Below are 57,671 nucleotides of genomic sequence, written 5' to 3'. Positions count from 1 at the left end.
AATCCACTGAAAAAATGTAATTTTTGTTTTTCAAGTGGTGAAAGTTACCATTTTGCAGGAGCTGTTTCTGTAATTATGACTTATTATAAGCTTGAAGATACTATTTATGACTCAGGCTTTTTCAAGGCGACAGCAGCAAGGCTTTTAAAGCTTATTTTTAAGAGAAGTCATAAAAAAGCTATCGCTGCTTATCCTGAAATTGAAGAAATTACAAAAAATATGATGTCAGAACAGCTTGAAATTGAAAAACATAAAAATAGCAGCATCGACTGTTCAGCAGACCCTACTGCAAAAGCTATATCAAGGTTGTGTTTGCTTTTTGCAAAAAACGATGATGAAAAAATCATTCTTAAAGAATTTGGATATTATATTGGAAGATGGATTTATCTTATGGACGCTGCTGATGACTATTTTGAAGATAAAGAGAAGAAATCTTTTAATCCTTTTGCAAGCCATTTTAGTAGTTATGATAAAATTTCTAATTTTGAAATTATGGATTATTGTAATTCCACACTTAATTTAACAGTTTCAATGGCGATTTCTGCGTTTAATCTTCTTGACTTAACAATATGTAAACCGATTTTAGAAAATATAATAAATCGTGGTCTTGCATCTGCGCAGAAGCAATGCTTATTTATTGATAAAAAGAAATATTTTGAAAGAAGTGATATAGATGAATGACCCATATAGTGTTCTTGGTCTTGATGGTAATGCTTCTGAAGAAGAAGTAAAAAAAGCTTACCGTGAGCTTGCAAAAAAATATCACCCTGATAATTATCAGGACGGACCTTTGGCAGACTATGCATCTAAAAAAATGGCGGAAATAAATGAGGCTTATGACCAGATTATATCTGAGAAAAGAGCTGCTAAAAAAGGCGGAAATAATGAATATTATAATGCTGGGACAGCTCGTGCATCTTCAAACTATGCTGATGTAAGAAATCTTATAAATACAGGAAGATTTCAAGAAGCGGAGCAGATTCTTAATGGTATTCCTTTTGAGGGTCGTGATGCTGAATGGTACTTTCTGAATGGCGTTATTATGTCTAATAAAGGGTGGCTTGATGACGCTTATAATAGCTTTCAGACAGCTTGTCAGATGGACCCATCAAATAAAGAATATAATGCAGCATATAACCGTATGAAAAACCGTAGAAATGGTTCAAACGGCGGATATAACAGGGGTGGCGGACCAGTTTTTTGCTGTACTCCTTGTGATATTTGTACCAGTCTTGCTTGTGCAGATTGTTTCTGCGATTGTTGCTGTAATTCCTGCCGTTAATGGAGGCAATTATGAAGCAAAATAAAAAGCTAATCTTAAGCTCGATTGTAGCTGCACTTTCTTTGTTTCTTATGATAATTGCAGGAATTATACCAATAGGCACATATGCGATACCAGTAGTTGCAAGCCTACTTTATATTGTTCTTGTGAAAGAAATAGGCTACGGTTGGGCAGTAATGGCATATGCAGTAACTTCTATTATGTCATTAATTCTTTGTGCTGATAAAGAAACCGCTATTAATTTTATACTTTTCTTTGGGTATTATCCTATCTTGGAAATGCAACTTAAAAAAATAAAGCTTTTAGTTCTTAGAATAATTGTTAAGCTAACAATTTTCAATGCAGCTATGATAGTGATATTTTATATAGCAACTTTTGTTCTTATGGTTCCTGCTTCAGCATATACAGTATTTGGATTGTATATTCCATGGATAATACTTGCAGTTGGTAATGTAGTATTTATTATCTATGATTACGCATTGACAGGTCTTACAGTACAATATGACAAATATTGGAGCAAGATTGTAAAAAAGATTATTAAGTAATTATTCTTAATTTTAAAAACATAAAATATCATAACATTTCAAAAAATCTGAAATGTTATGATATTTTTTATGCAGAAAACTCTATTTTTATTTAAGTTAAATAACAATATTGTTAATATAATTTGAGTTCGATGTTCTTTGATTTGATAAATTAAAATAAATGGCTGTAGTCATAATTTTGCTTAATAATATGGATGTTTTCGGTAGAGCTTGTTCATTTACCTATTAGTTTTTTAAAAATTGCAATATTCATTATTTCAGGCTATGTATAGACATAAGAAATTATTTGTGATAAAATACAAAATATAATTAACTTTATTTTTATTATTATACAGTAATAAGCATATAAAAGATTAATTGATAGATGTAGTTGATATTATTTAAATAGGAGCAGAAATAATATGCAAAAAAGAAACCGAAGGCTATTAAGTTCAAAGCTAAATAAATATATTATTCCAGGAATAATGATGTCATTAGCATTGCAGCTTGGAAATATTGTTGATACAATTTTTGTGAGTAATTTTATTGGCGTTGATGCTATGTCAGCTATTACAGCAAGCCTGCCAGTTGAAACAATAATTCAGCTTGTTGGATATTGTCTTGGTATAGGTGGTTCAATAGCGGTAGGAATAATGCTTGGCAAGCGTGATAAAGAAAGTGCATCAAAGCTTTTTTCGGCGACACTTATTGTGACTGTTTTAGTGGGTTTGATTTTTTCAGTTTCATCATTCTTTATTGCCGAACCTGTCGCTAAGATGCTTGTTCCTGGCAGTGATTTATTTTATTATACAAGGGATTATATTTTTATAAGCTTGCTTGGGGCTCCGATTATTGGTGTTGGATTGATGATGATAAGTTATCTTGGTGCAGAAAATCACCCTGAGCTTGCTTCCACTTATCTGATAGCCGCTAATGTTATAAATCTTGTATTAGATTACATATTCCTTAATTTTACACCAATGGGCATATCTGGTGCATCACTTTCTACTGTTCTCGGTTTCCTGATTGCAATGGTTGTTTTTATTTTCTATGTTCGTTCTGATAAGCGAAATATTAGCTTTGTATGGCTTAAATTTAAGGATTTTGCGATTATCAAAGAGGCAATTATTACTGGTATACCAATGCTTGTTTTTATGGCAACAAGCTTTATAAAAGCACTTGGAATCAATATGATAATAATAAATCTTATTGGTGATGACGGCTTGGCAGTATTCACTGTTTGTGATAATGTTCTTATGATAGTAGAAATGTTTGTCGGAGGCATTATAGGTGTTATTCCAAATGTAGCTGGTGTACTTTATGGCGAAAAAGATTATGTAGGATTGCGTGTTCTTTGCAACAAGATGCTTAAGTATAGCTATATAGTTCTTGCTGTAATATTTGTGCTTATTATGATATTCGCAGAGCAGATAGCTATAATGTTTGGTAGTGATGGTGGCGAACTTGGTGTACAAATGGTAAATTCATTGCGAATATTTGCATTTTGTGTTGCCCCATATCTTTGGAATAAATTTATGGTAAGCTATTATGAATCTATTGAAAAAACCTCAATCGCAAGTTTTGTTACTTTACTTGAAAATGCACTTATAGTTTTGCCTACAACTCTTGCAGGGGTGCTTATATGGAAACAGATTGATGGAATCGGTATAGATGGTATTGCTATTGGCTTTGTTATTTCTGAAATAATAACTGTTCTTGCGGCTTATGTTTTTAGAAAGATAAAATATAAAAAATCATCTTTCTATATAATTCCTAAAGAAAATCCTGGCATAAATCTTGATTTTTCAATTCAAAGTACAATGGGCGAGGCACAGAAGGTTCATAGGGAAATTATGAGTTTTTGTTCTGAAAATAAAATTTCTAATAAGAAAGCAAATCTTGCAGCTGTTTGTGCTGAAGAAATGACAGTAAATATTATTAAGTTTGGTGGAAAATCTTCAAATTGGATTGATATTAACCTTTGCCTTGAGGACGATTTACTTCGTCTTAGAATAAGAGATAATGGTGTAAACTTTAATCCGCTTGATTATGAAAATGACAGTGATGAATTTGATATACACGGAATAGAACTTGTCAAGAAAATTTCTAAATCTATGAATTACATTCGTGCGATAGATATGAACAATACAATAATAACTTTTTAGGAGTGATTGAAAATGTCAGAAATAAATGAAACTAAGTTTGACTTTGAGTTTCAACCAGTAACTAAGCTTTTTGAGGAACAAGTAAGTCTTAATCCTAATAAAACGGCAGTCATAGCTGGTGATGAGAGTCTGACTTATACACAGCTCAATGAAAAAGTAAACAGGGTTGCAAATTCATTGCTTGAAAAGGGTGCGGGTCGTGAAAAAATCATAGGAGTTATGCTTGAGCGCTGTTGCGATTTCTATTCTGTAAGACAGGGAATTTTAAAGTCAGGTGGTGCCTTTGTTGTAGCAACTCCAGAATATCCTGATGACAGAGTAGAGTATATCTTTGAAGATTCAGAAGCAATGTTTGTTATTACAACAAAGGATATTGCCGAAAAACGAAAAGAACTTTTTTCAAAGCTTAAATGCGATATACTATTGCTTGATGAACTTCTTGAAAACGCAAATACTACAAACCCTGATGTAGATATAAAAGAACACGACCTCTGCTATTGTATATATACATCAGGTTCAACAGGAAAGCCCAAGGGTGTTATGATTGAACATATCAATCTTGCTAATTTTGTAAATCCAAATCCTAAAAATGGAGAAACTCTTGGCTTTGTAGAAAGAGGAAGTGTATGCCTTGCAATGGCTGCTATGACCTTTGATGTATCTATCATGGAAGAATTTATTTCACTTACAAATGGTCTTACCGTAGTTATAGCAAGTGATGAGGAAATTCTCAATCCGCTTATGCTTGGTGAACTCATTATAAAGAACAAAGTCGATATAATGGCAACTACTCCAACATATGTTTCAAATATAATCGACCTTCCACAGTTAAAGAAGGCTATATCACAAATAAAAGTATTCGACTTTGGTGCAGAGGCATTTCCACCTGCACTTTATGAAAAGATTCGTTCAGTAAATTCCGATGCTTATATTATGAATGGCTATGGCCCTACTGAAGCGACTATAAGCTGTACAATGAAAGTTATTGATAACAATAAAAAAATTACCATAGGTATACCTAATGCCAATGTAAAAGCTTATATTGTTGATAAGGATAATAAACTTTTGCCAGACGGTGAAAGCGGCGAGCTTGTTATTGCGGGTTTAGGAGTAGGCAGAGGATATGTTAAGCTTCCTGAGAAAACTTCAGCTGTATTTATCAAGATTAACGGTGAGAAAGCCTATAAAACAGGTGACCTTGCAAAGATAAATGAAGACGGCGAAATAGAATTTTTCGGAAGAATAGATAATCAGATTAAACTGCGTGGTCTGAGAATTGAATTAGGCGAAATTGAGGAAGTAATAAATAGCTTTGATGGTGTGCTTACAAGCATTACTGTGCCAGTTGATAATAAATATCTTTGTTGCTACTTTACAGCTGACCGCAAAATCAGCCCTGATGAACTTATAGATTATGCCTCAAAATCACTTGTACATTATATGGTGCCAGAGGTATTTATTCAGCTTGAAAAAATGCCAATGACCCAAAATGGAAAAATTGACAAAAAAGCTTTGCCAAAACCTCTTGCACAGCCAGAAAATCTCAAAGTACCTGAAACACAAATGCAGAAAAAGATTTTCGACATTGTTGCGAAGATTATCGGCAATGACTTTTTCGGAATTGATACAAGCTTTTATAGAGCAGGTTTGTCTTCTATTAGTGCAATGAAGCTTTGTGTCATTCTTTCTGATGAATTTGGTGTAACAATTAAAACAAGTGATATTCACGATAATAGTACTGTTGAAAAACTCGAAAGCTACATAAAGTTTGCACCAAAAATCAGAACCTACGAGAAACGAGATGTATATCCGCTCACAGGTTCACAGAAAGGTATATTTGCAGAGTGTAGCAAAAATCCAGATAGCACAATTTATAATATACCATTCCTTTTCAAGCTTGATTCGGAAGTTGATGTAGGAAAGCTATCGAATGCAATTACTGCTACTGTAAAAGCTCATTCTTACTTGCTTACAAGAGTATTTTTGAATGATAATGGTGAAATGGTGCAAAGCCCTTGTGATGAAGAATTTATACCAAAGATTATAAATCTCACCGATAAAGAGTTTGATTCTGTCAAAAATAATCTTGTTCGTCCATTTAAGCTTGAAAAAAGTCGTTTGTTCCGCTCTGAGATTTATATAACAGAGGATAAAAAGTACCTTCTTACAGATTTCCACCATATTATTGCGGATGGAAATTCCTATGATATAATTTTTGCTGATATAAATAAATCCTATATTGGCGAAAAGCTTGAAAGTGAAACTTATACTGGTTTTGATGCTGCTCTCGATGAAGAACAGCAGATTAAGGACGGAAAATATAAAAAGGCTGAAAAGTATTTTGATAGTATTTTTGAAGGACTCGAAACAGAATCGCTTCCACTTCCTGATAATTCAGAAAAAAAGCCTGAAAAAGGCTATACAGAAAAGCATATAAGAATTTCAGAAAATAAAATCCTTGCCTATTGTGAAAAACTTGGTGTTACACCTAACACCTTATTTACAGGCTTATTTGGTATACTTATGGCGAAATACTCAAATTCTGATGATAGTCTTTTCGCTACAATTTATAACGGCAGAAATGATTCAAGGCTTGAAAATACAGTTTGTATGCTTGTTAAGACACTTCCAGTTTATTGTTCATTCGAGGATAAAACCAGCATACAATCATATATGAATGGTCTTTCTGAACAGCTTGTATCTTCAATGGCAAATGATATTTTCCCATTCTCGGATATTTGTGCTAAATATGGACTTAATTCAGACCTTGTTTTCGCATATCAGGCAGAGCTTAGCGATGATTACTCAATAGGTGATACTGTTGCAAATGGCGTTGACCTTTCACTTGATATGCCGAAGATGCCTTTGCTTATTCAGGTAAGAGATTATAATAACGAATATGTACTTACCGCTGAATATCGCAGTAATATGTATAGCAAGGATTTTGTTGATGAAATTCTTGAGGCATATGAGGCGGCTATGTCCTCTATGCTGAAATCGAAGTATATTTCTGAAATTTCTATTATTTCAGAAAATGCACTCGATAGAATAACAAAATTCAATAATACAGAGAACGAGTATGACAGACAAAAGACACTATCTGATATGTTTGATGATATTGCCATTGCTGTGCCAGATAATACAGCGGTTGTATTTAAAGATAGAAAATATACATATAAAGAACTTGATGAAATCAGCGATAGACTTGGAAAATATATCTCATCAATGGGACTAGGCAAGGAAGATGTTGTAGCAATTCTTATTCCAAGATGTGAATTTATGGCTATTGCTCCGCTTGGCGTAATTAAAGCGGGAGCGGCATATCAACCGCTTGACCCAACATATCCTAAGGATAGACTTATGTATATGCTTGGTGATTCATCGGCAAAGCTTCTTATTGCAGACAGAGAGTTGTTGCCATTGGTTGATGGTTTTGAAGGTAAAGTGCTGTTTACTGATGAAATTATGCAGCTTGAGGACAGAGATATTGAGTTGAAAAAGCCTTGCCTGCATGATTTGTTTATTCTCTTATATACATCAGGTTCGACTGGTGTGCCAAAGGGCTGTATGCTCGAATACGGCAATATTACAGCTTTCTGTCATTGGTATAAAAAATATTATGAAATAGATTTTGAATCAAAATTGGCCGCATATGCTTCATTCGGTTTTGATGCGTCTATGATGGATATTTATGGTGCTTTGGCAAATGGTGCGGAACTTCATATTATTCCAGAGGAAATCCGTCTTGACCTTATCGCACTTAACAATTATTTTGAATCGAATTGTATTACACACGCCTTTATGACAACTCAGGTTGGCAGACAGTTTGCAATGGGAATTGATTGCAAGAGTTTGAAGTATCTGTCAGTAGGAGGAGAAAAGCTTGTACCTTGTGAGCCACCTAAGAATTTCAAATTTATAAATGGCTATGGCCCAACAGAAAATACAATTTTCACAACTGTATTTGAAGTAGATAAATATTATAATAATGTTCCGATAGGCAAAGCTCTTGATAATGTAAAGCTTTATATCTCGGATAAATTCGGTCATATGTTGCCCTGTGGTGCTTGTGGAGAACTGATGATAGCTGGTTATCAGGTTTCAAGAGGTTACTTGAATAAGCCTGAAAAGACCGCAGAAGTTTATACAAAAAATATTTATGATGATACAGAGGGCTACGAAACAATGTATCATTCAGGAGATATTGCAAGATATCTTCCTGACGGAAATATTCAGATAATCGGCAGAAAAGACGCTCAGGTTAAAATTAGAGGTTTTAGAATAGAACTTCCTGAGGTTGAAGAAGTCATAAGAAGATATAAGGGCATAAAAGATGCAACAGTAGTTGCGTTTGATGAACCAACCGGTGGAAAGTATATCGCTGCATACATTGTATCTGACAGCAAGATTGATATAAATTCTCTTAATGACTTCATAAAAGAAACAAAGCCACCTTATATGGTTCCTGCTGTTACAATGCAGATTGATAAAATACCTCTCAATCAGAACCAAAAGGTCAATAAAAAGGAACTTCCAAAGCCTGAGAAAAAGGCGGAAGAAATTATTAAGCCGGAAAATGAGATTCAGCAAAAAATATTTGATTGTGTTGCAGATGCACTTGGTCATACTTCGTTTGGTATAACATCAGATATTTATTATTCAGGACTTACTTCAATCAGTGCGATAAGATTGAATATATTGCTTTCAAAAACCTTTGATATAGTCATCAAAACTTCAGATATAAAGAATAATCCTACTGTTCAAAAGCTTGAAAAGTTCATTGGAAATGCAGGAAAGAGCAAAAAGAGAGAAGTGCGTGAAGTTTATCCGCTCACGAATACTCAAGAGGGTATTTTTATTGAGTGTACTGCAAATATGGGTACAACAATTTATAATATTCCTTATCTATTAAAGCTTGGTAAGGGCGTTGAGCTTGAAAAGCTTGCTAAGGCTATTGACAAAACAGTTGAGGTTCACCCATATTTGAAAACTCGTCTTTTTATGGACGATGACGGAAATGTTATGCAAAAGCGAGATGACAGTCTTAGCTATAAAACTCCGATAATTGACGGAATGAATAGGTCAACACTTGTCCGTCCTTATATGCTCTTTAATGAACAGCTTTTCAGATTTGAGCTTTATAGAACAGTTGGCGGAAATTATCTTTTCCTTGATATTCACCATATTATTGCCGATGGTACTTCGCTTGCAATCATAATAAACGACATAAACAGAGCCTATGCAGGTGAAAACCTTGAAGCAGAAAAATATACGTCTTATGACCTCGCACTTGATAACAGTGACGCTTTGAAGAGTGATGTATATAAAAATGCAGAGAATTATTATAAATCTGTGTTTGAAAATGCGGGTGGCAGTATAAATTTCTATCCGGATAAAGAGGGTTCTGCTCCTGCGGCAGATAATTTCAGAAAGGAAGTTTCTGAAATTTCAGTTCAGACAGTAAAAGATTTCTGCAAAAAGAACGGAATTACTGAAAATGTATTCTTTATTTCTGCATTTGGTCTTGTACTCGGAAAGTATAATTTTAAGGATAAATCTGTTTTCACTACTATTTATCATGGCAGAAATGATTCCAGACTTTCTGAAACTGTTGGTATGCTCGTAAAGACATTGCCTGTTTACTGCGATTTTTCAGGAAGTACAAAGGATTATCTTACAGATGTTCAAGAACAGCTTATCGGTTCAATGAATAATGATATTTATCCTTTCTCACAGATAAGTCGAGAGTTTAATATCAAGGCTGATGCTATGATTGTTTATCAAGGAGATAATTTTGAGTTTGATACAATCGGCGGCGAATTTGCAAGTGAAGAACCTGTACAGCTTAATGCCGCAAAAGCACCTGTTTCTGTAAATATCTGTATCGAAAGAAATAAGTTTATATTTGAGATTGAATACAGAAGTGATATGTATTGTGAGGAAACTATCAAATATCTTGCAGATAACCTTGCGATTTCAGCAAAGGGACTTCTCAGAGCATCTGAGCCAAAAGATATAAAGCTTATGTTTGAAGAAGAAACAAAGATGATTGATAATCCTGAGCATATAGGCAAAACCTTTGTTGATTTATTCAAGGAAACAGTCGCAAAATATCCTGACAGACCTGCTGTAAGAGATAAATTTGGGGAACTTACATACAGAAAGCTTGACAAAATGTCAGATTATGTCGCACAAAAACTTACTGAAAATGGTTTTGGCAGAGAAAAGGTAACAGGTATCCTTTGTGGAAGAACAAAAGACTTCACTGTTGGATATATTGGTGCGATGAAAGCTGGCGGGGCATATGTTCCGCTTGACCCGGAGTATCCACAGAGCAGAATTGAATATATGCTTAAGGATTCTGGAGCAGAAAATCTTATTGTAGTAAGCAAATATCGTGAACTTGTAAGCTTCTATGATAAGAATATAATTTATCTTGATGATGTTGCTGAGAAATCCGAAAACTTTGAGCTTTCTTTAGAGCTTACGCCCCCAACTCCTGAAAATCTTGCGTATATGATTTATACATCAGGCTCAACAGGCAAGCCGAAGGGCGTTATGCTTGAACATAGAAATCTGCTTAATCTTATTGAATATATTACTACTTCAAGAAAATTAACTGCCGATGATGTTACTTCAGAATTTGCAAGCTTCTGCTTTGACGCATCTGTATTCGATTTATTTGCACCGCTTACTGTTGGTGCGGTTCTGTATATTTTCCCAGAGGATATAAGAAAAGATGCTGTTGCAGTTTGCAAGTGCATAAAAGATGAAAAATTAACAACTGCAACCTTCCCGACACAGATGGGCGAATTGGTCACAGAATTGCTTGATGACGCTCCAAACCTTAGATTTGTAACGCTTGGCGGTGAAAAGTTCAAATATTACCGTAACCGTACTTATCAGATGGTAAATGGTTATGGGCCAACAGAAAATACAGTTTCATCAACAGAATTTTTCGTTGATAAGCAATATGATAATATACCAATAGGAAAATCACAGCTTAATGTTCGTAGCTATATTCTTGATAAGGATTTGAACAGACTTCCTATTGGTGCTTCTGGTGAGCTTTGCCATTCAGGCAGACAGATTTCAAGAGGTTATCATAATCTCCCAGAAAAAACATCAGCTGTTTTTGTAGAAAATCCATTTTCGTTATGTGATGATGATAAGCGTCTTTATAGAACTGGTGATATGGTTCGTATGAAGGGTGACGGAAACATTGAGTATATTGGCAGAATTGATTCTCAGGTAAAAATCAGAGGTTATCGTATAGAGCTTAGTGAAATCGAAGGTGCAATGCTCAAGAATGAACTTGTAAAGAGTTCAGCGGTTAAAGTTATTGAAAAGGGCGGAAATAAATATATCACCGCTTACTATACAGGCAAAAATATACCTGATGAAAGCTTTAAGAAATTCCTTGAACCTTTGATTCCTGATTATATGATGCCGTCATTCTTTGTCCATATTGATGAAATGCCTATAACTCCAGGTGGAAAGATTGATAAAAAGGCTCTGCCATCACCTGATATAAATATAGTAAGAGATAATTATGAAGCTCCTGTAACTGCTTTGCAGACAGAGCTTTGCAAAATCTTTGAAAAGTCGCTTGGCATTGAAGGTGTGGGCATAAATGATAATTTCTTTGAATTGGGTGGTTCATCGCTGACAGCATCAAAGGTCGCTATAATGTGCCTTTCAAAGAATATTTCTATCGTATATGCTGATATATTCAAATATCCTACTGTTCGTGAGCTTGCAGACCTTGCCGATGATAACGAGCCTTCAGAAGAAGCTGTAAGTGATAATGAATTTTCGGGCTATAATTACAACAGAATCCAGAGCGTTATCAGTGGTAATACCATTGAAAATGTAGATATGGTAACAAAAGAAAAGCTTGGCGATATTATGCTTACAGGTGCAACTGGATTCTTAGGAATACATATTCTTAAAGCATATCTTGATAATTACGATGGTAAGGTATATTGTCTTGTAAGAAAAGGAAGTTATGAATCTCCTGAAAAACGAATGATGAATATGCTTATGTATTACTTCGATAATCCTTGCAAGGAGATGTTCAAAGAACGCATAGTTTGCGTAGATGGAGATATAACTTCAAAAGAACAGGTTGATTCTCTTTCAGAATATAAGTTTGATACACTTATCAACTGTGCTGCTTGTGTTAAACATTTTGCATCTGATGATGTCCTTGAAAAAATAAATGTACAGGGCGTTGAAAATCTCATAGAGCTTTGCAAAAATAACGGACGCAGATTGATTCAAATTTCTACTGTATCTGTTGGAGGAGAGGGCTCAGACGGAACTCCTCCAATGTCAAGACTTTTCTGTGAGAACGATTTGTATATCGGTCAGAGTATCACAAATGAATATATCCGAACAAAGTTCCTTGCTGAAAGAGCTGTACTTGAGGCTGTTTCGAGTGGTTTGGACGGAAAGATTATTCGTGTTGGTAATCTTATGAGTAGAAATTCTGATGGAGAATTCCAGATTAACTTTATCACAAATGGCTTCCTCAGAAGCTTGAAGGGCTATAAGGCTGTTGGAAAGTTCCCAATGGGCAGTATGCACGAAAGTGCGGAATTCTCGCCGATTGATTCTACTGCACTTTCCGTCTTGAAGCTTGCACAAACCGATAGAAGATTTACAGTATTCCACGCTTGCAATAGTCACCGCATATTTATGTCAGATTTGATTTACGCAATGTGTAACTATGGCTTTAAGATTGACATTGTAAGAGATGAAGATTTTGAAGCTGCGGTAAAGAATTTTGCAAAAAACAGTGATAACTCTGATGCTGTTTCAGGACTTATTGCTTATACATCTCATAATGAAAATGAAATTTATACATTAGATTATAGCAATAGCTTCACTTCACAAGTTCTTTACAGGCTCGGTTATAAGTGGCCTGTCACAGATGACAAATATCTTGCAAGTGCAATAGAGGCACTCGATAAACTTGCATTTTTTGATTAATTTTTGGAGGTTATTAAAATGGAGATTATTAACAATATAGATGGAAACAAAGCAACAATGGAAATCATAGGCTGGCTTGATACACAAACAGCACCTCAGCTCGGAGAGGAACTTTCTAAATTGAGTGATGATATTACAAGCCTTGTATTTGATTTTGCAAAGCTTGAATACATTTCCTCGGCTGGTTTGCGTCAGGTAGTTTCAGCCTATAAAAAGATGTCTTGTAAAGATGGGTTTAAGATTATAAATGTATCTGATGAAGTGTTTGATGTTTTTAAGCTGACTGGATTTGACCAGAAAATTAACATTGAAAAATGAAAAATTCTTTATTAAGAAGAATAGTTGTTTGTATCTTGGTTGTATTTTTAGTTGCTATTGTTATTTTTGGCTCGCTTAGTTGTTTCGATAATATTCGGCGAACCACAAGTCTGACAGGAAATATTGTTAAAAGTGCTTCGTATATCGTATCTCAGATTGCAAGTGATTATGATATGGAAAATTTGATTAATAATCCATCATCTAAGAAATATAATTATCTAAAATCAAGCCTTAGAAGTATATGTATAGGTGAGGGCTTGGAATATATATTTATATATATTCCTGACACGAAAAATAATCAAATCAAATATGTTATGGTTGTTGCGGCTGATGATGAAAAAAATAACGAAGTATCGGAAGATAGAAAAGCTGGTACAGTTATAGAACATAAGCTTTTTGATGCAGAAGTACAAACATGGAATAGTGGAGAATCAACTATCTATGAATATAGCAACGAAAAATATGGTAGATTTATGTCGTCGTATAATTGTATTTACGATAAAAATAATAAGCCTGTTGCTCTTGTATGTGCAGATTATTCACTTGAAAAAATCTATACAGAAATCATATCTGAAATAGTTATCAAGATGTCAATCGTTATTGTTGCACTTTTTGCTATGTTTGCTTTGATGGCATTGTTTATAAAAAAGAAAATATATAACCCTATAACTATGGTATTTATGAGCATGAAGGATTATATTTCCGATAAAAAAGCAGGCAAAAAGGCTTTTGAGCCAATAAATCCTGAAACAAATGATGAAATTCAGCTTATCGCAGACTTTTTCAATGAAATGGTTGTCGATATTGATAGCTATGTTGATAAGATAAAAACTCTTGCAGAGGAACAGGCAAGGGCTGGAACAGAACTTGATGTTGCAAGGCGGATTCAGTATGGTATCATATCTAAAGAAAAAAATATCTGTATGTCTGATAACTTTATGGTATCGGCAAGAATGAAATCTGCCAAGCAGGTTGGTGGAGATTTCTATGATAGCTTTTTGCTAAAAAACGGAAATATATGTACAGTAATCGGAGATGTTTCTGGTAAAGGTGTAGCCGCATCGTTGTTTATGGTTTTTGTGAAAACACTTATAAGAGAAAAACTCATAGATATTTCAGATGTTTCAGACGCTATTAAATCAGCAAATCTTGAAATCTGCGAATCTAATCCAGAAGAAATGTTTGTAACAGCATTTATTGCGATTTTTGATAGTGAATCTGATAAATTTCATTATATAAATGCAGGTCACAATAAACCAGTTATAATCAAAAACGGAAAGGCAGAATTTCTTGAATGCTCACCTTGTATGGCACTTGGAGTGTTTGATGATTCTGAATATAAGCAGTGTATTTGCGATTTCTCAAATGGGGATATTCTCTATCTTTATACTGACGGTGTAACCGAGGCTGTTAATGCAGATAAAGAATTTTTTAGTGAAAAAAGACTTTTAGGAGTTTGTAACAACACTGAATATACAGCAAATAGTTTATGTCAGAGTATAAGTAACTCTTTGGAAAGCTTTATAAATGGGGGAGAGCAATTCGATGATATAACAATGCTTGCGGTGAAACGCCAAGATAAATCTTTAAAATTACACTGTGAACTTTCTGAGTTAAAAAAAATACAGAAATATATATTTAAGCTTGATATAGAAGATAAGCTTAAAAAGAAAATTTTTCTTGCTTGTGATGAGGTTTTCTCTAATATTGTAAACTATTCAGGTGCAGATTTAGTATTTGTTTCATACAACAAAAAAGCTGATAAAATAAGCATTATTTTCCGAGATAATGGAAAGAAGTTCGATTATCTTGAGGATAGACCAAAGAAAGATTTTGACGATTTTGATGATGGTGGAATGGGAATAATGATTGTTAAAAAAATTTGTACGAATATAGTCTATAACTATATTAATAGTGAAAATATTCTTGAACTTATTTTTACTGATAATCAAAATAATTAAAAATTTAATATAGGACAATAATCAAGCCCTAGACTAAATTTAAGTCTGGGGTTTGATAACTTTAGATAAAGAGTTTTATACTATTTAAGCTATTTTGAAAAGGCTTGGGCGAAACTTTTAGCTTCTATTGAATATAGAATAAAATTTTTACAAAATGGGGTGTATTGTTATACATATAAGTAAAGAAACTAAACTCTCAGATTTACTTTGTGTTATTCTTGTATTGATGACAGGTTTTGTCAGACTGTTTCGTGATAACTTTAAATCTATCTCAAGCAATATAATTATTTTTTTGCTCTTTGTATTTTCTGCGTTTATTTGGATTAGCCAGATTAAAAGACGAGTTATTCATCCTAAAGTACAGAAATATCTTGTCGCCACAGGCTATATGGTTATATTGCTTATATTTGCAAGAACTGTTAAGTTTGTATTTTTTCCAGATGGGCATATAGCTTGTCGATTTATATGGTATTTTTATTATGCTCCACAAACCTTTATGGCTTTATTTATGTTTTTTGCTGTGCTTCATATTGGAAAAAGTCAAAATCAGACAATCAGTAAGTGGTGGAGGATTTTATATATCCCTGCAACTTTAATTGCTCTTTTTGTTCTGACAAATGATTTTCACCAGCTTGCTTTTAAGTTTATAGATGGCTTTGATAATTGGAATGAATATACTCATGGCATAGGATATAATTTAGCGATTTTATGGGTGATTATATTATTTTTAGCAATACTTATTATTTCACTTTCACGTTGTGCAGTTTCAGATTACAGAAAAAATATATGGAAACCTCTTGTACCGCTCTTGGTTGGAATGATATATATAATTATATTCTTTATAGATTCAAATAATATATTTATGCAACTTTTTAAAACAACAGAAATTATATGCTTTATTTTTCCTGCATATATAGAGAGTCTTATTCTTGCGCAACTCTTTCCATCTAATGATAACTATGAAGCATTATGGTCTGCATCTAATCTTAGTGGAGGCATTATATCTTTAAAGGGTGATATTTGTTGTCGCTCAAAGAAATGTGTTTCGGTGACATTAGAGCAGATTATTAAAGCAGAGCATGAAAATGTTCCGCTGAATGATGGAAATATTATCTTGAAAAGTCACGCAATAAATGGCGGATATGGATATTGGGTTAGAGATATTTCAGATATTAATAAAATCACTGATGAGCTTGAAAATTTAGGAGATTTGCTTATGCAAGAGCAAATTATGCTTGAAAAAGAAAATAGGATTAGCGAAGAGAAAGCAAAAATCGAACAGCAAACTATGATTTATAATGAGATAGCTAAAAGTTCACAAAACCAGATAGAAAAGCTCAAGGGACTTTTAGAAAATCCTCCTGAAAATGAAAAAGATTTTGAAACGGTTATGAAGTATATAGCTATTTTAAATGCATATATAAAACGACACTCAAATATGGTTTTATATTTGCATAGAAAGTCTTGCTTTAATAGTGATGAATTACGCTATGCAATTTCAGAATCCTTAGAATATATACAGCTTTATGGGATTACTGCATATGGTAATTATCAAGGCGAAAAAACTGTATCTGGAAAATATGTTTTGCTTGCATATGAAATATTTGAAGCGGCTATCGAATCCGCAATTCCAGGTGCTGATGCAGTTATGGTCAATTTAGAAATGGCAGATATGATTAAGCTTTCTATTGAAATAAACTCGCCAAGAGAATATTTTCCTGAAGATTATCGCCTTGATGATATAGTGAAATCGAGTGGAAGATTAGAAGTTGAGATAGACGAGGAATCTGAGTATATTATTTTAAATCTTCCGATAGGAGAATCTATATGATAGCTTATAGTGAAGTTTCTATTGTTCTACATAGTGTATATGCTTGTTTTGCACTTTTGATTATGACAATAGCCATTTATCTTGTTGTTAATGTCATTATCTTAAATATGTCGATAGGGAACCGAATTTTTTCAATATTTCTTACTTTAGTATGTGTGTTCGTGCTTTTAGGAATTTCTGATAGCAAATATATGGGAAATGAACCCTCCATTTTTGCAAGGATTATAGGCAGTATGCCAGCTGTATTTATAGCAATAATACTGGTTTTTCTTGTTGTTACTGAAATAATTCTTTATATACATTTAAAAAATAGGAAAAAAAATATGCTTACAGCAAATGCAGTAAAAGAAACTTTAGATGCCTTGCCTGATGGAGTTTGCTTTTCTGAAAAAAATGGTATGTTGCTTTTGGTAAATAGAAAAATGGATATACTTTGTGAAAAATTGTTTGGTACGGGCATTATGAATAGCAAACAATTACTTAATGATATAAAGACAAAGCAATTAAAGAATAATACTGAACTTATATGTACTGAACCGAATGTTACGGTTAAAACTTCTGATGGCGAGATTTGGAATTTTCGTCAAAGAGAAATAATAGTAGATGGTTCAGAAATTATAGAGCTTATTGCGTATAATATTACTAAACAGTATAACCTTAATTTAGAATTAAAAGAAAATAATAGTCGTATGGACATTATTTGTAAGCGTTTGGGGAAATTTAGCGAGAATGTTACGCAACTTACACATGAAAAAGAAATACTCAATGCAATAATAAGCGTACATAATAATTTAGGTAAGGCATTGCTTATGTTTCGTTCATATCTTGCCAAGCCAAATAATCAAAAAGATAGAAATAAGCTTCTTTTCTTATGGCGTTCTAATATGGCAGTGCTTAATACTGAAATATCTCCAGAGGACCCAGAAAAAAATTGGAAATTGCTCCTACAATCTACTGCTAATATGGGAGTAGACATTATTCAAAGGGGAAAACTTTCTGACAAAAAAGAAATAAATGATGTTTTAATGACAGCTTTACAAGTTTGCTTAACAAATACAATTAGTCATGCAAAGGGAGACAAGCTTTATGTGAGATTTTATAAATCAAGTATGTCATTTAGAGCAGAGTTTACTAATAATGGTATTCCGCCAATATATAAGGTTAAAGAGGGAGGCGGTCTTCAAAATCTAAGAAATATAGTAGAAAACGAAGGTGGCATTATGACCATAGAAAGCTTTCCAAAGTTTAAGCTTATGCTCAAATTTCCAGATAAGGAGGAAAAATTATGTCTGAAGTAAGGGTAATGATTGTTGATGATTCCCGTGTTGCACAGGATTTATTTACATTATATATAAATAACAGTGAAAAATACGAGCTTGTAAGAACAGAGAAATCTGCCGATTTTGCAGAAAGATTTTCAAGAGCAGAACTGATTGATTTAATACTTATGGATATTTTAATGGATAAAGGAGCGAATGGCTTAATTGCAGCTGAAAAGATTAAATCCATATGTCCAGAAATCAAGATTATTGCTGTCACATCTATGGTAGATGGAGAATTATTGAAAAGAGCAAGGAAAATTGGAATAGAAAGCTTTTGGTTCAAAGAAGTTTCTAAGGAAACAATACTTGATGTTATGGATAGAACTATGGCAGGAGAATCGGTTTATCCTGATTGTGTTCCCAAGCATAATAAAAAAATAAATCACGCTTTTAGTGATGAACTTACAGAAGGTGAACTAAAGGTTTTAAGACTTATGACTGCCGGAATGTCAAATTCAAAGATTGCCAAAAAACTTGGAATATCGGAAAGTACAGTAAAAAATCACATACATAATATGTTAGAGAAAACAGGCTGTGAAAATCGCACTATACTCGCAATAGAGGCTCGTGTCAGCGGAATAGCTGTAAATATAGATTGAGATAAGAATATAAATTTAAATATACATCTTTTATTTATATAAAACTAGAGATAATTGTAAATATAAATAAAAAGTATGTATCTTATAATAAATAATTGTGAATATTACTAATTGTGAAAAGAAAAAGAATATTTTATAATAAGTTTTGTAATATGATTATATAATCGAACTAAAAAGTCGGAATATCATTTTCCGGATAAACCTGATAGCGGAAAAATCACTGTAAACGGAACAGTTATTACAGATTTAAACGCAAACAAATTGGCTGATTTCAGATGTAAAAATACAGGTTTTGTATTTCAGGCATTTCATCTGGAACCTAAGTATACAGTATTTGACAATATTTCAGTTCCGCTTTTAATTTCCAATACACCAAAAAAGGAAATTAAAGAAAAAGTAAATAGTGTTCTTGAACAGGTAGGTTTGACCGATAAGATAAAGGTAAAAACGGCAAAGCTTTCTGGCGGAGAGAAACAGCGTATTGCCATTGCACGAGCTATTATAAATAATCCACCTATAATTTTTGCCGATGAACCGTGCGGAAATCTGGATAGTACAAATTCTGATATAATAATGACAATGTTTGAAAAACTTAATTCTGATGGAAAAACAATAATCCTTGTCACTCATAATATGGCTGACGCTAAACGCACAAAACGAATAATCACTTTTAAGGATGGTAAAAAGATAGATGACAAAACTAACTAATCTTATGAAATCCGTATGGCTTGAGCTTAAATCCGAAAAAATATATGTATTTCTTGGTGCGTTACTTCTGACAGCTATGCTTGCATCAGCAGTCTTTATTGCATTTATTTCAAATAATATTATGTCAGTATTTACATCTTATGCGAATAGTATATGCCCTAATGGAATTGCCGTTCAGATAAAAGGACTTAATTATGACAGCATAGAAAAACAGCAATCTATTTCTTATGATTTAATATATGTTGTTATTATATTTTTGATTACAGCACTATCAATAAGCATTATAACCGTTATGTATTTTTATAATACAGAAAAAACGAAATATTCAGCAATGATGCTTGCAATAGGTTTGAATCAAAGAAAACTTTTCTTTATGCAGATATTTGAAGTTATAATTGATGGAATTTTTGCAATGTTAATAGGAGGTATATTGTCTGCTGTACTTGTGGCACTATTTAATTTATACTTTTCAAATACAATAGGTATTGTTTTGGTATTCGGCACTGTAAGACTTATAGTTCTTTCATTAATTGTTTTGACATATATTATAGTTTTGTCTTTAGTTGTTTCGCTTATAAATCTTGTTAAATTCAGAAAATATACCCTATCAGAAATACTAAAGTAATATTTTTAATAGGTACTATATAAAATTCAAAAATTTATATTTAAATAAGGAGAAATTTTATATCAATACCAATAAATATAATTTTAAATATAGATCTTTCGATTCATGCAGTAAGCATAAATAACTGTTATAATAATACCATAAACAACACTATTGTTTAAAATTCGGTTTTAGAAGGGTGGCGTTTTCAATGATATCATTTTTTTACGCACCTTAGCTCAAATAAGAAAAATAAAAAAATTGAGCGTATTCCAGAAAATCTTATTGGTGTATATATATCATGCAATCATATGTGCTATACTAGTTGCTATATATTTTCGCTTGATAAGCAGGAAGACCAAGCCTGGGTATTTTCAGCACAATGTGCCATTCAATCGAATGATTTTACAAGAATAGAAATTGATAATTGCTGTGTAGAAGATTCTGATATTAAAGCGCTATTCGAAATTCTGAAAAAGAAAAATGACAAAGGCAAAACTTTACTTGAATTTGTAAGAGATTATAAATCTTGTAAGAAATGTAAATTTATAAAGATTTATGATGAAACAACTTATTGCTATAGCTTTTCATACTCAGATTCTACATATGATAGTGCAAGTGTTGAGCCCGATAAAGAAATAATACAATTCTTTTATAAGCTTGCTGATAAATATCATAATAAAGTAGAGTAATATTTGATATTTTCTTAATCAGATTTTAAAGCTTTTAAACAATAATATAAAAATCTTAAAATTTATTTAATAGGGGGAACTGTAATGAGTATTTTTGACAAAATAAAAAAAGACACTATGGGAATGGTAAATTCAGCTGTTTCATCTGTTGGAAATAAGCGAGAGAAGTTTACATTTTCTGCACTTCCTGAAAGTTTGGAGCAAATGCAGGCACTTCCTGAAGCAAGCTTGGATTCTCCATATAAAACAGCAGCTCTTACAGTATGTGCTTTATGTGCATATGCAGCGGATAAACAAATCGGAACAGAAATGCTTAACTGGTTAAGAGGTCCTCGTCCACTTAATGGAGCAGATATTTCTTTCATTAATGACCGATTCAGAGATGGAAAAACTTATATTCCTTTTTCATATTTTGCGGGAGCTACCCCTGATAATGACTATACACCTACACAGCCTTTTACGATTACAATCGAGAGTAATCAGTATTCTAATGCAGAACAAGGTTATATGAAATTGTTTATCCCGTGTGGAGGTGCAGATAGTCCAAGACCTATTAAGCTTCGTATGAAAGGTGATGGAAAATGGTTTTTGTGGGAGCAATATTTGCTGACAGGAATCAGAGAACCGAAGTCTGCTGACCCTTGGGCGTAAATATAATACTATTGAAAGGAGAACGCATATGGATATTATTGGAAAATGGAAAGTTAAAGAACTTGGTTTAATGCAGCTAGGAGATATGAGTATGAAAATGTTTACTCCTGCTGAGATTGAAAACCTTGAAGATAATGAAGATTACCTACAATTCGTTTCATCAATATATGATTTTTCAAATGACGGCAAGTTGGATATTCTTCTTGAGGTTCCTGAAGAGTTATTAGAAAATGCCAAGAAGGAAGGTCTTGAAGTTAAGGACAATGTTGTTATTATAGAATCAACAGACTGGAAAGAGGAAAACGGTGAATATTTCTATAATACTCATATAGAGGGCGAGACTTTAGGAGAGAAAGTTTCACCTTATAATAAAATTAATGTTGACGGAGATTGCCTTATAATGGATATGCTGTTCTGTAAAATAATTCTTGAAAGAGCATAATGAATCTCCATTTATAAATTATTTTGATTATTTCAAATATTTGCCCATAAATCACTTTTAGAGCATATTTACTAAATCCACAAGTAGGATATTTAGTAAATATGCTCTACTTTTTTATCTGTAGGTTCTTTTTCTATTACCAATTTTTATTATAGAGCCTTATCTTAATACATAAGCCAAATAAGATTTAAAATAAATTTTGTAAAATTTTAGATTTTTCTTGACAATTTTGAGATACAGTGGTAAAATGTATATCGAAAGTTAAATTACTATTAATTTTAATTAAGTGATTTAGCTTATCTTAAAATAAAGAGGTCATATGTATGAAAAAATTTTTAAAGACAACAACAGCACTTGCATTTGCCGCACTTGTAGCTACATCATCGCTTATGGTTTATGGAGCGGGTAATTATACACTCAAAGTAAAACACACAGATTATGTTGATTTACATGAGCAATATAATATTAAACCACAAAACTTTATGAGAGTCTTTTATGACTATGGTACTACCAATCCTTATGATGATGCAAGAGCAACAACCGAAATGAATAGTACAAGCAAATTAAGTGTAACTGCAAAGGTCTATTTGACTGATAATGCAGGACATGAACGTAGTTCAGGCAATAATGAACAAGGTTCAACTTCACCTGTCCATAGTGGCGAAGCATATCTAAGTGGAATTGATTATGCTAAATATGTAAAGCATGAGGGATATAAGAAAGAGATTGGCACAAAAGTAGCAGATGGATACGTTTATAGATATAGACAAGTTAAATAATTATGAAAACTATTAAACTCATATTTTCTCGAATTAGTTTTTATTTTCTTTCTAATAAACTAATTTTTATTATGTTTCTTTTAGGTGGAATTGTTTGTTCCACCTCGTTTATATACTTTTATGGGAATCAGCTTTCTACAAAAAAATCTGAAGTCAGTACAGATTCATCTTATTATACATATACATTAAAATTTGATGAACCTGCTTCTTATTATGAAATTAAAAACAGTAGTCTGCTTAATTCTGAAATAATAGAAGATGTTATGGCTGTGCATTACTTATTACTAGATGATTTACCCAAAGAATTTAATAAAAATAATTACATTGATTATTATCTTCGTGTATGTACACAAATAAATAACAAGCATAAATTATTTAGTAAAATGGGACGTTCAGAGTTTTATGATGAAGAAATTAAAAACGGAAAAAATGTAATAATTCTTCCTAACTGTGATGATATCTTTTCATTGGCACAAGGTGATACAGTAACGCTCAGTGGCAGAGAATATGAAGTTATCGGTGTAAATACTTTTATAGACAATTTCTATATTCCTTCTAATACATTTGACAAATGTGGATATTCGATTGATGAGATAACCATATACACAACTGAAAGAATGAGTAGAACAGAAAACAGTCAATTTATAGCCAATCTTCATGCTGAGTTTCCTCAAAGCGATTTAATTGAATCACCGTCTGAATCTTACAAAGCAGCCGATAGTTATTTTATTGGTGATTTTTTCTTAATCATGTGCGAATTTATAATTTCTGCTTTATCTTTTATGTTTTTAATCAAGTTCTTAATCGATAAAAGTAATCTGGAAAATATCATCTATTTAATTGTGGGAGCTACCAAAAGAAAATTATTTTTAATTTTAATTTTAGAAAATATTATCATTTCAGGTATTATTGGAATAATATCTATTGCAATTCACTTAATTACATATAATCAGTTCTTTGTGTATTTTAATGTCTATGAAGGATTGCAATATTCAATTATGGATTATATAATTATTTTTATTAGCATAATAATTCTTTCATGCATTACAGCGATACCATTTATAATTAGTTGTCTAAAAAATTCAATTATCATAAATAAAAATAAATATAATTAGTATTTGGAGTGGAACTAATGAAAACATTAAAATTAATTTTTGAATTTTTTACAAACAATAAAATTACTGCAATAATAATATCTATAATATATATTTTTGTATTATTTATAGCTAATAATTCTTTTGGAATGTATAGATATATTGTATACACAGAAGATATATTCAAAACCACCGAAACGACAGACAGCTTTTACTGTATGCCTAATTTAGTTACTGCAGAAATGGTTAATTCAAGTTCCATGGATCCATGGGGAGATTATATAAATAACGTCGAAAATAATGCAAGAAAATATAAAGCATATGTTCCGTTTACTAAAGTTAAATATTTCAATTCTGATTTTAATGGAGTAAGAATAAAAAGTTATATTTACACAACAGATATGATTGAAAAATATCAATTTAATCTTAAAAATGGCAGTTGGAATAATATGCAAGAGCAAAGTAGTGATTATTTTAATGTTATTGTATCAGGAATTTACTTTGATTATCTAAATATTGGTGATATTGCAGAAATTGAGTTGCCAAATTATTTTGATTCAAGTACAAAAAAAATTAAAATAAAAGTGGCTGGTAAACTTGCTGAACCATATACTGTACCCTCGTTTAATACAAGTGGAACAGATATAAATACATATGATTTGTATCAAAAATTAGAAAATGGTTTAATTTTTGTGGAGTCGAGTCGTTTGACAAAAGTATTTAAAAGTGTGAATAATTGCCCGTTAACTGCCGAAAACTTTATTGCTTCCTATAAATCTAATTCTTCTGACTCTGAAAGAAGAGAGTATTTGGGCTATTTTACAAATCAATTTCGTGTTACTCATTATGATGATATTATAAAAAACACTGATGAGATCGTATCACTTACATTTAAAAGAAGATTACCTGCTCCTTTATTTATGCTGTCGATTACGACTGTTGCACTTATAAGTATATCAATTCTTTTTGTAAACAAGAAGATAAGAGAACATTCCATATACTATCTCTGTGGTTGTAACAGAAGAAAAAGCTATTTTATAATTTCTTGTGCTATTGGTTTGATGGGCTTGCTGGGTGGTTTATTGAATATCCTATTTATAGTGAACTATGATTTCTTGACAAGCAACGGAATTATCAATATGTCCGATGGCTTAATATATGACGGTCAGACCGTACTGTTTACTTTGCTTTATGCTTTGGCAGTTTCGGCAGTATCTGTAATTATTTCTATCATGGTTTTCAGAAAGAATTCTCCAATAGAAATATACAGAAAGTATGAATCATAACAAATGAAAGGATATAATGATATGCTTATAAAAACTGAGAATCTTACCAAAAAGTATAAACTTGGCAAAGAAACCTTCGTTGCTCTTGATAAGGCTAATCTTGAGATAGAGGACGGCGAGTTTGTCGCTATACAAGGAACATCTGGTGCAGGTAAATCTACTCTGCTACATATACTTGGTTGTCTTGATAATGCAGATGACGGAAAATATTATCTTAATGGTATAGATGTTTTTTCTTTAAATGACCGCAAAACTGCCAAGCTCAGAAATGAAAAGATTGGTTTTGTGCTTCAAGATTTTTCTCTGATAAACCATAAAAAAGTCGGATTTAATGTTATGCTTCCGCTCTATTTTAACCACACTCCAAACCGCCAAATGAAAGAAATGGCTCATAAGGCACTTGAGGCGGTTGGAATAGATAAGCAATTTGATAAAAAAGCAAATCAGCTTTCTGGCGGTCAGCGACAGAGAGTAGCAATAGCAAGAGCAATAGTTAATAATCCATCTGTAATTTTTGCAGATGAACCAACAGGTGCATTGGATTCCAAAACCTCAAAAGAAGTTATGAAACTTTTCAGAGATTTAAATAAAAAAGGCATAGCTGTAATTATCGTTACTCACGATGATGAAATTGCTGATTGCTGTGATAGAAAAATAATCATAAATGATGGAAAGATTATCTATGATAGCAAAAAAGATTCTAACTATATAAAGGAAGAATAAATTATTACTGTTTTAAAATACATATAACCCTTTTTGATATTAGGAGCTGTGAAGAAATGAAGTTTAAGACTTCATTCTTCGCAGCTCCTTTCAATTTTTGCAAAAAGTAAGGCGATTGAAACCAAATAAATCTCCAACTCAACTTTAATTTGACCTCTTCGCACTAACTTTTTGTACCAACGGTCGTATTTCATTACACCGAAGGTAGCCTCAGCTTGTAGTGTTCTTCACAAACTTATTACACCACAAAAGGCACATAACCGAAAGTGATAACGGTTATGTGCCTTCTTGTTTTTGCAAGGCTGTTTTTTCACAGCCCATTAAAATTCTCTTGTTAGCAACATTAGTAAAAAAGCGGGGCGAACAAGGCTCGCATATTTGAGTATAAATGAATGTTAGGTTTTGTCCAAAGGTGTTTCGCTTTCTGCGGAGAGCGACCAAAAACTCTGCCTTTGGAAACTGCAAGCTTTTAGTTATCTTAGGAAATTTAGTTAATTGGTAGTTCATTGGAAATCTTTTCGACTGTGTCAATAAACTTCTCTTATAAAAGTGTTATGTGAGAATTGTAGTATTTCGGTAAAGTATAACCTCTGATTATGAAAAAACACACGCAGTCCATTCTTGAAACTGCGTGTGCAAAATTACTAGTTATAAATTATTATTAAAAAATAGTTTCTATGACTTTTAGAGAAGATTCTGGGGAATATTGAAAACGGTCTATGTGTGTACCTTGATAAAAATATTCTGGTAGTGTAGGTATTCTGTCACTCATAAAGGCGTCTATTATTATAAGCTTAATTTTCATTCGTGAGGGTATAATATTTTTTATGTAAACACTCGCTTGTTGTCCTACTTCAATATTTGCATGAGTTTCGGCAAGCCCAGCAAGATTCGGTGCAAGCTCTACAAATGCTCCGTAATCCTCAACAGAGCGAATTACTCCCGCAACAGTTTCACCTATAGAGAATTGCTCTGCATTTTCCTCCCAAGTACCCAAAAGTTCCTTGTGGCTAAGAGTTATTCTGCCGTTATCCTTATTCTTGATTATAGTTCGAATATCCATTCCAACAGAGAACCGCTCTTTTGGGTGGTCTATTCTCGAAACAGAAATAGAATCAATAGGCAAGAGCGATACTATTCCACAGCCGATGTCCGCAAATGCTCCAAATGAATCAAGATGTGTAATTTTTGCGTTAATAATATCACCAGGAATAAGTTTGTTAATATAATTCTGCATACAGCGTTCTTGTGCGGCTCGTCTTGAAAGTATCGGAATAAGATTGCCGTCAGAACCTTTCATAAAGTCCTCAACAATAAAGCACACAGGCTTATTTACTCGTGAAATAATCGCAATATCCCTTACAGTGCCTTCTTTTATTCCTATAGCTCCCTCCTCACGAGGGATAATTCCTCTTATTGAGCCAAGCTCGACTATAAGATTATGCGAAGAATCGCAAACAATGGCTCTTGCCTCAAGCATAGTACCTTCTTGCTGTGCGTCCATAAGACCTTGCAGAGAACTTATCTGAAATTTGTTTTCGGGCTTGCTCATAAGCTTGCCTTCGGGATAATATTCTATCATTTTAGGCTTCATTCCTTTCGTGCGGATTATATTAAAAATTTGCTTTCCGCTTACTGCTTTCCTCACATTATATGAGTACATATTGTTATATATTCCACTAAAACATCAACAAATTATTTTATACTTGCTTTATTCAGCGAGTTGAGATAGAATATATATCAAGGAAATTGTAAAAATATTACTATGGTAATGCCATAATTCAGAAAGGAACTAATTATGAAAAATAAAAGGATAAAAACTATAATAGCTCTTGCTATGATTGCCGCAGCCGTTGCAACAGGCTGTTCAAGCAACGGTTCTACTTCAAAGACTGAAAGCACTTCTTCAGCTTCAAGCTCAACAACAGAATCAAGCAAAGAAACAACAAGTTCTACAAGCTCAACAGATTCATCAGCTATTATCAATAAAGTATTTGTTGAACCAACTGTTTATGATGATAAGGAACACGAAGTCGGTTATCAGCTTGAAAAACCAAAGGTAGGTGATACTGTAGCTATTATGGAGACCTCTGAGGGTACAATTAAGATAAGATTCTTTCCAGAGGCAGCACCTAAGGCTGTTGAGAACTTCGTAACTCACGCAAAAGATGGCTATTATAATGGACTTACCTTCCATAGAGTTATCAAGGACTTTATGATTCAGGGCGGAGACCCTCTTGGTAACGGTACAGGCGGAGAAAGTATATACGGAAAGAGTTTTGAGGACGAATTCTCAAATAAGCTCTTTAACATTCGTGGTTCTCTCTCTATGGCTAATTCTGGTCCTGATACTAACGGGAGCCAATTCTTCATCAATCAGAAAGACAATTCCACAAAATTCGATTGGGATAGCCTCTCAAGCAATTTTGAACAATATAAATCTGTTGTGTCAAGTCAATGGGAAAACTATAAAAAGAGTTATCTTGAAACAACATCAGGTAGTGAAGATGATATTCTTACAAGCTATCGTACAGCACTTGCTTCAACCTACGGAAATATAACCGATATGACAAAGGTTACAGATGCTATAAAGAAACTCTATGACGATAACGGTGGAAACATCAATCTTGATGGTGCTTTCAATAATCTTGATAGAGGACACACCGTTTTCGGACAAGTGTATGAGGGAATGGATATTGTTGATAAGATTGCATCAGTAGATGTTGACGACAGCGATAAGCCAAAGAAAGATGTAATAATTAAATCAATCACTATTGAGGAATATAAGGACTGATTTGATATAAAATAAATCTCATAAGGAGGATTTTAAAATTATGAGTAATGTACTTCACCCAGTTGTAACAGAATTTGAAAGATTGCTTAACAGTGACGAAATTCTAATGGCAGATTTTTATGCAGACCGTTGTGGTCCTTGCAGAATGCTTGCACCGATTATCGAAGAAATCGCAGACGAATATGATGGCAAGGTTACTGTTGTAAAGATAGATGTTGATGGTGACGGCAGAGAGCTTGCATATAAGTTTGGAATATCAAGTATACCAACAGTTATATTCTTTAAAGATGGCTCTGAATATACAAGGGAAATAGGCTATATGCCAAAGGAACATTACACTGCAATTCTTGAGGATATGCAATAATTTCATAATAAAATACGCTATAACTCAAATAGAAGAGTTATGGCGTATTTTTACTTGAATTGTATAAAGATTTATAATATTAAATATTTTATAGCATTAACCATTCTTAAATAAGCATTTGGCTGAAGATGACAACCATCAGGAGAATCGTTTTCATCAAGAAAACCATATTCATTCTTGAGATAGCTATTAACATTAAGATAGCTTGCATTATGTTCTTTTGCAACCTTTTGTATAAGCTTATTGAATTTTGCAATAGCTTCACTATTCATACCGTCTTCACCTTTAGCTTCAAGACTTTGAGTTATTGGAGTAATAGATAATAAGTATATTTTTGCATCAGGTAATTTTGAGTGTATTTCATCAACGAGCTCGGCATAATCATCTGTAAAAATATCGGGATATGACCAACCAACTTCATTCATACCAAACATTATAAAAATTGTTTTATAGTCTTTGGATAACATTTCATCAAGCATAGGCTTTTTGTGTTTATCAAGCTTTTGGTCGAAAACAGTTGCAACATTCATTCCGATATATGAATAAACATCAGCATTATCTACCAGTTCATATTCATCTAAATCTCCAAAAAGAGAATTACCTAAAAAAGCATAATTACTATCAAAAGTTATATTTGTTTCTGGAATTTTAGTTTTGTTACTTACACTATCCGCAGAAAGTTTATCATTTTTAGATTCAGCTTTGGATTCTAGATTAGGTTCAGCATTAGAACTTATTTTAGATTCAGTTTTGGATTGGATTTTACTACTTGTTTCAGTATTTTCCTTTCCGCAAGCAACAAATGAAAGTAATATAGATATTGCAAAAACTACTGCAAATGATTTCTTCATTAATATACACACCTTTATTTAAATTCTCTTAAGAAATTATACACCTACTTTCATGATAAATCAACAGATAAAGAGATAATAATAGTTGTGTAAAAATTTAATATTTAATATTTAATATTGCTTAATAAAAAATTCTAAAGTAATAAATCATTCAGCATTTATACAATAAGCTATTTTGAAAAAGATAAAAATGTACAAGTAACGGCTCTTTTTAATATGAAATTTATACTGCATATTGTGCTTTTATTCTATAAAATGGCAATAAATTTCTTGACTTAGACTAAATAAAATATTATAATGTTATCAACGACAAAAAAGCAAAAGTTTCGTTAATATTTTTTTGCTTTAATTAATAAGGAGTGTTCATAATGCAACAAATAGTATGCCCTAAGTGTAAAGCCCGAGTGGATGCAAGTCTTAATTTCTGCCCTGGTTGTGGTTCAGCTCTTCCTTTACCTAATTCTCGTGGTGGAAATTCTGGCGAAAAGCTAACTCAGGTTAACCAGCAACATGTAGCTAATGCTATTCTTAATGAAGGAAAAAAGAAAGAGAATCCTAAGGTTTCATTGGCTGTGGGTGTTATTACAGCAGTTCTTGTTATAGGTGTTATAGCATATCTTATTATTAGTGCTGGCGGTTCATCGTCTGTAACTCCAACAGTTGCAGATTCTATTAATGCAAGTAATGTCGAATCTTCAAATCAGGTTCCTGAATCTTCAGATTCAGCTATTGTTCCAACAACTGAAAGTTCCCAAGAATCAACATCAGAGAATTCAACAGAGAATTCAACAGAGGTTTCAGAAGAAAATCCTGAAGAAAGTATGGCAGAACCTGTTGCTTCAGAAGTGGTTATTACAGCTGAAAAGCCAGATGATTGGTCAGATATATATGTATATGTTTATACAGATGATATGTTTAAGAATGCAAACTGGCCAGGTGAAATTATGACAGCTAATGGAGATGGCACATATTCTTACGCTATTTCAAGTTCATTTGCTGATAAGAATACATTTCTCGTCTTCTCAACATCACAGCTTAACAAAGGTGCTAAGTTGTCAAAGCAGTTCCCTTATATGAGCGACAATGGATATAGTCTTAGTGAAAAGAATACTTTCACAGTAAGCGATTTTGAAACTTATGCAAATGAGAAAGCTAATAAGTAAAATTGAATAAAAACACACATAATGCTGACTTCGTTTTTCAAGCGGAGTTAGTTTTGTTTTTACATTTAACACAATAGTTGTTATAAAAATTGATATATTCGGATATAAGAAGTAAGATTCATTACATCTTGTTTGTTTCTTTGTGTATCTTATATTATCTTCATATCTTCCATTAAACTTGATTTGTTTATGATATAATTTACATTTGTTTAATTATATTATTTTTAGTATATTTATTCATTAACATTCTATTTACTTATTAAAAAATTCTGAATTTTTTGCTACCTATTCTTGAAATGTTATTAAATTTTTTGTAATATGTTTTATTAGATAATAAAATTAAGGGGTAAAATATGATAGTAATTTTATGCTTAGATGATAAAAAAGGAATGATGTTTAATAATCGCAGGCAGAGTAAAGATAAATTTGTTATTCAAGATATTTTAAAGCTTGTAGACGGAAAGAAACTTTTTATCAGCTCGTATTCTGAAAGCCTTTTTCAGGGCTTAGAATCTAAATTGATTATTGATGATAATTTCTTAAACAATGCAGCTGAAGAAGATTATTGCTTTGTTGAGAATAATAATTTAAAAGATTTTTCTGAGAAAATAGAAAAAATCATAGTATATAAATGGAATAGAATATATCCAAGTGATTTGAAACTGGAAATTACTATTCAAGACTGGAATTTAATAGGTAGATTTGAATTTGTGGGAAATTCACATGATAAAATTACAAGAGAGGTTTATGTAAAATGAGAAAAAGATTTATTTCGTTAGCTTTGTTAGTAATATTCTGTTTTAGTGTAAGTGCCTGCTCTTTTAAAGATGAAAGTGTGGTTTCTTCAAAATCTATTTCGGTTTCTGATATACCAGAATATAGCAATTCCGCTTACATAAAGATAGATAATAATATTCCATCGTTTAAAGACTCTGAGATGACAACAAAATCTTTTGAGAAATACAGTGAGCTTGACAATCTAGGAAGATGCTCTGTTGCATATGCTTGTGTTGGTAAAGATATTATGCCGGCAGAAAAAAGAGGGACGATAGGTTCAGTTAAGCCGTCCGGTTGGCATACTGTTAAATATGATTGCATTGATGGCAAATATTTATATAATCGTTGCCATTTAATTGGTTATCAGCTTACTGGTGAAAATGCAAATATTAAAAATCTTATTACTGGAACAAGATATTTAAATGTAGAGGGAATGTTACCGTTTGAAAATATGGTAGCTGACTATGTAAAAGAAACTGATAATCATGTACTTTATAGAGTAACTCCGATATTTGAGAGAGATAACCTTCTTGTGTCTGGTGTACAAATGGAGGCTAAATCTGTTGAAGATAATGGCGATGGAATAAGCTTCAATGTTTATTGCTATAATGTTCAGCCTGACATTGTAATAGATTATAAAACAGGTGAAAGCTGGGAAGTAGGAAATGAAAAATCTATATCTGAATCAGATACTACAACTTACATATTGAATACAAATACTAAAAAATTTCATTTAAAAAGCTGTTCGTCTGCAAAAAATCTTCCAGATAAGAATAGGGAAGAGTATAGCGGAAATAGAAATGATTTAATCTCTAAAGGTTATGAACCTTGTAAAAAATGTAACCCTTAATATAAAAAATTAACTCTCAGATTACGAATCTGGGAGTTTTATTGTATATAATTGCCAATAAAAGCTTAAAAAGTATATTACTTTTGTGATATAAATAACGAAATTGTTAAAAAATATTTCAAAAGGTTGCAAATTTGTTACAAATAGGATATAATCGTAACATAAGTTAAATATTCTGAATTGATTTCAAACAACAAAAGCGATTTTGGAGGTTAATTACTTATGTCGTTTATCCAATTATCACGAAAAAGAATTTTAGCAATTGTAATTGCTTTTTCTATTTTAATTATTTCAATAATAGCCCCACCATATGTTTCTGCTGCAAATAATGTACCAAGTAATATGTTAAATAATGTATTTCTTAATGCACTTGAATATACAGGCTATGATGTTCAAAGGCAAATTTCTAATGGAACAATTTATAGAAACTATGGTTCAAGTGGAACACCAAATAGTGTTACAAGTAACATTCCATATAGTCTTAGTGCTATAGCAAGTGGCCTTGAAACGACAAACTCAGGTAAACCTAATATAAGACATTTTGAAAATTATGGTTTATGTTGTGGTTCATATGTTAGTTATGTTTATTATAACTATCTTCCTAATGTAGCAAAAATAAGTACATCAAATCTTGCACAGCCTTATAGCAAGTGTAGTGTAGAAAGCTGGGAAACAGCTATAAGAAAGTGGATTGATAATGGTACTGGCAAAAACATAGGATTTACACAGAATAGTAACGGTTCTTTGAAAACATCTTCTGATATTCCGATAGGTTCAGTTGTTATTTTCAAAAGTAGTAGTTATCGTTATGCACATGTTGCAGTTTATGCTGGCTATTATAATGGAAAACATTTTATAACACACTGTGGTGGCGATGAAGGCCCTTGTATTCAAGCAATAGATAGTCTTTATCTCTATGCTGGACAGAGTGTAAAGCTTATAGTTGCACCAAACTTATATAATAATGTTAAGCTTAATAAATCAAGTCTTACTCTTGGAAAAGGCGAGTCTTATACAATTAAAGCAAATGGTAATGCAACTTGGTCATCAAGCAATACAAATATTCTTACAGTTAGCAATGGAAAGATTACAGCTAAGAATACAGGTACAGCTATGGTAGTAGCAAAAGGCTTGAATGGCTCAAAAGCAAATTGTATGGTTACTGTAAAAAATGCTCCGAATTCTATATCATTAAATAAAACAAATCTTACTTTAGGAATTGGTGAAACTTACGATTTAGATAGCAGTTTACCAAAGAATACAGCATCGTTTAGTGTTAAATATAGCTCAGATAATAGTTCTACTGCAAGTGTTGTTTCAGCAGGAGGCTTAGTTACAGCTAAAAAAGAAGGTACAGCAACGATTACAGCTACAACTTATAATGGCAAAAAGGTAAATTGTACAGTTACAGTTAAAAAAGCTCCAAAGACTATAAGCCTTAACAAAACTAAAATCACTTTAGGAGTAGGGGAAACCTATGACCTTGATAGCTATTTGCCAAGCGGAACAGCTGCACACAGCATAAAATACACTTCAAATAATAGTAACTTAGTAAGTGTTGTTTCGGCTGGAGGCTTAGTTACAGCTAAAAAAGAGGGTGTAGCTAATATTACAGTTATAGCCTATAATGGCGTAAAGGCTCAATGTACTGTCACTGTTAAGAAAGAGCCTAAAAAACTTTCACTTAATAATACAGAACTTGAATTAAATATAGGAGAAAAGTTTGACCTTGATAGTTCAGTACCAAATGGAACCGCTGCATATCATGTATATTATTCTTCAAATAATTCAGACACAGCAAATGTTGCAAAATACGGTGGCTTAGTAACCGCTATGAAAAAGGGCAAAGCTAAAATCACAGCTGAGGCTTATAACGGAGTTAAGATTACTTGCCATGTAAATGTAGTTGATGATATTGATTCAGAAATAGAGTAAACATAGTTCGCATTTTTAAACAAATATTTAGGCAAACATAAATGGCATAGATTTTAAAATCTATGCCATTTATGTATTTTTATGTATTCAGTATTTTAAAAATTAGATGCTGATTTCGTGAGCAATATTGAAGAGCTTTATATTGAACTGCTTCTTCATTGCAAGAGCCTCTGAAATATCATAATCAACAATGTGATTATCCTTCATTACAACAACTCTATTGCTTTGACCTTCTTCAAGAAGTTCAACAGCTCTATAACCCATACGGCTTGCAACAACTCTATCTCTGAGAGTTGGAGAGCCACCACGCTGAACATGACCAAGAACAGTTCCTCTTGTTTCAATTCCTGTCTGAGCTTCGATTTCCTTAACGATACCATCAATACCGCCAATACCCTCAGCTACAACGATGATGAAATGCTTTTTGCCTGTTTCACGATTCTTGAGAAGAACATCAATAACATCTTTCTTAAGGTCATAAGGAACTTCAGGAACAAGGATAGCACTTGCACCGATAGCAATACCAACCTCAAGAGCAATATCTCCACATCTTCTGCCCATAACCTCAACAACACTACATCTGTCATGAGATTGTGCAGTATCACGAATTTTATCAATCATTTCCATAGCTGTATTCATAGCTGTATCGAAACCGATTGTATAATCACTACTAGAAATATCGTTATCAATAGTACCAGGAACACCTATACATGGAATACCTTCGCCTGTAAGGTCTCTTGCACCTCTGAATGAACCGTCACCACCAATAACAACAACACCATCAATGCCAAGTTTTCTGCAGTTATCAGCAGCCTTTTTTACGCCTTCCTTAGTATTAAACTCTGGACTTCTTGCTGTATAAAGAACAGTACCACCCTTGCTTAAAATATCGGAAACACTTCTAAGATTCATTTCAAATACATCGCCGTTAAGAAGGCCATTATAGCCTCTACGAACACCATAAACTTTAATACCCTTACTTAAAGCAGCTCTTGCAACCGCTCTTACGGCTGCATTCATGCCCGGAGCATCGCCGCCACTTGTCAATACTGCAATGGTCTTTGCCATTATCAAAACCTCCAATTTCAGATAAAAAATTACCTACTCATATTATAATACACCTTGATGTAAATAATCAAGTACATAATCAATAAATTTACAAAAAAAACAGACAAATTTAATTTTATATACTTCTGAATATATTTATAATTGCTTTGAAATTATGATATTTATTGGATTTTTGAAAATTGAAGATATTTTTAGACAATTTCATACAAATATTCATTTACAGCTTTCCCCTTGCATAAGGAGAAAACTCGTTATATAATATTGTTTATAAAGAATAGGTATTACCTATAATAAATTAAATTGTAGTCTTTAATTTATTTATGAAAATACCAACTAAAATATAGAAAGGGGTTTGTATGAAAAGAATTTTTGATTCTATCTGGAATTATATAAAAAAAACAGATAAATGGTTTTGGATTTTAACAATGAGTGCATCTATATACGGCTTTCTTTTAATTTATAGTCAGCAAAGAAGTGGTGGTACTAACTTTCTTAAAACTCAGATTATAGCCGTTGGAATAGGATATATCGTTGCTGTGTTCATATCTTGTATAGATTATAGATTCTATGGTAAGGTATGGTGGATTTTTGCGGGTGTGGCACTTTCACTGACAATACTTGTATTTTTTATTGGTATACAGATTGCAGGAACTGATGATGTGGGTTGGATTAAAATTGGAAGTATAACATTTCAACCGTCCGAACTAACTAAAATATGCTTTATTATAACATTCGCTAAACATATTTCGGTTTTAGTTAAATATGATAAGCTAAGAAGCTTTTTCGGTGTCATGACACTTGTACTTCATGCAGCAATACCTATTTTACTCATTCATATGCAAGGTGATGATGGAACCGCACTTGTATTTGGTTTTATGTTTTTGATAATGACCTTTGCAGCAGGTGTTCAGCTTAGATATTTTATATCATTTTTATTAGTAATATGCGTATCCGCTCCTTTATTTTATACTAAGATTATGAATGATGACCAACGAAACAGATTGTTAGTGCTATTTAACCTTGATGATAATAGCTTAACAACTTATGGTTGGCAACAATATCAAGGCAAGGTTTCTATTGCATCAGGTGGTCTTTTTGGCGAAGGATATATGAATGGTCCGAGAGTTGCAAAAGATATTGTTCCATATCAGGAGAATGATTTTATCTTCACTGTTGCTGGTGAAGAGTTTGGATTCATTGGCTGTACAATTCTTTTGCTGATACTACTTTTTATTGTTATAAAAACTATGAGAGATGCACATCTTGCTGATGATACATTTGGCAAAATGATTTGTTACGGTTTCTTCTCAATTATTGCTACTCAAACCGTTATAAATATAGGAATGGTTCTTGGAATTTTTCCAGTTGTTGGAATAACACTTCCTTTCTTTAGTTCTGGAGGAACATCTGTTATGTGCCTATACTTTGGAGTGGGACTTGTACAAAGTGTATATATGCACCGAGAAAATAGTCATTCGTTGAGCAAACTTCATAGAAACCAAGTTTAATACTTAAATAGTAAAACAGGTACAGCTCATTTTGAACAAGTCTATAAAAAATGGACAATAGAAAAAACAAACCTCCTATGGTGAATTTGAAGTGAACCAATTTGTGCGGACAGCACAAAACCATTCTACGGTGTAATATTAAAATTAAGCAACGAACTGACTCGCTTGAAAAACGAAATCTGTCCGTTGCTTAAAATTTAATTTTCTACCAAGGTGGTATGTTTTTAATTACGTTATTGTTTATTATCCCAAAGCACTACATTTCCGTTTTCAAGCGTTTTTTTCATATCAATTATTCGCTGGTTACTTGAGCCTCTAAAACATAGTGAAATATCATAAAGGTTTTCTATAAAAGGACCGTCAACTAAAACATCTATATTTGCAAGAAGTTCATCTGTAACTTTGCATCTCCAATATCCTTCTTTTTGCAATTCATTTTCAAGTGTACAGCCAGTATAGAACCATATTGTCTTATTGGGCAATTTTTTTCTGATGCGCTTTATGAATGGCAAAATTTCTCTTTGATTTCTGACTTCAAAAGGTTCTCCACCAAGCACCGTTAAACCATTTATATAAGATTTTGAAAGTGATTCTATAATTTCATCTTCTGTTTCTTTTGTAAATGGATTGCCGTAATTGAAATCCCATGTTTCACTATTGAAACAATTCTTGCAATGTCTTGTACAACCTGAAACGAAAAGTGAAACTCTAATTCCTATACCGTTTGCAATGTCGGTTTTTTTTATATTGCCATAATTCAAAGCCATCACCACTTTTAAAGTATTATAGATAAATTATAGCACATTCAGTTTAAAAAATAAAGCAATTTATTTGACATATATAGTTTACAAGAGGTACGCAAGTATCATCAGTTGCATCAGATTTTATATGCTCTACTTTTTTACTTTTTATCTGTGAACTCTTTTTCTACCACAACCTTTATTAGATAGTCTCTTTTTGTAGATAAGTGTTCTTTTAAATAATTTTATAAAGTTTTTTTATTATTCTACATTTTTATCATATATGATTTTCAAACCTTTTAAAAGTAAGTCGTTATCGAATATGATTTTGTGCTTACAGAATGGAATTATTGTTTCTGAAAGACCACCAGTTGCAACTATTGTTGCTGTCTTACCAAGTTCTTCCTCAAAGCGGTCAATCATACCATCAATCATAGAGGCATTACCATAGAGAATACCACTTTTCATACTATCGGCCGTATTAGAGCCAATTACCTTTTTAGGCTTGGTAAGACTTATTCCAGAAAGATTAGATGCCATTTGAGTGAGGGCATCAAGAGAAATTTTTACTCCTGGATATATTATTCCGCCAAGATGTTCACCGAGCTCATTTATTGCGCAGAAAGTAGTTGCGGTACCCATATCAATGACAATTATAGGCTTTGGATATTGTGCAATAGCTGCAACAGCACCAACAACTCTATCACTGCCAAGCTGTGCAGGATTATCAAGCTTTATATTAAGACCAGTTTTTATTCCAGGACCAACAACTAAAGGCTCATGAGAAGTCACAGCTTTAACTGCACCATAAACTGCATTATTTATTGCTGGAACAACGCTTGAAATAATTGCACCATCAATTTTTTCAGGATCTATTTTATGAAGCTTAAGAATATTATTTATACTAATTGCGTATTCGTCTGGTGTAGCCTGTTTGTTTGTTGTAATGCGTGAAACAAAAAGTATTTTTTCTTCAATGCAGCCAAGAACTATATTTGTATTTCCAATATCAATAGCAAGTATCATTATTTTTCATTTCCTTTTTCTAAAATATCGACTTCAAGTCTGTTATATGGAATGGTAATTTTACGCTCATCAAATGAATATTTGACTTTTTCAGGGATATAATATCGCAATGCCCAGTAATCTTCTGGACGACACCAAACCTTTACAATAAGATTTATTCCGCTCTCGCCGTGACTATCTACACCTACAACAGGAGGTTCAGGTTCAGAAAGAATCCTATTATCTGAATTTATTATTTCCATAATGGCATCTCTTGCTTCAACAATGCTATCATTATAGGAAATAGAAAATGGCAAATCAAGTCTACGACAACCTTCAACATTATAATTTATTACATTATTTGAGGTTACACGAGAATTTGGAAGTATAATTTCTTTTCCGTCAAAGGAAATCAAAGTGGTATACATCATTTCGATTTTATGTACAGTACCTTCTAAACCCTCTGTTGAAAGGTAATCGCCAACTTTGAAAGGCTTGTTTATAATAATAAGAACGCCACTCGCAATATTTGCCATACTATCTTTTAGGGCAAGACCTATCGCAACAGTAGCAGTGCCTATAACAGTTATAATAGAGGTCATATCAATTCCGAGAGTACCTAAAGCACAAATTATTATAAGAATTTTTAAAACAACACTTATCATAGAGCCTAAGAATGATTTTACAGTTGGCTCAACCTTGCCTTTTTTCATTGTTTTCATAATAAGCTTAGTTATGTACTTTGCTAATAAAAAGCCTACACCTACAATGATTATTGAAGTTATAAGCTTTGGTAAAAAAGCAAGTATCCAATCGCCTGCGGCGTGTAACCACTTATCAAGCTGACTTAGTTGTTGTTCTATGTTTTCCTCTGATATGGTATTATCAAGAAAATTCATATAATATCTCCTTTCATTATTTTAACTGAACATAAAAATTATATCACCTTTCAAATAAAAATCAATAGCTATGAAATTCAGTATATCTATTGTTTTTCGGTGCTGATTTTTGTTATAATAATATTATTATACATAAAAAGGAAGAATAGAGTAATGAACGAAAAAGAAATTTCAGAAATCAGAAGAAGATTTCGTCATGATAAAAGTAATATACAGAAAATTCGTGGTTGTTATGTAAATGAAAAGGGAGAGATTATTTCAGAATTTGATCAGTCGCTTTCTCTTATGTCGGAGGCTGACAGCGAATCTCTGCTTAAAATTATCAAAAGAACTCTTTCAGGTTCAATAGGTAAAAATCTTATTGATATAGAATTTACCACTCAACAGGTTTGTGACAGTGAAGAACATAAATTACTTATGGATTTGCGTGAAACTGAACTTGAAAATGATGATTTAGTTCAACAGTTATATGAAAAAATCATAAAGACAATTAAGTTTGATGGTAATTATCTTATATTACTCGCCTTTGATAAATATGATATACCTGTTATCAGAAAGGATGGTTTTGGCAAAGAGGACGAATCTGATGAAATATTTGCTTATTATCTTTGCAGTATTTGTCCTGTTAAACAAATAAAATCTGCACTTGGTTTTTATGCAAGCGAAAATGAATTCAGAAATATAAGACAGGATTATGTAGTTTCTGCTCCTGAACTTGGCTTTATGTTTCCTGCATTTGATGATAGAAGTGCTAATATTTATAATGCACTTTACTATACTAAAAATACAAGTGAAAGTCATAATGATTTTACAGACGCAATTTTTCATACTGAACCGCCTATGCCCGCAACTATTCAGATGGAAACCTTTCAAAATGTTATTGCTGAATCAGTTGAGGAAGATTGTAGTTTTGATTTTATGCAAGCGGTTCACACAACCTTTACTGAAATGGTTGATGAACATAAGGAGTATAAAAAAGAAGAGCCACTTGTGCTTACAAAAAGTACAATTAAAGATGTATTCAAGGCTTGTGGTGCGTCACCTGAACATATAGAGGCTTTTGAAGAAAAGTTTGATGAAAGTTTTGGCGAAGAGGCTCAGATAACACCAACCAATATTGTAGACACCAAACATTTTGAAATAAAGACAGCTGATGTTAAAATTCAAGTTAGCCCAGATAGAAGTCATCTTATTGAAACAAAGATTATAGATGGCACAAAGTACATAATGATTCGTGCAGAAGGTGGAGTAGAAGTAAACGGAGTTAATATCCACTTTGATGAAAAGAATACAGATAATGTAGAAACTGAATAAATTTAAAATATGCACTTCTATACAAGCCCCCCTTAGCATAAATATTACAAAGGGGTGATTAAGCTTGGAAAAGTTAAAAGCGTATTTGATTTATTCGTCAACTTTAATAGGAATATTTTTGTTTGTGTTCCTTGTTTTCAATGCGTTTGAAAAGGTTGCTGATGAAGCAGTTTCTGCAGAGATTTCTGAAAAAGAGCTAATCGTGGTTATTGATGCGGGTCATGGCGGTGAGGATAGCGGAGCTGTGGCAAATTCTGTTCTTGAAAAGGATATAAACCTTGAAATCGCCTTGAAACTCAGAGATATGCTCAAAGCTTCTGGAATAGAAGTTAAGATGATTCGTGAAAGCGATGTTTCTATATATGACACAGCCTCAGGAACTATTCGAGAAAGAAAAGTTTCTGATTTGAAAAATCGTGTGAAAATCGTAAATAATAATAAAAAGAATATTCTTGTAAGTATACATCAAAATAAATTTGAACAGAGTAAGTATAGTGGTGCTCAGATGTTTTATTCAGCTAATAACGATAAAAGTCAGATTCTTGCAGAAAATATTCGCAAGTCTATTACTGGATTGATTCAACCAGAAAACAAGCGAGAGCTTAAAAAGGGCGGAAGTGATATTTACTTATTAAATAAGGCGACTGTGCCAGCAGTAATTGTTGAGTGTGGTTTTATTTCAAATGAGGAAGAAGCTAAAAATCTTTCAAATGAGGAATATCAAAGTAAAATAGCTTTTGCGATATGTTGCGGAATATTGGAATATAAAAATAAAAACTAAGTTAAGGTGATAAATTTGGCAGGAAAAGTTAAAAGCTTATATGTTTGCTCGGAATGTGGCTATGAAACTGCAAAATGGCTTGGAAAATGCCCATCTTGCGGTGAATGGAATACCCTTAATGAAGAAATTCGTGAAACTACTAAATCTGGTGTAGTTAAGCCTGAAAAGCGTATGTCTTCGTCATATTCTAAGCCTTTGAGGATAAATGAGATTTCAACAGATGATGAGCAGAGATATTTTACAGGCTCAAAAGAGCTTGACAGAGTTCTTGGTGGAGGAATTGTAAAGGGGTCTCTTGTTTTGCTTGGTGGTGACCCTGGCATAGGTAAATCGACCATTCTTTTGCAAATATGTAATCATCTTGGCAGAATGTTAAAGATACTATATATTTCGGGTGAAGAATCACGAAGACAAATTAAGCTTCGTGCTATGCGTCTTAATGTTGATAGCGATAATCTTTATGTTCTGACTGAAACTGATGTAGAAGTTGCCGCTGAATATATTCGCTCGGAAAAGCCTGACCTTGTAATGATAGATTCAATACAAACTATGAATTTTACAGAGCTAAGTTCATCTCCTGGAAGTGTTACACAGGTAAGAGAGTGTACTAATATTCTTATGCGAACAGCTAAGACTCTTGATATTCCTGTGATTATAGTTGGTCATGTGAATAAAGACGGTGCCATAGCAGGACCTAAGGTTCTTGAACATATTGTTGATGCAGTTCTCTATTTTGAGGGCGATAAGCAGATGTCATATCGTATTCTTAGAGCTGTAAAAAATCGTTATGGCTCAACTAACGAAATAGGTGTCTTTAGTATGGGAGATAGGGGACTCTCCGAAGTTGAAAATCCATCGCTTATGCTGCTTTCAGGCAGACCTAAAAATGTTTCTGGAACTTGTGTTGCTTGTGTTATGGAGGGTTCTCGCCCGATTCTTGCAGAAATTCAAGGCTTAGCCACAACAACGGGTTTCGGTAATCCAAGAAGAATGAGTACAGGTTTTGATTATAACAGAATGTCACTCTTGCTTGCTGTGCTTGAAAAGAGAGCGGGATTCTATTTTGCAAATCTTGACACATATATAAATGTTGTTGGTGGATTAAGACTTGATGAGCCAGCAGCAGATTTAGCTGTTTCTATGGCATTGGTAAGTAGCTTGAAGGATATAGTTATTCCTGATGATATGCTTGCATTCGGAGAAATTGGACTTGCCGGGGAGATTCGTTCAGTATCACACGCTGAAGAGCGTGTAAAAGAGGCGGCAAGGCTTGGCTTTAAAAAGTGTATCGTACCTAAACATAACCTTGATTCTATAAAACTTTCAAAGGATTTAAATATTAATGTTATTGGTGTCAGCACTGTTCGTGAAGCCTTTGGCGCAATCTGTTCTTGAATTTAAATTATTATCAGGACAAATTTTATATATACAAGAATCTTTTGTATTGTTCGTAACAAAAGACGATAGTTCGAGATGACAATATCCGTCAATTTGATAAATACAATTATCACTGCAAGGTATTATAGCCATAAAATTACCTCCTTAATCATAGGATATTGCATTTTGGTGATATTATTCAGAATTTGATTACAAATTATAAAAAATATATAGAACTTTATGCCTAAAAAGTAAATTAAAACCTCCTAAGAATTTGAACAAGTCCGTAAAAAATGGACAATAGAATATCTTAGGAGGTTTTAATTATTTTTCAGCAGTAACTTTTTGTGTATCGGTATTTTCTTTATTTATAGGTTTAAATATTTTCTTAATAATATGCACACCATCATATTTTAATTTGAATTGTATTCGTCCCATAAATGTATTTCCGCAATGCTTACAAGCGAAAGGTGCAATAAATGATTTACACGAAAATTTCCATGGCTTTTTTCGTTTAGCTCTATAACCGCAAGGACAAGTAAAATACATTTCTTTTTTATCAATAAGAGGGTTATTGAGGTCACAAAGAATAGTATTTTTAAATGTAAGCTTACGATAAAACTCATCATTAAATTTTTGTATATGAGAAAGTAAGATAGGGTAGGAATATAAATTCTTAAAGCACTCATAGGCAATTATGCTATCGTCTAAAGCTCTATGATGAGAAATATTATCTAAGCTTATTTCTAAAAGTTCTGTGGCTGTAGTTAAGCCCATTTGCTTACCTGCACTTTTTTCATTGTTTTTTATGTTCTTTTGTATTAGCATATCCTCACAATAATCCTGAAGATTTGTATAGTTATCTATAAAATACAATCTATCATCTTGAAGAAAATATTTTGTATTTTCCATGAGAACATAAATGTCAGTAATGCCCCAAGTCATCAGCACTGAATCGCCAAGAAATTTTCTGAAACCACTTAATGCGTGAGTGTAAGTACAGCCATTTTCTACATCTTCATCAGTTATATGTGTGAGTGTAGTAATCTTTTCATTTAGCTTTTTACCAATTTGAGGTCTTACAAGGGCAGAAAAAGTATCAATTATCTCTAAATCCGAATTAACCTTAATAGCACCGAATTCAATTATTTCATTTATAAAACCCTTAAGTTTTTTGCTATAACTCGGATTCCATTCCAAATCCAATATGACGAAGTTCATTTAGTTTATCAGCCTTTGCTTGCTTTTTTCATTCTCTGCTCTTTATTGAGAATTGTTTTTCGCATTCTGATAGATTTTGGCGTTACTTCTACAAGCTCATCGTCAGTAATAAATTCAAGTGACTGCTCAAGGCTGAGAATTGTAGGTGGTGTAAGTTTAAGTGCGTCATCAGAACCAGAAGCACGAGTATTTGTGATATGCTTTTTCTTGCAGACATTAACAACAATATCATCGCTCTTAGGGCTTGCTCCAACAATCATACCCTCGTAAACATCAACACCAGGCCCAACAAACAAACGGCCTCTATCCTGAGCAGCAAATAAGCCATAACCTGTTGTAGTACCTGTTTCGTGAGCAATAAGAGAACCTTGAGCTCTTTGCTGAATGTCACCCTTATATTCCTCATAGCCGTCAAAGATATGGTTCATTATACCATTACCGTTTGTATCTGTAAGGAATTCCGGTCTGTAACCCATAAGACCTCTTGACGGGATTCTAAATTCGAGATGAGTTGTGCCTGATTCACGGGTACCCATATTAAGAAGTTCAGCTTTACGAGTACCAAGCTTTTCCATAATAGCACCAACATAGTTGTCTGGTACTTCAATCATAAGAAGTTCCATAGGCTCGCAAAGTTTGCCGTCAATGGTCTTATAAATAACCTTTGGACGGGAAACCTGGAATTCATAGTTTTGTCTTCTCATCTGTTCGATAAGGATAGAAAGATGAAGTTCACCACGACCAGAAACTCTGAATGTATCAGCAGAATCAGTTTCTTCTACACGCATAGCAACATTTGTTTCGACTTCTTTGAAGAGTCTGTCACGAATATTTCTTGATGTAACAAACTTACCTTCACGACCTGCAAATGGGCTGTTATTAACCATAAACATCATAGAAACGGTTGGCTCGTCAATCTTAACAAATGGAAGTGGGTCGATGCAGTCAGGGGAGCAAGCTGTTTCACCGATATTGAGGTCAGGAATACCTGAAACAGCAATCAAATCGCCAAGCTCTGCTGTCTGAGCTTCAACTCTTTTAAGACCCTCAAACTGATAAAGCTTTGTAACCTTAGCATTTTTAGTTGTGCCATCATTTCTGCAAAGTACAATCTGTTGTCCAACATTAACGCTACCTCTTTCAACACGGCCAATACCGATTCTACCAACATACTCATCATAGTCAATGTTTGAGAACAAAATCTGTAAAGGTGCGTTCATTTCACCTGTTGGCGCAGGAATTTCAGATATAATTTTCTCAAAGAGAGGTTTCATATCAGTACCCTTTTTGTGTGGATCTAGCGTTGCATAGCCATCTCTGCCTGATGCGTAGACGACTGGGAATTCAAGCTGGTCTTCATCAGCACCAAGCTCAATAAAGAGGTCGAGAACTTCGTCAACGACTTCTTCTGGTCTCGCACCAGGTCTGTCAATTTTATTAACAACTACAAGAGGTTTTTTGCCTAAACCAAGAGCCTTTTTAAGAACAAATCTTGTTTGTGGCATACAGCCCTCAAATGCATCGACAAGCAAGAGAACACCATCAACCATCATAAGAATACGCTCAACCTCGCCACCGAAGTCTGCGTGTCCTGGGGTGTCAACTATATTTATTTTAGTGTTATTATACATAACAGCAGTATTTTTAGAAAGAATTGTAATTCCTCTTTCACGCTCAAGGTCATTAGAGTCCATAACTCTATCTTCAACAGCCTCGTTAGCTCTGAATACACCACTTTGAAGAAGAAGCTGGTCAACGAGTGTAGTTTTACCGTGATCAACATGGGCAATAATAGCAATGTTTCTTAAATTCTCTCTTGTATCCATTTCAGAATCCCTCTTTTTACTTAGTTATATTATCAACAATTTATTATATCATATGGTAAAGGCTCTTGCAATTATTATTTCGGGATATTTTTTAGATTTATGCAGAAATATAGCATAATAATTTGATAAAATCTGTACAAAATCAAAGCTTTGAATGAGTATATCAAAAATACTATATTTAGTACTATGAATTTTTGTGCGACTGTGATATAATGATTGTATATTTAAATTTGAATTTGGGTGTATATTATGAAACTCTTTAAAACACGAATAGATAACGATATAAAAAAATTTTTTAATGCTATTTTAGAAAAAGGAAATCCATTAAATAACGATTTTATTGAATTGCTTACAGCAATTAGTACAAAATTTAATGTTGATTCAGCATATATAGCTTTTGCAGATATGAATAAAGATACATTTTTCTATCCTTATTTTGATGCAAAAAACTCTAAGTATAATATGAGCAAAAGGAAATTTCCAATTAATCATAACCTCATAGGCACATCATTAGATAGATATGGGAAAGATAGTTTGTGTGTGTATAATATAGAAACAGATTGTGAGCGGAAATGCATACTTGATTATGCGTTTATTCGTAGTGAAAATTATTATTATTCAATAGGAATTTGGTGTACTCATAGAAGTAATTGGTCAGATGAAGAATGCCATGCACTAAAAAAAGTAGGACATTTATTAAAAAATGTCATGGTTAATACCGATGGAGTAATTGCTCTTATGCAATATCAAAAAAATCAAGAATTGAAAGAAAAAAACGAAGAACTTATTACAATGCAAAATCAAATAGTAAGTCTTTTAAATTGCGGTATTGTCGCATATACAGTACCAGAGCGTAGACTTTTAATAATAAACGATAAAGCAAAGCGTATTTTTGATTGCGATGACGAAAATTTAATGGGTTCTTTTTTAGAATTTTTACAAACAAAAATTCTAAATGAGGATAAAGGTATTGTAAATCAAGTAATAAAAAATCTTAAAAATTGTGGTGATGAAGTTACCTATACCCTTAAATCTAAAAATTCAAAAGGCGATATAAATGTTATAAGTGTGGTCACAAAGCTTTTAAAATTTGATAGTGGACAGAGATTTATTTTAAGTTCTGTTCTTGATATAACTCGTTTTGCAGAACTTAGCGAGAAGCTTCATACAGAACGAAAGCAATATCGTGATGCACTTGTTAATAACTGTGAGTTTTCCTTTAAATTTGATGTTACGGAAGGAATTATAGATTCTGAAATTTACACAAGAAATAATAGGCATCTATTAAATGAGTTAGGCTTAACTGCACCAGTTTCTTATAATAAATTGGTTGAAAATTGGATTGCTATTCAAAAGCCTAAATTTCTAAATGAAAATATGAATAAACATCTTACAGTAGATTTGCTTATTAAGCATTTTGAGATTGGAGTTACAAATATAGAAACAGAATATTACGACTGTAATAGAGATGTTTTTATAAGATTATTAGCTTTACTTTCTAAAAATGAGTATAATAATCACATTGAAGCAATAGTTATTGCAACAGACACAACAGCAGCACATAAAGAGGAAGAAAGAAGGAAACTCGAACTTTTATATACTAAAAAAGAACTCCAAAAAAGCATAGAATCCGAACAGAAAAGGCTTGCAATAATAGAAGCTATGAATGATATATATTACTGCAATTACTATATAGACCTTATAAATGATACATATGAACAGATTATAAGTGTAGATTATCTTGAAGAGTATATACCAAAGAACGGTAATGCACAAGAAACTATTAATATGTGGTTAAATTTGGATGTTAGTGATGACTTTATTAAAGATGTAAGAAAATTCACAAATCTTCATACACTTAGAGAGCGTATGAAAAACAAAAGCATATTAAGTATGGACCTTAATAGCAAAAAAGCAGGTTGGGCAAGAATAAGTTTTATTGCAGTAGATGTGGATAATTATGGAATGCCACTTCATACACTTTTAGTATCTCAGTATATAGACGAAGAAAAGAAAAATGAACTTGTTACTAAGCAAGCATTAAAAGAGGCATATGAAGCAACCAATCGTGCCAATCAAGCTAAATCAAATTTTCTTTCGAATATGAGCCATGATATTCGTACGCCAATGAATGCGATTATAGGTATGATAGCTATTGCGGAAATATATTTGAATAATCCTGAGAAAATGGCTGATTGTCTATATAAAATTAAAGTATCAAGCAAACATCTTTTGGCATTAATAAATGATATTCTTGATATGAGTAAGATAGAATCTGGAAAAATCGAACTTAATGAAGAATCAATAATGCTTACAGAACTTATTAATAATGTTATTGATATATGTAAACCACAAGCCGAAGCTAAAAATCATACACTTACTCTTGATATAAAAAGCATAGAGCACAATAAAGTTGTAGGAGATGAAACAAGAATTCAGCAGATTTTTACAAATCTTATAAGTAATTCAATAAAATATACGCCAGTTGGTGGTAAAATTAGTGTTATTATATCTGAAAAAGCTGTAAACAGACCTCATATGGGCTGCTATGAATTTATATTTGAAGATAATGGTGTAGGTATGGAACCCGAATTTTTAAATCGTATATTTGAACCTTTTGAACGAGAGCGGAAAAGCTATATAGGGAAAATACAAGGAACAGGACTTGGAATGCCTATTGCAAGAAATATTGCTCGTATGATGAATGGCGATATTGAAGTAGAAAGTAAAAAGGGCAAAGGCTCAAAATTTACAGTAACTATATTCTTGAAATTTGCTAATGATGAAAATATTTTTAGTAATTCTCAAAATTATTGCAATGAAAATAATGCAAATTCACTTATAAAATTTTCTAAAAAAGATTATTCATCTAAAAGGGCTTTGCTTGTTGAAGATAACACCCTTAATTGCGAAATAGCCGGTGAAATTCTTGGAATGGCTGGATTAAAAGTCGAATATGCTTCTAACGGAAAAGAAGCAGTAGACAGAATCCTATCCTTAGAGCCACATTATTATGATATTATTTTTATGGATATTCAAATGCCAATTATGAATGGTTACGAAGCAACTCGTATAATAAGAAATTCCGGCAGAGAAGATTTAAATAATATTCCTATATTAGCAATGACAGCTAATGCTTTGGCTCAAGATGTTCAGGCAGCATTAAAATCAGGTATGAATCAACATATATCTAAGCCATTGGATTTAAATCAGTTATATAATGCACTTGAAAAATGGCTGAAATAAGCTGGTTTTTAGAGAATTTTTATGATATTTTGTAAAATATTTTAAAAAAATATTCAAATAATTTATTAAAGCTATTGTTTTAGGTATAAAGGTCTGATATAATAAGAACTTGTACAGTTATTAAACACTATAAAATATTAAAAAAAGTATTGACATTGCGTTTTATTAGTGATATAACTGTACTATAACTAATGGTACAGTTTGATTATGAATGGAGGAATTAAATGAAGAATGTATTAGAATTTATTGAAAATTCTGCTAAGAATTTTCCAGACAAGGTAGCATTTTCCGATGAAAGTAATTCTATTACATATATCGAACTTTTAAAAATGTCTAAAACAATAGGAACTGCTCTTGTTAAAAAAAATAATATAAAAAATAAGCCTATTGCGGTTTTTCTTGATAAAACCGTATTTGCTCTTACAGCTTTTTTTGGAACTGTTTATAGTGGAAACTTTTATACAGTTATAGATTCTATGATGCCAGCTGATAGAATCAGTACAATTTTTGAATCACTTCATCCGGTAGCTATAATAACTGATAATGAACATCTAAAAATTGCTGAAAGTATAGAAAATTGTGGCGAAATCATATTGCTTGAAGATGCTTTGCGACAACAAATTGATGATAAAAAGCTTGCAGAAATTCGTAGCAATTCGATAGATACAGACCCTTTATATTCGTTGTTTACATCTGGTTCAACAGGAGTTCCAAAGGGTACGGTTGTAAGCCATAAAAATGTTATAGCATATTCTGAGTGGGTTTCTGAAACCTTTGATATTACAAGCGAAACAATTTTCGGAAGTCAGACACCTTTCTATTTTAGTATGTCAGTTCTTGATGTTTTCTCTACAATAAGGAACGGTGCAACTTTCCATATTATTCCAAAGAAATATTTTTCTTTCCCTATAAAATTGCTTGAGTATGTAAGAGATAGAGAAGTAAATACAATCTACTGGGTACCATCTGCATTATCTATTGTTGCAAACTGGAAAGCTCTTGATTATGTTGAGTTGCCAAAGCTTAAGAAGGTACTTTTTGCAGGTGAGGTTATGCCTACAAAACAGCTTAATATGTGGATTAAGAAGCGACCTGATCTTTTTTATGCTAATCTTTACGGCCCAACAGAAACAACTGATATATGTACATATTATGTTGTTGATAGGAAATTTAAAGATGACGAAACTTTGCCAATAGGTAAGCATTGCAATAACTGTGATGTTATGATTCTTACAGAAGATAATCGTTTGGCTGAGGTTGGCGAAGAAGGCGAACTATGTGCAAGAGGTTCATTCCTTGCTATGGGATATTATAATAATCCTGAAAAAACCAAGGAGGTTTTTGTACAGAATCCGCTTAATACAGCTTATCCTGAAATAATATATAAAACAGGCGACCTTGTAAAGCTTAACGAAAAGGGAGAAATAATTTATATTTCTCGAAAGGATTATCAGATTAAGCATATGGGTTATCGTATAGAGCTTGGAGAAATTGAAGCTGCGGCAGGCTCAATAGAAAAAATAAAAACTTGTGTATGTATTTACAACGAAAGCGAAGACAAAATTGTCTTTATATATGAAGGCTCGAAGATGACTGATAGTGAGCTTATGAACAAGCTTTCAGAAAAGCTCCCTGTTTATATGCGACCAAATGTTATAAAGAGAATAAAACAAATTCCATATAATCAAAACGGAAAAATAGACAGAAAACTTTTGAAACAAACTTATAAGGATATTTAATCGGAGGTAAAATTTAAAATGGAAAAGAAAATTTTAGAAATTCTTAGCGAAGTTAAGCCTGGTGTAGATTTTGAGGGAAGAACAGACCTTATTGATGCTGGTGTTCTTGCATCATTTGATATTATCTCTCTTGTATCAGAATTGAATGACGAATTTGATGTAGAAATTTCAGTTGTGGACCTTGTTCCAGAAAACTTTAATTCAGTAGAAGCTATGGCAAAGATGATTAAGCGTCTTGAGGACGAAGACTAATGAACTTTAAAGAAAATATATTTCTTATTGCGTTCTTGCCAATTGTCCTATTGCTCTATTATATCTTGCCTAAAAAGGCAAGATGGGGTGTTCTTCTCGCCTCAAGCCTTATATTCTATATTCTTTCAAGTGGAATATTTACATTTATAATGCTTGGTACATCAGTGACAATATATGTTGCTGGTTTGCTTATGCAAAAGATAAATGATAATTTTAAAAAGCAAAAATCCATAGAAGGTATCACAAAAGAAGAAAAAAAGCTATTAAAGAAAAAAGCAACCAATAGAAAAAAGCTTGTCGTTCTTGCGATTGTTATAATTAATTTTGGTTTACTTCTTACTTTAAAATATGGCAATTTCTTCTTGGGTACTATAAATATAGTTTTTGGCACAGCTATTCCGCCCTTAAGCCTTATACTTCCTCTTGGAATTTCTTTCTATACTTTACAAGCAGTTAGCTATGTTATTGATGTTTATAGAGGAACTTGTAAAGCTGATAAGAATTTTGGAAGAGTTTTGCTTTTTGTATGTTTCTTTCCGCAAATAATAGAAGGCCCTATTGGAAGATATGATAAACTGGCAGGTCAGCTTTATGAGGGACATTCATTTGACTATGATAAATTTATGAAAGGTCTTCAGCTTATGCTTTGGGGACTTATCAAAATAATGGTCATAGCCGATAGAGCAGGAATATTTGTAGGCAATGTTTTTGAGAAAATTTATGATGCAGATGGCTCTATTATTCTTTTAGGAGTTTTGCTCTATACTATTCAGCTTTATGCGGATTTTTCTGGCTGTATGGATTTAGTAAAGGGCATAGGACAGCTATTCGGAATTGAGATGGCAGACAACTTTAGGCGCCCGTTTTTCTCAACATCTGTTAATGAATTTTGGAGACGCTGGCATATTACTCTTGGAGCTTGGCTTCGTGATTATATATTCTATCCAATTTCGCTTTCTAAATTCTTTGCGAATCTTTCTGCAAAGGCTAAAAAGAATTTTGGAGATTTTCTTGCAAAGTTTCTGCCGTCAGCATTTGCACTTTTCTTTGTATGGTTTATAAATGGTCTTTGGCACGGAGCAGAAGTAAAATATATAGTTTATGGACTTTATTACTATGTTGTAATGATGCTTGGCCTGCTCTTTGAGCCTTTGTTTGTAAAGATAACTAATGCCTTACATATCAGCAGAAAGTCTAAACCATATTTTGTATTTCAAGTAATACGCACTTTTTTACTTGTAAATCTTGGTATGCTTATATTTAGAGCAAATACACTTTTTGACGCATGGTATGCTTTGTGTGCTATATTTAGCAAATTTAATGGCGATATTTTTGCAACGAGCGTATTAAGCTATAAACTTCATATATATGATTTTGTAGTTATTGCAATAGGAGCAGTTGCATTATTTATAGTTGGTGTTCTTCAAGAAAGAGGACATCATCTTAGAGATGAGATTGCTAAGAAAAATATAGTTATTCGCTGGATAATCTATTTTGTAGCTTTATTCATTTTAGTAATAGTTGGAGCGTATGGAGAGGGCTATCGTGTAGCAGATTTTCTCTATGCACAATTCTGATAAATATAAGAAAGGGCTGATAAATTGGAAAAGAATAAAAAACTTATTATACAGAGAATATCCAAGGTTATCTGTTTTTTGCTTATATTTACAGCTTTCTTGGAAATAGGCTCAAAGATTTTTATTCCTAAGAAGAATTCTGCCGAATATGGCAATAAAAATTACTACGGAAATTCATATCATGGGGAACGGGCTAATTCAATAGATATTGTAGTAGTTGGAAACAGTTCAGCATATAAAAGCTTTTCTCCACTTGAACTTTGGAACAAATATGGATATACCAGTTTTGTTTGTGGTGCTCCTGCTCAGAAAATTCAAGAAGGATATTATATGCTTGAAAATTTCTTAAAAGAGCAAAAGCCTAAGGTTGTTATCTATGAAACTGAGGGTATATTCAACTCTTATGGTAAGAAGATAAAAAGCTCTTATAATCAAGCTAAGCGAGATTTGATATTTCTTTCAAATGAAATTGATGGCATAAATGCCACTTTAGATGTAGTGACAGCAAATATATGTCCACTTTTGAAATATCATAATCGTTGGAGTAGCTTAAAACCAGAAGATTTTACTCTTGAACCTGATTATTCAAAGCATTATGTTTCAAAGGGATATGTGCTTACAAATAAGGTTAAGCCTTATCGTGGCAATAAAAATTATATGAAGCCGTCAGACTATACAACGCCTATTCAATATACAAATCTTTACTATCTAAATAAAATGAAAGAACTTTGTGATAAAAACGGTGCGGAGTTTGTACTTATGTCATCACCGCTCCCAAGAGCATGGAATGATGAACGCCATAAGGCAGTTAAAGCTTATGCCGAAAAGAATAATATAAAATATCTTGATACCAACCTTTCCATTGATGAAATGAAAATTGATTGGTCTAAGGATAGTTCTGATAAAGGTTATCACCTTAATGTGTATGGTGCCAAAAAGAATACATCATTTGTTGGAAAATATCTTACAGATAATTTTAAGCTTACTGACCATAGGGGAGATAAAGAATTTTCTCAATGGAATAAAGATTATAAGAGCTATTCAAAGAAAATCAAAAAGCTTAAATAGAAGAATACAAAAAATCCTCTCGGACTTTAAATTTAAGCCCCAGAGGATTTTTTTGCAATAAAATTAGTCTATAACCTTATAACCTTGAGCTTCAATAGTACTTGTTAAAACTTCATCAGAAATATCTGCATTAAGTTTTACTATTGCTGTACCGCTTTTGTGACTTACGGTTGCTTCGTCAATTTCAGGGAGAGCTTCAAGGCACTTCTTTACAGTAGCTTCACAATGAGGACACATCATACCTTCGATTTTAATAGTTTTTTCCATAGTCTTAATCTCCTTTTTGTTTTTTGTTTTTCGTTTTTTATCGTGCTTAGGATTTTTAATGTTTAGGAAATTTAACCTTAGTGCATTAGTAACAACACAAACACTTGAAAGGCTCATTGCTGCTGCTCCGAACATAGGATTCATTTCCCAGCCAAGCAGGGAAATCCATGCTCCAGCGGCAAGTGGAATACCGATAACATTATATATAAATGCCCAAAAAAGATTTTCATGAATATTTTTGAGCGTTGCACGACTAAGCCTTATTGCAGCAGAAACATCTGTAAGCTTGTTATTCATAAGAACAATATCTGCGGCATCAATTGCTATATCTGTTCCTGCACCGATTGCAATTCCAACATCTGCACGAGTTAATGCAGGAGCATCATTTATTCCGTCACCAACCATAGCTACACTGCCACGACTTTTTAATTTTCGAATAGTTTCTTCTTTTCCGTCAGGAAGAACACCTGCAATAACTTCATCAACACCTACTTGTTTTCCGATTGCATTTGCAGTTCGTTCATTATCTCCTGTTAGCATAACTATACGGATTCCCATATTTTGAAGTTCTTTGATTGCTCTTGGACTATCTTCTTTGACAACGTCAGCAACTGCTACTATGCCAATAAGCTTTTCAGAGTTTGCAAAAAATAGGGGAGTTTTACCCTCATTTGCGAGTTTTTCTGCCTTTGAAATAATATCATCTGAAAGGCTAAGTTTACTTGTGACAAAACCCATACTTCCTGCGAATATTTCCTTATTATTAAGTCTTGCAGAAAGACCATTACCAATAAGTGCTTTAAAATCAGTTACTTCATCAGCAAGTATATTCATTTCTTTTGATTTGATAATAATCGCTTTGGCGAGTGGATGTTCACTCCTACTCTCAAGAGAGACTGCAAGCTTCATAAGCTCTGTTTCACTTGTTTCGTTAGGAATAATATCAGTTACACGAGGTTCTCCACTTGTAATTGTGCCAGTTTTATCAAGTGCAATAATTTCTACTTTGCCCGTTTGTTCAAGAGAAACCGCTGTCTTAAACAATATTCCGTTTCTTGCACCGATTCCATTGCCGACCATAATTGCAACAGGCGTTGCTAAGCCTAATGCACAAGGACAGCTTATTACAAGAACGGATATTCCTCTCGCAAGGGCAAAGCCAACTGTTTGTCCGCATAATAGCCAAATTGCAATAGTTATGATTGCAATAGTTATAACGACAGGAACAAATATTCCTGAAACTTTGTCTGCAACTTTTGCAATAGGTGCTTTAGTTGCTGCTGCATTGCTTACCATTTTTATGATTTGCGAAAGTGTAGTGTCTTCGCCAACTCGTGTAGCTTCACATTTTATAAATCCTGATTGATTGACCGTAGCAGCGGAAACAGCATCTCCAACATTTTTATCAATAGGTATGCTTTCGCCTGTAAGAGCAGATTCATTTACAGCACTATTACCATTAATAATGATACCATCTACGGGTATGCTTTCTCCTGGTCTTACTACAAAAATATCACCCTTATGAACTGATTCGATAGGTACAGTCTGTTCAATATCATCACGAATAATATTAGCTGTTTTAGGCGAAAGCTTCATAAGACTTTTAAGTGCATCTGTAGTTTTTCCTTTTGAGCGAGCCTCAAGCATTTTGCCAACAGTAATAAGTGTAAGAATCATAGCAGCCGATTCAAAATAAAATTCGTGCATATATCCCATGACTGCAACTAAATTACCTCTGAGCTGTGCATCAGTCATTGCAAAAAGTGCATAACAGCTATATACAAATGCTGCACCTGAACCAAGCGCCACAAGTGTATCCATATTTGGCGAGCCTTTAATCAAGCTTTTAAAGCCACTTATAAAGAATTTTTGATTTATAACCATAATCGCTATTGTTAATAATAATTGAATAAGTCCCATAGCTATATGATTATCTGCCATAAATGATGGCAATGGCCAATTCCACATCATATGCCCCATAGAAATATACATCAGAATAACAAGAAATATTAAAGAGGCTATCAATCTTCTTTTTAGTTTGGGTGTTTCGTGGTCTTCAAGTGCATCTTCACCAGATTGTACAGAGCCTTTAGTGTCTAAACCTTTTTCAGAAGCGTCATAGCCTGCTGCACGAACTGCAGAAATTATTGCTTCAGAAGATGCTGTTCCATCTACACTCATAGAATTTGTCAATAAACTTACTGAGCATGAAGTTACACCAGCAATCTTATTGACAGCTTTTTCAACTCTTGTACTACAAGCAGCACAACTCATACCTATAACATTAAATTGTTTCATAATATCTCCTACTTCATCAACTTTTGGAGAACCGTAACAAGCTCATCTATAGTTTCATTCTTACCATCACGAATATCCTGAGCAACGCAGGTTTTTATATGATTAGCAAGAAGTTCCTTATTAAATGAGTTAAGTGCAGCATTTGCGGCAGCTACCTGAATCAAAATATCAGGGCAATAAGCATTCTTTTCAAGCATACCCTTTATGCCTCGAATCTGACCTTCAATACGGTTCAATCTGTTAACGAGTGCCTTATATTCTTCGTCCGTTCTCTGCTTAGTTTTATAGCATTGTGGACATTCTTTCATTTCTTTTTCCACTATATCACCTCATTTTAATTGTATCTTATACCCTGTATAGGTATTTTACAGTTAAGATTATATACCCTTGTAAGATGTTTGTCAATGTTGCATCTTGCAAGTACTATCAAAATTATATATGAGGTTCATTGTAAAATGAAATAGGACAATAGAAAAGTCATAGCAAACATGATATAATTGAAGTTCCCACACAACAAAAAATCACAGAGGATTGCTATGACTGAGGAACAGTATACAACAAAACGAAGGAAATTAAAACGAATGAAATTCCAACACTTAGCGAGAGAAAAGCGAGCACAAATTGAAATATTACTGAAACAAGGGCTTGCAAAAACGAAAATAGCCAAAGCAGTAGGCATATCCCGCTCAACAATCAATGATTTTCAAAAAGTCCTATCGTCAAATCTTTTAAGAAGTAATTTTCTTGAATTTTTTAAAGTCCCTTCTCCAAACTAT

Annotated in this window: 44 protein-coding genes and 2 pseudogenes (2 of these 46 cut by a window edge); 35 read left to right on the top strand and 11 right to left on the bottom strand. The window is 32.8% G+C overall.

Annotated elements, in window-relative coordinates:
* The 19 genes and pseudogenes from C9914_RS06140 to C9914_RS06050 form a co-directional block, all read left to right on the top strand.
* A protein-coding gene (locus C9914_RS06140) for a DUF5685 family protein (protein ID WP_106764132.1) crosses the window boundary here: on the top strand, positions 1 to 681 show its 3' portion. It extends 213 nt beyond the left edge of the window; 681 of the gene's 894 nt are visible here — the last part of the coding sequence; its start codon lies off the left edge, out of view; the stop codon is at positions 679 to 681.
* On the top strand, positions 674 to 1,282 hold the full coding sequence (locus tag C9914_RS06135; RefSeq protein WP_022265101.1) for a J domain-containing protein: 609 nt from the start codon (positions 674 to 676) through the stop codon (positions 1,280 to 1,282). Before C9914_RS06140 ends, C9914_RS06135 begins: the two co-directional genes overlap by 8 nt.
* Before the next feature lie 11 nt (positions 1,283 to 1,293).
* Positions 1,294 to 1,827, top strand: a complete 534-nt coding sequence (locus C9914_RS06130) for a hypothetical protein (protein WP_106764130.1) — start codon at positions 1,294 to 1,296, stop codon at positions 1,825 to 1,827.
* A 401-nt stretch (positions 1,828 to 2,228) separates the two neighbouring features.
* Positions 2,229 to 3,971, top strand: coding sequence for an MATE family efflux transporter (locus C9914_RS06125; RefSeq protein WP_106764128.1), 1,743 nt, complete (start codon positions 2,229 to 2,231; stop codon positions 3,969 to 3,971).
* Between the two features lie 12 nt (positions 3,972 to 3,983).
* A complete protein-coding gene (locus tag C9914_RS06120) occupies positions 3,984 to 12,965 on the top strand; it encodes a non-ribosomal peptide synthetase (RefSeq protein WP_106764127.1) in 8,982 nt (2,993 codons plus the stop codon).
* An 18-nt stretch (positions 12,966 to 12,983) separates the two neighbouring features.
* On the top strand, positions 12,984 to 13,283 hold the full coding sequence (locus C9914_RS06115) for an STAS domain-containing protein (protein ID WP_022265105.1): 300 nt from the start codon (positions 12,984 to 12,986) through the stop codon (positions 13,281 to 13,283).
* Entirely contained in the window at positions 13,280 to 15,244 is a 1,965-nt protein-coding gene (locus C9914_RS06110; protein ID WP_106764125.1) for an ATP-binding SpoIIE family protein phosphatase, read from the top strand. The genes C9914_RS06115 and C9914_RS06110 overlap by 4 nt, the downstream gene beginning before the upstream one ends.
* A gap of 154 nt (positions 15,245 to 15,398) precedes the next feature.
* Complete coding sequence (locus C9914_RS06105; protein ID WP_106764123.1) at positions 15,399 to 17,075, top strand: histidine kinase N-terminal 7TM domain-containing protein; 1,677 nt, start codon at positions 15,399 to 15,401, stop codon at positions 17,073 to 17,075.
* Complete coding sequence (locus C9914_RS06100) at positions 17,072 to 18,373, top strand: sensor histidine kinase (protein WP_106764122.1); 1,302 nt, start codon at positions 17,072 to 17,074, stop codon at positions 18,371 to 18,373. The genes C9914_RS06105 and C9914_RS06100 overlap by 4 nt, the downstream gene beginning before the upstream one ends.
* Positions 18,361 to 18,996, top strand: a complete 636-nt coding sequence (locus tag C9914_RS06095) for a response regulator transcription factor (protein WP_106764120.1) — start codon at positions 18,361 to 18,363, stop codon at positions 18,994 to 18,996. The genes C9914_RS06100 and C9914_RS06095 overlap by 13 nt, the downstream gene beginning before the upstream one ends.
* A gap of 210 nt (positions 18,997 to 19,206) precedes the next feature.
* Positions 19,207 to 19,704: pseudogene (locus tag C9914_RS06090) on the top strand (ABC transporter ATP-binding protein); the annotation flags it as partial.
* Complete coding sequence (locus C9914_RS06085) at positions 19,688 to 20,329, top strand: FtsX-like permease family protein (protein ID WP_106764117.1); 642 nt, start codon at positions 19,688 to 19,690, stop codon at positions 20,327 to 20,329. The pseudogene C9914_RS06090 and the gene C9914_RS06085, both read left to right, overlap by 17 nt.
* A gap of 290 nt (positions 20,330 to 20,619) precedes the next feature.
* Positions 20,620 to 21,000, top strand: a complete 381-nt coding sequence (locus C9914_RS06080) for a hypothetical protein (protein ID WP_106764116.1) — start codon at positions 20,620 to 20,622, stop codon at positions 20,998 to 21,000.
* Between the two features lie 84 nt (positions 21,001 to 21,084).
* Positions 21,085 to 21,651, top strand: a complete 567-nt coding sequence (locus C9914_RS06075; RefSeq protein ID WP_022265114.1) for a DUF6935 domain-containing protein — start codon at positions 21,085 to 21,087, stop codon at positions 21,649 to 21,651.
* A gap of 28 nt (positions 21,652 to 21,679) precedes the next feature.
* Positions 21,680 to 22,093 (top strand): hypothetical protein, encoded by a 414-nt coding sequence (locus tag C9914_RS06070; protein ID WP_106764114.1) that lies wholly within the window; start codon positions 21,680 to 21,682, stop codon positions 22,091 to 22,093.
* A 323-nt stretch (positions 22,094 to 22,416) separates the two neighbouring features.
* Positions 22,417 to 22,872, top strand: a complete 456-nt coding sequence (locus C9914_RS06065) for a hypothetical protein (protein WP_106764112.1) — start codon at positions 22,417 to 22,419, stop codon at positions 22,870 to 22,872.
* Positions 22,873 to 22,874: 2 nt separating this feature from the next.
* Positions 22,875 to 23,987 (top strand): ABC transporter permease, encoded by a 1,113-nt coding sequence (locus tag C9914_RS06060; protein WP_022265117.1) that lies wholly within the window; start codon positions 22,875 to 22,877, stop codon positions 23,985 to 23,987.
* Between the two features lie 17 nt (positions 23,988 to 24,004).
* Complete coding sequence (locus C9914_RS06055; RefSeq protein ID WP_106764110.1) at positions 24,005 to 25,252, top strand: hypothetical protein; 1,248 nt, start codon at positions 24,005 to 24,007, stop codon at positions 25,250 to 25,252.
* A gap of 21 nt (positions 25,253 to 25,273) precedes the next feature.
* Complete coding sequence (locus tag C9914_RS06050; RefSeq protein ID WP_106764109.1) at positions 25,274 to 25,975, top strand: ABC transporter ATP-binding protein; 702 nt, start codon at positions 25,274 to 25,276, stop codon at positions 25,973 to 25,975.
* 71 nt (positions 25,976 to 26,046) lie between these two features.
* Here C9914_RS06050 and C9914_RS12020 read toward each other — a convergent pair.
* Together C9914_RS12020 and C9914_RS06040 are read right to left on the bottom strand one after the other, a co-directional pair.
* Positions 26,047 to 26,190: pseudogene (locus C9914_RS12020) on the bottom strand (hypothetical protein); the annotation flags it as partial.
* A gap of 446 nt (positions 26,191 to 26,636) precedes the next feature.
* Complete coding sequence (locus tag C9914_RS06040; RefSeq protein WP_106764315.1) at positions 26,637 to 27,557, bottom strand: S1 RNA-binding domain-containing protein; 921 nt, start codon at positions 27,555 to 27,557, stop codon at positions 26,637 to 26,639.
* A gap of 216 nt (positions 27,558 to 27,773) precedes the next feature.
* Here C9914_RS06040 and C9914_RS12015 point away from each other — a divergent pair, with 216 nt between their 5' ends.
* Entirely contained in the window at positions 27,774 to 28,769 is a 996-nt protein-coding gene (locus tag C9914_RS12015) for a peptidylprolyl isomerase (protein WP_181013440.1), read from the top strand.
* A gap of 40 nt (positions 28,770 to 28,809) precedes the next feature.
* The gene (trxA, locus tag C9914_RS06030) at positions 28,810 to 29,133 is read left to right on the top strand and encodes a thioredoxin (protein WP_106764106.1); all 324 of its coding nucleotides are present in this window, start codon (positions 28,810 to 28,812) and stop codon (positions 29,131 to 29,133) included.
* Positions 29,134 to 29,204: 71 nt separating this feature from the next.
* On the opposite strand, the gene C9914_RS06025 is transcribed toward trxA, so the two are convergent.
* Positions 29,205 to 29,984: a GDSL-type esterase/lipase family protein gene (locus C9914_RS06025; RefSeq protein ID WP_106764104.1), complete on the bottom strand. Its 780-nt coding sequence runs from the start codon at positions 29,982 to 29,984 to the stop codon at positions 29,205 to 29,207.
* A 368-nt stretch (positions 29,985 to 30,352) separates the two neighbouring features.
* Here C9914_RS06025 and C9914_RS06020 point away from each other — a divergent pair, with 368 nt between their 5' ends.
* From C9914_RS06020 to C9914_RS06005, 4 genes are all read left to right on the top strand, one after another.
* Positions 30,353 to 31,147 carry a starch-binding protein gene (locus C9914_RS06020; RefSeq protein ID WP_106764103.1) on the top strand — a complete coding sequence of 265 codons (795 nt, stop codon included), beginning with the start codon at positions 30,353 to 30,355 and terminating at the stop codon, positions 31,145 to 31,147.
* Between the two features lie 353 nt (positions 31,148 to 31,500).
* On the top strand, positions 31,501 to 31,905 hold the full coding sequence (locus C9914_RS06015; protein WP_022265126.1) for a hypothetical protein: 405 nt from the start codon (positions 31,501 to 31,503) through the stop codon (positions 31,903 to 31,905).
* Positions 31,902 to 32,774 (top strand): DNA/RNA non-specific endonuclease, encoded by an 873-nt coding sequence (locus C9914_RS06010; protein ID WP_106764101.1) that lies wholly within the window; start codon positions 31,902 to 31,904, stop codon positions 32,772 to 32,774. The genes C9914_RS06015 and C9914_RS06010 overlap by 4 nt, the downstream gene beginning before the upstream one ends.
* Positions 32,775 to 32,996: 222 nt before the next feature.
* A complete protein-coding gene (locus C9914_RS06005) occupies positions 32,997 to 34,709 on the top strand; it encodes an Ig-like domain-containing protein (RefSeq protein WP_106764099.1) in 1,713 nt (570 codons plus the stop codon).
* Between the two features lie 102 nt (positions 34,710 to 34,811).
* Here C9914_RS06005 and pfkA read toward each other — a convergent pair whose 3' ends face one another.
* Positions 34,812 to 35,777: a 6-phosphofructokinase gene (pfkA, locus tag C9914_RS06000; protein ID WP_181013439.1), complete on the bottom strand. Its 966-nt coding sequence runs from the start codon at positions 35,775 to 35,777 to the stop codon at positions 34,812 to 34,814.
* Positions 35,778 to 36,133: 356 nt separating this feature from the next.
* On the opposite strand from pfkA, the gene C9914_RS05995 reads away from it, so the two are divergent.
* Positions 36,134 to 37,285, top strand: a complete 1,152-nt coding sequence (locus C9914_RS05995) for an FtsW/RodA/SpoVE family cell cycle protein (RefSeq protein ID WP_106764097.1) — start codon at positions 36,134 to 36,136, stop codon at positions 37,283 to 37,285.
* A 233-nt stretch (positions 37,286 to 37,518) separates the two neighbouring features.
* On the opposite strand, the gene nrdG is transcribed toward C9914_RS05995, so the two are convergent.
* The 3 genes from nrdG to C9914_RS05980 form a co-directional block, all read right to left on the bottom strand.
* The gene (gene nrdG, locus C9914_RS05990; protein WP_106764095.1) at positions 37,519 to 38,046 is read right to left on the bottom strand and encodes an anaerobic ribonucleoside-triphosphate reductase activating protein; all 528 of its coding nucleotides are present in this window, start codon (positions 38,044 to 38,046) and stop codon (positions 37,519 to 37,521) included.
* A 240-nt stretch (positions 38,047 to 38,286) separates the two neighbouring features.
* Positions 38,287 to 39,051: a type III pantothenate kinase gene (locus C9914_RS05985; RefSeq protein WP_106764093.1), complete on the bottom strand. Its 765-nt coding sequence runs from the start codon at positions 39,049 to 39,051 to the stop codon at positions 38,287 to 38,289.
* The gene (locus tag C9914_RS05980) at positions 39,051 to 39,929 is read right to left on the bottom strand and encodes a mechanosensitive ion channel family protein (protein ID WP_106764091.1); all 879 of its coding nucleotides are present in this window, start codon (positions 39,927 to 39,929) and stop codon (positions 39,051 to 39,053) included. Before C9914_RS05980 ends, C9914_RS05985 begins: the two co-directional genes overlap by 1 nt.
* A 153-nt stretch (positions 39,930 to 40,082) precedes the next feature.
* Between C9914_RS05980 and C9914_RS05975 the strand changes: the two genes are divergently transcribed.
* The 3 genes from C9914_RS05975 to radA all read left to right on the top strand — a co-directional run bounded on the left by C9914_RS05975 (position 40,083) and on the right by radA (position 43,419).
* Complete coding sequence (locus C9914_RS05975) at positions 40,083 to 41,243, top strand: DUF4317 domain-containing protein (RefSeq protein WP_106764090.1); 1,161 nt, start codon at positions 40,083 to 40,085, stop codon at positions 41,241 to 41,243.
* A gap of 64 nt (positions 41,244 to 41,307) precedes the next feature.
* The gene (locus tag C9914_RS05970; RefSeq protein ID WP_242972066.1) at positions 41,308 to 42,024 is read left to right on the top strand and encodes an N-acetylmuramoyl-L-alanine amidase; all 717 of its coding nucleotides are present in this window, start codon (positions 41,308 to 41,310) and stop codon (positions 42,022 to 42,024) included.
* A 15-nt stretch (positions 42,025 to 42,039) separates the two neighbouring features.
* Complete coding sequence (gene radA / locus C9914_RS05965; RefSeq protein ID WP_022265136.1) at positions 42,040 to 43,419, top strand: DNA repair protein RadA; 1,380 nt, start codon at positions 42,040 to 42,042, stop codon at positions 43,417 to 43,419.
* A gap of 306 nt (positions 43,420 to 43,725) precedes the next feature.
* On the opposite strand, the gene C9914_RS05960 is transcribed toward radA, so the two are convergent.
* Both C9914_RS05960 and typA read right to left on the bottom strand, forming a co-directional pair.
* A complete protein-coding gene (locus C9914_RS05960; protein WP_106764088.1) occupies positions 43,726 to 44,622 on the bottom strand; it encodes a 3'-5' exonuclease in 897 nt (298 codons plus the stop codon).
* An 8-nt stretch (positions 44,623 to 44,630) separates the two neighbouring features.
* Positions 44,631 to 46,448 carry a translational GTPase TypA gene (typA, locus tag C9914_RS05955; protein WP_106764086.1) on the bottom strand — a complete coding sequence of 606 codons (1,818 nt, stop codon included), beginning with the start codon at positions 46,446 to 46,448 and terminating at the stop codon, positions 44,631 to 44,633.
* Positions 46,449 to 46,697: 249 nt separating this feature from the next.
* Here typA and C9914_RS05950 point away from each other — a divergent pair, with 249 nt between their 5' ends.
* The 5 genes from C9914_RS05950 to C9914_RS05930 all read left to right on the top strand — a co-directional run bounded on the left by C9914_RS05950 (position 46,698) and on the right by C9914_RS05930 (position 54,330).
* Positions 46,698 to 49,694: a PAS domain-containing hybrid sensor histidine kinase/response regulator gene (locus C9914_RS05950; protein WP_106764085.1), complete on the top strand. Its 2,997-nt coding sequence runs from the start codon at positions 46,698 to 46,700 to the stop codon at positions 49,692 to 49,694.
* Between the two features lie 224 nt (positions 49,695 to 49,918).
* The gene (locus C9914_RS05945; protein WP_106764083.1) at positions 49,919 to 51,433 is read left to right on the top strand and encodes an amino acid adenylation domain-containing protein; all 1,515 of its coding nucleotides are present in this window, start codon (positions 49,919 to 49,921) and stop codon (positions 51,431 to 51,433) included.
* An 18-nt stretch (positions 51,434 to 51,451) separates the two neighbouring features.
* Positions 51,452 to 51,685, top strand: coding sequence for a phosphopantetheine-binding protein (locus tag C9914_RS05940; RefSeq protein WP_106764082.1), 234 nt, complete (start codon positions 51,452 to 51,454; stop codon positions 51,683 to 51,685).
* Positions 51,685 to 53,262: an MBOAT family O-acyltransferase gene (locus C9914_RS05935; protein WP_106764080.1), complete on the top strand. Its 1,578-nt coding sequence runs from the start codon at positions 51,685 to 51,687 to the stop codon at positions 53,260 to 53,262. Before C9914_RS05940 ends, C9914_RS05935 begins: the two co-directional genes overlap by 1 nt.
* Before the next feature lie 24 nt (positions 53,263 to 53,286).
* The gene (locus C9914_RS05930) at positions 53,287 to 54,330 is read left to right on the top strand and encodes an SGNH/GDSL hydrolase family protein (RefSeq protein WP_106764078.1); all 1,044 of its coding nucleotides are present in this window, start codon (positions 53,287 to 53,289) and stop codon (positions 54,328 to 54,330) included.
* A 63-nt stretch (positions 54,331 to 54,393) separates the two neighbouring features.
* On the opposite strand, the gene C9914_RS05925 is transcribed toward C9914_RS05930, so the two are convergent.
* Both C9914_RS05925 and C9914_RS05920 read right to left on the bottom strand, forming a co-directional pair.
* Positions 54,394 to 56,895 (bottom strand): heavy metal translocating P-type ATPase, encoded by a 2,502-nt coding sequence (locus tag C9914_RS05925; protein ID WP_106764077.1) that lies wholly within the window; start codon positions 56,893 to 56,895, stop codon positions 54,394 to 54,396.
* An 8-nt stretch (positions 56,896 to 56,903) separates the two neighbouring features.
* A complete protein-coding gene (locus C9914_RS05920) occupies positions 56,904 to 57,203 on the bottom strand; it encodes a metal-sensing transcriptional repressor (RefSeq protein WP_118366298.1) in 300 nt (99 codons plus the stop codon).
* Positions 57,204 to 57,431: 228 nt separating this feature from the next.
* Between C9914_RS05920 and C9914_RS05915 the strand changes: the two genes are divergently transcribed.
* Positions 57,432 to 57,671 carry the 5' portion of a helix-turn-helix domain-containing protein gene (locus C9914_RS05915; RefSeq protein WP_106764073.1) on the top strand. 9 nt of this gene lie beyond the right edge of the window, so 240 of the gene's 249 nt are visible here — the first part of the coding sequence; its start codon is at positions 57,432 to 57,434; its stop codon lies beyond the right edge, outside the window.

Origin of the sequence: Pseudoruminococcus massiliensis (assembly GCF_900291955.1) — a bacterium.
In the GTDB taxonomy this organism is placed as follows: domain Bacteria; phylum Bacillota; class Clostridia; order Oscillospirales; family Acutalibacteraceae; genus Pseudoruminococcus; species Pseudoruminococcus massiliensis.
The sequence above is the reverse complement of the archived record's forward strand: the minus strand, read 5'-3'. Positions and strand labels throughout refer to the sequence as shown.

What these genes read in the sequence shown, in the direction of transcription:
- C9914_RS06135 (WP_022265101.1), top strand. Translation starts at nt 674, where the DNA reads ATGAATGACCCATATAGTGTTCTTGGTCTTGATGGTAATGCTTCTGAA.
- C9914_RS06130 (WP_106764130.1), top strand. Translation starts at nt 1,294, where the DNA reads ATGAAGCAAAATAAAAAGCTAATCTTAAGCTCGATTGTAGCTGCACTT.
- C9914_RS06125 (WP_106764128.1), top strand. Translation starts at nt 2,229, where the DNA reads ATGCAAAAAAGAAACCGAAGGCTATTAAGTTCAAAGCTAAATAAATAT.
- C9914_RS06120 (WP_106764127.1), top strand. Translation starts at nt 3,984, where the DNA reads ATGTCAGAAATAAATGAAACTAAGTTTGACTTTGAGTTTCAACCAGTA.
- C9914_RS06115 (WP_022265105.1), top strand. Translation starts at nt 12,984, where the DNA reads ATGGAGATTATTAACAATATAGATGGAAACAAAGCAACAATGGAAATC.
- C9914_RS06110 (WP_106764125.1), top strand. Translation starts at nt 13,280, where the DNA reads ATGAAAAATTCTTTATTAAGAAGAATAGTTGTTTGTATCTTGGTTGTA.
- C9914_RS06105 (WP_106764123.1), top strand. Translation starts at nt 15,399, where the DNA reads ATGGGGTGTATTGTTATACATATAAGTAAAGAAACTAAACTCTCAGAT.
- C9914_RS06100 (WP_106764122.1), top strand. Translation starts at nt 17,072, where the DNA reads ATGATAGCTTATAGTGAAGTTTCTATTGTTCTACATAGTGTATATGCT.
- C9914_RS06095 (WP_106764120.1), top strand. Translation starts at nt 18,361, where the DNA reads ATGTCTGAAGTAAGGGTAATGATTGTTGATGATTCCCGTGTTGCACAG.
- C9914_RS06085 (WP_106764117.1), top strand. Translation starts at nt 19,688, where the DNA reads ATGACAAAACTAACTAATCTTATGAAATCCGTATGGCTTGAGCTTAAA.
- C9914_RS06080 (WP_106764116.1), top strand. Translation starts at nt 20,620, where the DNA reads ATGTGCTATACTAGTTGCTATATATTTTCGCTTGATAAGCAGGAAGAC.
- C9914_RS06075 (WP_022265114.1), top strand. Translation starts at nt 21,085, where the DNA reads ATGAGTATTTTTGACAAAATAAAAAAAGACACTATGGGAATGGTAAAT.
- C9914_RS06070 (WP_106764114.1), top strand. Translation starts at nt 21,680, where the DNA reads ATGGATATTATTGGAAAATGGAAAGTTAAAGAACTTGGTTTAATGCAG.
- C9914_RS06065 (WP_106764112.1), top strand. Translation starts at nt 22,417, where the DNA reads ATGAAAAAATTTTTAAAGACAACAACAGCACTTGCATTTGCCGCACTT.
- C9914_RS06060 (WP_022265117.1), top strand. Translation starts at nt 22,875, where the DNA reads ATGAAAACTATTAAACTCATATTTTCTCGAATTAGTTTTTATTTTCTT.
- C9914_RS06055 (WP_106764110.1), top strand. Translation starts at nt 24,005, where the DNA reads ATGAAAACATTAAAATTAATTTTTGAATTTTTTACAAACAATAAAATT.
- C9914_RS06050 (WP_106764109.1), top strand. Translation starts at nt 25,274, where the DNA reads ATGCTTATAAAAACTGAGAATCTTACCAAAAAGTATAAACTTGGCAAA.
- C9914_RS06040 (WP_106764315.1), bottom strand. Translation starts at nt 27,557, where the DNA reads ATGATAGAATATTATCCCGAAGGCAAGCTTATGAGCAAGCCCGAAAAC.
- C9914_RS12015 (WP_181013440.1), top strand. Translation starts at nt 27,774, where the DNA reads ATGAAAAATAAAAGGATAAAAACTATAATAGCTCTTGCTATGATTGCC.
- trxA (WP_106764106.1), top strand. Translation starts at nt 28,810, where the DNA reads ATGAGTAATGTACTTCACCCAGTTGTAACAGAATTTGAAAGATTGCTT.
- C9914_RS06025 (WP_106764104.1), bottom strand. Translation starts at nt 29,984, where the DNA reads ATGAAGAAATCATTTGCAGTAGTTTTTGCAATATCTATATTACTTTCA.
- C9914_RS06020 (WP_106764103.1), top strand. Translation starts at nt 30,353, where the DNA reads ATGCAACAAATAGTATGCCCTAAGTGTAAAGCCCGAGTGGATGCAAGT.
- C9914_RS06015 (WP_022265126.1), top strand. Translation starts at nt 31,501, where the DNA reads ATGATAGTAATTTTATGCTTAGATGATAAAAAAGGAATGATGTTTAAT.
- C9914_RS06010 (WP_106764101.1), top strand. Translation starts at nt 31,902, where the DNA reads ATGAGAAAAAGATTTATTTCGTTAGCTTTGTTAGTAATATTCTGTTTT.
- C9914_RS06005 (WP_106764099.1), top strand. Translation starts at nt 32,997, where the DNA reads ATGTCGTTTATCCAATTATCACGAAAAAGAATTTTAGCAATTGTAATT.
- pfkA (WP_181013439.1), bottom strand. Translation starts at nt 35,777, where the DNA reads ATGGCAAAGACCATTGCAGTATTGACAAGTGGCGGCGATGCTCCGGGC.
- C9914_RS05995 (WP_106764097.1), top strand. Translation starts at nt 36,134, where the DNA reads ATGAAAAGAATTTTTGATTCTATCTGGAATTATATAAAAAAAACAGAT.
- C9914_RS05985 (WP_106764093.1), bottom strand. Translation starts at nt 39,051, where the DNA reads ATGATACTTGCTATTGATATTGGAAATACAAATATAGTTCTTGGCTGC.
- C9914_RS05980 (WP_106764091.1), bottom strand. Translation starts at nt 39,929, where the DNA reads ATGAATTTTCTTGATAATACCATATCAGAGGAAAACATAGAACAACAA.
- C9914_RS05975 (WP_106764090.1), top strand. Translation starts at nt 40,083, where the DNA reads ATGAACGAAAAAGAAATTTCAGAAATCAGAAGAAGATTTCGTCATGAT.
- C9914_RS05960 (WP_106764088.1), bottom strand. Translation starts at nt 44,622, where the DNA reads ATGAACTTCGTCATATTGGATTTGGAATGGAATCCGAGTTATAGCAAA.
- typA (WP_106764086.1), bottom strand. Translation starts at nt 46,448, where the DNA reads ATGGATACAAGAGAGAATTTAAGAAACATTGCTATTATTGCCCATGTT.
- C9914_RS05950 (WP_106764085.1), top strand. Translation starts at nt 46,698, where the DNA reads ATGAAACTCTTTAAAACACGAATAGATAACGATATAAAAAAATTTTTT.
- C9914_RS05945 (WP_106764083.1), top strand. Translation starts at nt 49,919, where the DNA reads ATGAAGAATGTATTAGAATTTATTGAAAATTCTGCTAAGAATTTTCCA.
- C9914_RS05940 (WP_106764082.1), top strand. Translation starts at nt 51,452, where the DNA reads ATGGAAAAGAAAATTTTAGAAATTCTTAGCGAAGTTAAGCCTGGTGTA.
- C9914_RS05935 (WP_106764080.1), top strand. Translation starts at nt 51,685, where the DNA reads ATGAACTTTAAAGAAAATATATTTCTTATTGCGTTCTTGCCAATTGTC.
- C9914_RS05925 (WP_106764077.1), bottom strand. Translation starts at nt 56,895, where the DNA reads ATGAAACAATTTAATGTTATAGGTATGAGTTGTGCTGCTTGTAGTACA.
- C9914_RS05920 (WP_118366298.1), bottom strand. Translation starts at nt 57,203, where the DNA reads ATGAAAGAATGTCCACAATGCTATAAAACTAAGCAGAGAACGGACGAA.